The sequence below is a fragment of the Parendozoicomonas sp. Alg238-R29 genome (assembly GCF_947331445.1).
Lineage (GTDB): Bacteria > Pseudomonadota > Gammaproteobacteria > Pseudomonadales > Endozoicomonadaceae > Sansalvadorimonas.
Genome location: NZ_CAMZOG010000012.1, coordinates 1 through 57072, shown reverse-complemented (window position 1 = coordinate 57072; position 57072 = coordinate 1). Strand labels below are relative to the sequence as shown.

Annotated in this window: 55 protein-coding genes and 3 tRNA genes (1 of these 58 only partly in view); 43 read left to right on the top strand and 15 right to left on the bottom strand. The window is 48.1% G+C overall.

Annotation, left to right across the window (positions count from 1 at the left end):
* Positions 1–449, top strand: partial view of an MBL fold metallo-hydrolase gene (locus QMA35_RS05100; RefSeq protein ID WP_281646063.1) — the 3' portion only. 370 nt of this gene lie to the left of the window's left edge; the window shows 449 of its 819 coding nt (coding positions 371–819); its start codon lies beyond the left edge, outside the window; it ends in the stop codon at positions 447–449.
* Positions 450–483: 34 nt separating this feature from the next.
* Here QMA35_RS05100 and QMA35_RS05095 read toward each other — a convergent pair whose 3' ends face one another.
* A complete protein-coding gene (locus tag QMA35_RS05095; protein ID WP_281646053.1) occupies positions 484–717 on the bottom strand; it encodes a DUF2007 domain-containing protein in 234 nt (77 codons plus the stop codon).
* Positions 714–1202: a hypothetical protein gene (locus QMA35_RS05090; RefSeq protein ID WP_281646052.1), complete on the bottom strand. Its 489-nt coding sequence runs from the start codon at positions 1200–1202 to the stop codon at positions 714–716. Before QMA35_RS05090 ends, QMA35_RS05095 begins: the two co-directional genes overlap by 4 nt.
* A gap of 291 nt (positions 1203–1493) precedes the next feature.
* Between QMA35_RS05090 and QMA35_RS05085 the strand changes: the two genes are divergently transcribed.
* Together QMA35_RS05085 and QMA35_RS05080 are read left to right on the top strand one after the other, a co-directional pair.
* Positions 1494–2633: a 1-acyl-sn-glycerol-3-phosphate acyltransferase gene (locus QMA35_RS05085; protein ID WP_281646051.1), complete on the top strand. Its 1140-nt coding sequence runs from the start codon at positions 1494–1496 to the stop codon at positions 2631–2633.
* 18 nt (positions 2634–2651) lie between these two features.
* Positions 2652–2972, top strand: coding sequence for an NGG1p interacting factor NIF3 (locus QMA35_RS05080; protein ID WP_281646050.1), 321 nt, complete (start codon positions 2652–2654; stop codon positions 2970–2972).
* A gap of 9 nt (positions 2973–2981) precedes the next feature.
* Here QMA35_RS05080 and QMA35_RS05075 read toward each other — a convergent pair whose 3' ends face one another.
* Positions 2982–3512: an NUDIX hydrolase gene (locus QMA35_RS05075; protein WP_281646049.1), complete on the bottom strand. Its 531-nt coding sequence runs from the start codon at positions 3510–3512 to the stop codon at positions 2982–2984.
* Between the two features lie 141 nt (positions 3513–3653).
* Between QMA35_RS05075 and QMA35_RS05070 the strand changes: the two genes are divergently transcribed.
* Both QMA35_RS05070 and QMA35_RS05065 read left to right on the top strand, forming a co-directional pair.
* Positions 3654–4550 carry a hypothetical protein gene (locus tag QMA35_RS05070; protein WP_281646048.1) on the top strand — a complete coding sequence of 299 codons (897 nt, stop codon included), beginning with the start codon at positions 3654–3656 and terminating at the stop codon, positions 4548–4550.
* A gap of 133 nt (positions 4551–4683) precedes the next feature.
* Positions 4684–5307, top strand: coding sequence for a CoA pyrophosphatase (locus QMA35_RS05065; protein WP_281646047.1), 624 nt, complete (start codon positions 4684–4686; stop codon positions 5305–5307).
* 283 nt (positions 5308–5590) lie between these two features.
* On the opposite strand, the gene QMA35_RS05060 is transcribed toward QMA35_RS05065, so the two are convergent.
* Positions 5591–6157, bottom strand: a complete 567-nt coding sequence (locus QMA35_RS05060) for a hypothetical protein (protein ID WP_281646046.1) — start codon at positions 6155–6157, stop codon at positions 5591–5593.
* A gap of 166 nt (positions 6158–6323) precedes the next feature.
* Between QMA35_RS05060 and QMA35_RS05055 the strand changes: the two genes are divergently transcribed.
* Positions 6324–6857, top strand: coding sequence for a gamma carbonic anhydrase family protein (locus QMA35_RS05055; RefSeq protein WP_281646045.1), 534 nt, complete (start codon positions 6324–6326; stop codon positions 6855–6857).
* A 448-nt stretch (positions 6858–7305) separates the two neighbouring features.
* Here the strand turns inward: QMA35_RS05055 and QMA35_RS05050 are convergent, their stop codons facing one another.
* From QMA35_RS05050 to QMA35_RS05040, 3 genes are all read right to left on the bottom strand, one after another.
* Positions 7306–8562 carry an HlyC/CorC family transporter gene (locus tag QMA35_RS05050; RefSeq protein WP_281646044.1) on the bottom strand — a complete coding sequence of 419 codons (1257 nt, stop codon included), beginning with the start codon at positions 8560–8562 and terminating at the stop codon, positions 7306–7308.
* 12 nt (positions 8563–8574) lie between these two features.
* A complete protein-coding gene (ccsA, locus tag QMA35_RS05045; protein ID WP_281646043.1) occupies positions 8575–9369 on the bottom strand; it encodes a cytochrome c biogenesis protein CcsA in 795 nt (264 codons plus the stop codon).
* A gap of 67 nt (positions 9370–9436) precedes the next feature.
* Complete coding sequence (locus QMA35_RS05040) at positions 9437–10930, bottom strand: AAA family ATPase (RefSeq protein WP_281646042.1); 1494 nt, start codon at positions 10928–10930, stop codon at positions 9437–9439.
* A gap of 227 nt (positions 10931–11157) precedes the next feature.
* On the opposite strand from QMA35_RS05040, the gene ffh reads away from it, so the two are divergent.
* Positions 11158–12591, top strand: coding sequence for a signal recognition particle protein (gene ffh, locus QMA35_RS05035; RefSeq protein WP_281646041.1), 1434 nt, complete (start codon positions 11158–11160; stop codon positions 12589–12591).
* A gap of 42 nt (positions 12592–12633) precedes the next feature.
* On the opposite strand, the gene QMA35_RS05030 is transcribed toward ffh, so the two are convergent.
* Together QMA35_RS05030 and QMA35_RS05025 are read right to left on the bottom strand one after the other, a co-directional pair.
* Positions 12634–15081, bottom strand: a complete 2448-nt coding sequence (locus tag QMA35_RS05030; protein ID WP_281646040.1) for a tetratricopeptide repeat protein — start codon at positions 15079–15081, stop codon at positions 12634–12636.
* 131 nt (positions 15082–15212) lie between these two features.
* Positions 15213–16469: a hypothetical protein gene (locus tag QMA35_RS05025; RefSeq protein ID WP_281646039.1), complete on the bottom strand. Its 1257-nt coding sequence runs from the start codon at positions 16467–16469 to the stop codon at positions 15213–15215.
* Positions 16470–16631: 162 nt separating this feature from the next.
* On the opposite strand from QMA35_RS05025, the gene QMA35_RS05020 reads away from it, so the two are divergent.
* The 16 genes from QMA35_RS05020 to ung all read left to right on the top strand — a co-directional run bounded on the left by QMA35_RS05020 (position 16632) and on the right by ung (position 31009).
* The gene (locus QMA35_RS05020; RefSeq protein WP_281646038.1) at positions 16632–16847 is read left to right on the top strand and encodes a hypothetical protein; all 216 of its coding nucleotides are present in this window, start codon (positions 16632–16634) and stop codon (positions 16845–16847) included.
* Positions 16841–17077: a 30S ribosomal protein S16 gene (gene rpsP / locus QMA35_RS05015; RefSeq protein WP_281646037.1), complete on the top strand. Its 237-nt coding sequence runs from the start codon at positions 16841–16843 to the stop codon at positions 17075–17077. Before QMA35_RS05020 ends, rpsP begins: the two co-directional genes overlap by 7 nt.
* On the top strand, positions 17077–17637 hold the full coding sequence (rimM, locus tag QMA35_RS05010) for a ribosome maturation factor RimM (RefSeq protein WP_281646036.1): 561 nt from the start codon (positions 17077–17079) through the stop codon (positions 17635–17637). Before rpsP ends, rimM begins: the two co-directional genes overlap by 1 nt.
* A 17-nt stretch (positions 17638–17654) precedes the next feature.
* Complete coding sequence (trmD, locus tag QMA35_RS05005; RefSeq protein WP_281646062.1) at positions 17655–18422, top strand: tRNA (guanosine(37)-N1)-methyltransferase TrmD; 768 nt, start codon at positions 17655–17657, stop codon at positions 18420–18422.
* 93 nt (positions 18423–18515) lie between these two features.
* Positions 18516–18869, top strand: coding sequence for a 50S ribosomal protein L19 (gene rplS / locus QMA35_RS05000; RefSeq protein WP_281646035.1), 354 nt, complete (start codon positions 18516–18518; stop codon positions 18867–18869).
* 164 nt (positions 18870–19033) lie between these two features.
* On the top strand, positions 19034–19447 hold the full coding sequence (locus QMA35_RS04995) for a nuclear transport factor 2 family protein (protein ID WP_281646034.1): 414 nt from the start codon (positions 19034–19036) through the stop codon (positions 19445–19447).
* A 40-nt stretch (positions 19448–19487) separates the two neighbouring features.
* The gene (xerD, locus tag QMA35_RS04990) at positions 19488–20432 is read left to right on the top strand and encodes a site-specific tyrosine recombinase XerD (protein ID WP_348650928.1); all 945 of its coding nucleotides are present in this window, start codon (positions 19488–19490) and stop codon (positions 20430–20432) included.
* A gap of 116 nt (positions 20433–20548) precedes the next feature.
* Positions 20549–21265, top strand: coding sequence for a DsbC family protein (locus QMA35_RS04985; RefSeq protein ID WP_281646032.1), 717 nt, complete (start codon positions 20549–20551; stop codon positions 21263–21265).
* Between the two features lie 223 nt (positions 21266–21488).
* Entirely contained in the window at positions 21489–22790 is a 1302-nt protein-coding gene (locus QMA35_RS04980) for a homoserine dehydrogenase (RefSeq protein WP_281646031.1), read from the top strand.
* A 32-nt stretch (positions 22791–22822) separates the two neighbouring features.
* Positions 22823–24223 (top strand): threonine synthase, encoded by a 1401-nt coding sequence (gene thrC / locus QMA35_RS04975; RefSeq protein WP_281646030.1) that lies wholly within the window; start codon positions 22823–22825, stop codon positions 24221–24223.
* A 131-nt stretch (positions 24224–24354) separates the two neighbouring features.
* Entirely contained in the window at positions 24355–26130 is a 1776-nt protein-coding gene (recJ, locus tag QMA35_RS04970) for a single-stranded-DNA-specific exonuclease RecJ (protein WP_281646029.1), read from the top strand.
* A 140-nt stretch (positions 26131–26270) separates the two neighbouring features.
* Positions 26271–27366 (top strand): peptide chain release factor 2 gene (prfB, locus tag QMA35_RS04965; protein ID WP_281646028.1). Its coding sequence is split into 2 segments (ribosomal slippage): positions 26271–26342 and positions 26344–27366, totalling 1095 coding nucleotides; the frame shifts between segments, so codons are not numbered across the junction.
* A 155-nt stretch (positions 27367–27521) separates the two neighbouring features.
* Positions 27522–29069 (top strand): lysine--tRNA ligase, encoded by a 1548-nt coding sequence (lysS, locus tag QMA35_RS04960; protein WP_281646027.1) that lies wholly within the window; start codon positions 27522–27524, stop codon positions 29067–29069.
* Between the two features lie 113 nt (positions 29070–29182).
* Positions 29183–29899, top strand: coding sequence for a TetR family transcriptional regulator (locus tag QMA35_RS04955; protein ID WP_281646026.1), 717 nt, complete (start codon positions 29183–29185; stop codon positions 29897–29899).
* Positions 29900–29960: 61 nt separating this feature from the next.
* Positions 29961–30269 (top strand): hypothetical protein, encoded by a 309-nt coding sequence (locus QMA35_RS04950; protein WP_281646025.1) that lies wholly within the window; start codon positions 29961–29963, stop codon positions 30267–30269.
* A gap of 23 nt (positions 30270–30292) precedes the next feature.
* Positions 30293–31009 carry a uracil-DNA glycosylase gene (gene ung / locus QMA35_RS04945; RefSeq protein ID WP_281646024.1) on the top strand — a complete coding sequence of 239 codons (717 nt, stop codon included), beginning with the start codon at positions 30293–30295 and terminating at the stop codon, positions 31007–31009.
* A 7-nt stretch (positions 31010–31016) separates the two neighbouring features.
* Here ung and QMA35_RS04940 read toward each other — a convergent pair whose 3' ends face one another.
* Genes QMA35_RS04940 through QMA35_RS04930 form a run of 3 tightly spaced genes read right to left on the bottom strand, consistent with a single transcriptional unit; the run spans position 31017 to position 32788 of the window.
* Complete coding sequence (locus QMA35_RS04940) at positions 31017–31325, bottom strand: hypothetical protein (RefSeq protein WP_281646023.1); 309 nt, start codon at positions 31323–31325, stop codon at positions 31017–31019.
* Entirely contained in the window at positions 31325–32389 is a 1065-nt protein-coding gene (locus QMA35_RS04935; RefSeq protein ID WP_281646022.1) for a DUF1521 domain-containing protein, read from the bottom strand. Before QMA35_RS04935 ends, QMA35_RS04940 begins: the two co-directional genes overlap by 1 nt.
* Positions 32390–32404: 15 nt before the next feature.
* Positions 32405–32788 (bottom strand): hypothetical protein, encoded by a 384-nt coding sequence (locus QMA35_RS04930; protein ID WP_281646021.1) that lies wholly within the window; start codon positions 32786–32788, stop codon positions 32405–32407.
* A gap of 148 nt (positions 32789–32936) precedes the next feature.
* Between QMA35_RS04930 and QMA35_RS04925 the strand changes: the two genes are divergently transcribed.
* Both QMA35_RS04925 and QMA35_RS04920 read left to right on the top strand, forming a co-directional pair.
* The gene (locus tag QMA35_RS04925; RefSeq protein ID WP_281646020.1) at positions 32937–34055 is read left to right on the top strand and encodes an enoyl-CoA hydratase/isomerase family protein; all 1119 of its coding nucleotides are present in this window, start codon (positions 32937–32939) and stop codon (positions 34053–34055) included.
* 100 nt (positions 34056–34155) lie between these two features.
* Positions 34156–39567 carry a transporter substrate-binding domain-containing protein gene (locus QMA35_RS04920; protein ID WP_281646019.1) on the top strand — a complete coding sequence of 1804 codons (5412 nt, stop codon included), beginning with the start codon at positions 34156–34158 and terminating at the stop codon, positions 39565–39567.
* 26 nt (positions 39568–39593) lie between these two features.
* On the opposite strand, the gene QMA35_RS04915 is transcribed toward QMA35_RS04920, so the two are convergent.
* Positions 39594–40610, bottom strand: coding sequence for a hypothetical protein (locus tag QMA35_RS04915; protein WP_281646018.1), 1017 nt, complete (start codon positions 40608–40610; stop codon positions 39594–39596).
* A gap of 314 nt (positions 40611–40924) precedes the next feature.
* Here QMA35_RS04915 and QMA35_RS04910 point away from each other — a divergent pair, with 314 nt between their 5' ends.
* Both QMA35_RS04910 and QMA35_RS04905 read left to right on the top strand, forming a co-directional pair.
* Complete coding sequence (locus QMA35_RS04910; RefSeq protein WP_281646017.1) at positions 40925–41209, top strand: succinate dehydrogenase assembly factor 2; 285 nt, start codon at positions 40925–40927, stop codon at positions 41207–41209.
* The gene (locus tag QMA35_RS04905) at positions 41206–41634 is read left to right on the top strand and encodes a protein YgfX (RefSeq protein WP_281646016.1); all 429 of its coding nucleotides are present in this window, start codon (positions 41206–41208) and stop codon (positions 41632–41634) included. The genes QMA35_RS04910 and QMA35_RS04905 overlap by 4 nt, the downstream gene beginning before the upstream one ends.
* Before the next feature lie 6 nt (positions 41635–41640).
* Here QMA35_RS04905 and nadB read toward each other — a convergent pair whose 3' ends face one another.
* Positions 41641–43233 carry an L-aspartate oxidase gene (gene nadB, locus QMA35_RS04900; protein ID WP_281646015.1) on the bottom strand — a complete coding sequence of 531 codons (1593 nt, stop codon included), beginning with the start codon at positions 43231–43233 and terminating at the stop codon, positions 41641–41643.
* Positions 43234–43607: 374 nt separating this feature from the next.
* On the opposite strand from nadB, the gene rpoE reads away from it, so the two are divergent.
* The 13 genes from rpoE to acpS all read left to right on the top strand — a co-directional run bounded on the left by rpoE (position 43608) and on the right by acpS (position 55300).
* Positions 43608–44195: an RNA polymerase sigma factor RpoE gene (gene rpoE, locus QMA35_RS04895; protein WP_281646014.1), complete on the top strand. Its 588-nt coding sequence runs from the start codon at positions 43608–43610 to the stop codon at positions 44193–44195.
* Between the two features lie 72 nt (positions 44196–44267).
* Positions 44268–44978, top strand: coding sequence for a sigma-E factor negative regulatory protein (locus QMA35_RS04890; protein WP_281646013.1), 711 nt, complete (start codon positions 44268–44270; stop codon positions 44976–44978).
* A gap of 62 nt (positions 44979–45040) precedes the next feature.
* Positions 45041–46108, top strand: a complete 1068-nt coding sequence (locus QMA35_RS04885) for a MucB/RseB C-terminal domain-containing protein (protein ID WP_281646012.1) — start codon at positions 45041–45043, stop codon at positions 46106–46108.
* A gap of 55 nt (positions 46109–46163) precedes the next feature.
* Complete coding sequence (locus QMA35_RS04880) at positions 46164–46622, top strand: SoxR reducing system RseC family protein (protein ID WP_281646011.1); 459 nt, start codon at positions 46164–46166, stop codon at positions 46620–46622.
* A 65-nt stretch (positions 46623–46687) separates the two neighbouring features.
* Positions 46688–48145 carry a DegQ family serine endoprotease gene (locus QMA35_RS04875; RefSeq protein ID WP_281646010.1) on the top strand — a complete coding sequence of 486 codons (1458 nt, stop codon included), beginning with the start codon at positions 46688–46690 and terminating at the stop codon, positions 48143–48145.
* 349 nt (positions 48146–48494) lie between these two features.
* On the top strand, positions 48495–50294 hold the full coding sequence (gene lepA / locus QMA35_RS04870; protein WP_281646009.1) for a translation elongation factor 4: 1800 nt from the start codon (positions 48495–48497) through the stop codon (positions 50292–50294).
* Positions 50295–50409: 115 nt separating this feature from the next.
* Complete coding sequence (lepB, locus tag QMA35_RS04865; RefSeq protein ID WP_281646008.1) at positions 50410–51246, top strand: signal peptidase I; 837 nt, start codon at positions 50410–50412, stop codon at positions 51244–51246.
* 96 nt (positions 51247–51342) lie between these two features.
* Entirely contained in the window at positions 51343–51717 is a 375-nt protein-coding gene (locus QMA35_RS04860) for a DUF4845 domain-containing protein (protein WP_281646007.1), read from the top strand.
* Positions 51714–52400 (top strand): ribonuclease III, encoded by a 687-nt coding sequence (gene rnc / locus QMA35_RS04855; RefSeq protein ID WP_281646006.1) that lies wholly within the window; start codon positions 51714–51716, stop codon positions 52398–52400. The genes QMA35_RS04860 and rnc overlap by 4 nt, the downstream gene beginning before the upstream one ends.
* On the top strand, positions 52397–53308 hold the full coding sequence (gene era / locus QMA35_RS04850; RefSeq protein WP_281646005.1) for a GTPase Era: 912 nt from the start codon (positions 52397–52399) through the stop codon (positions 53306–53308). Before rnc ends, era begins: the two co-directional genes overlap by 4 nt.
* 41 nt (positions 53309–53349) lie before the next feature.
* Complete coding sequence (gene recO, locus QMA35_RS04845; RefSeq protein WP_281646004.1) at positions 53350–54075, top strand: DNA repair protein RecO; 726 nt, start codon at positions 53350–53352, stop codon at positions 54073–54075.
* 92 nt (positions 54076–54167) lie between these two features.
* Positions 54168–54926: a pyridoxine 5'-phosphate synthase gene (gene pdxJ / locus QMA35_RS04840; RefSeq protein ID WP_281646003.1), complete on the top strand. Its 759-nt coding sequence runs from the start codon at positions 54168–54170 to the stop codon at positions 54924–54926.
* Positions 54923–55300, top strand: a complete 378-nt coding sequence (gene acpS / locus QMA35_RS04835) for a holo-ACP synthase (protein WP_281646002.1) — start codon at positions 54923–54925, stop codon at positions 55298–55300. Before pdxJ ends, acpS begins: the two co-directional genes overlap by 4 nt.
* A gap of 12 nt (positions 55301–55312) precedes the next feature.
* On the opposite strand, the gene rdgC is transcribed toward acpS, so the two are convergent.
* Entirely contained in the window at positions 55313–56323 is a 1011-nt protein-coding gene (rdgC, locus tag QMA35_RS04830; RefSeq protein ID WP_281646001.1) for a recombination-associated protein RdgC, read from the bottom strand.
* 313 nt (positions 56324–56636) lie between these two features.
* On the opposite strand from rdgC, the gene QMA35_RS04825 reads away from it, so the two are divergent.
* From QMA35_RS04825 to QMA35_RS04815, 3 genes are all read left to right on the top strand, one after another.
* A tRNA-Val gene (locus tag QMA35_RS04825) sits at positions 56637–56712 on the top strand.
* 61 nt (positions 56713–56773) lie between these two features.
* Positions 56774–56850: transfer RNA gene (locus QMA35_RS04820), tRNA-Asp, on the top strand.
* Between the two features lie 147 nt (positions 56851–56997).
* Positions 56998–57070 (top strand) — tRNA-Val (locus QMA35_RS04815).
* Positions 57071–57072 lie beyond the last annotated feature (2 nt).

Sequence of the window (57072 nt, the reverse complement as noted above, 5' to 3'; positions counted from 1 at the left end):
ACCCTGATGAAATGACTCTAAGTGATGGCAGTCCAATCATTCCTGTTCATGTTCCCGGTCATGCCAAGGATTTAACTGTTTTCTTTTTGCCGAAACAGAAGTGGTTGTTCAGTGGCGATCTCTATGTATCCAAATCACTGAAGATGTTCCGTAATGATGAGAACCTGAGCCAGCTCATGAGCAGCATCAGGCGGGTTCTGGATCTGGATTTTGAGATTTTGTTCTGTCCCCACCGCGGTATTGTGGAAAATGGGCGTAAGGCTATGGAGGAGAAGCTGCAAAATCTGGTTTGGCTTTGCAGCGAATCTCAGAAGCTGGATAAAGCGGGATTGTCTTTGGCAACCATAACCCGAAAGATTCTTGGCAGGGAAGAAATGGTGTCATGGCTGTCGGGCTATAACATCAGCCGACGAAACCTTATTCGTGAAGCCTTGAAGGTTTCTCTTTAAGGCAGATGAAGGGAAACAGAGAAAATGCTTCCCTTTATTGCTCATCACCTATGATAGGGCTGGCTTTCAGCCACTCACCGATAAGCTCTTTGGCTCTATCTGCATCAGCAATATCTGCATATAACCCAATCAGGTCGTGGGCGGGGAGTTCGCCAGTTGCTCCCTGAAGAAATGTGCCGCCCACATGGCAGTGGATGTGATGGCTTATGAGCATATCTTTTAAACACTCAGCTTCCATAGAATCTTTTGGGCTGTAAATTTTAATCATTTTGGCAACATCTGTTCGAGGCTTTCAGCCAGAAGTTTAGCTCTGCTTTGCTGGGCTTCCGATAGAGAGTTCTGCACTTTATCTCTCAGGGTAAGAGCCTGATCTTTTATTGAGGAGTGTTCCTCGCCGGCCAGGGTTAACCACACCCAGGCAGAAATCTGGTTGCTGTCAGTTCCTTCACCCCGGTGGTATGCGTTACCAACCCGATAGCGGGCTTCAGCATCTCCGGCACGCGCCGCTTCAACGTAAAGGTTGAAAGCTGTTTCCAGATTCTTGCCAATGCCTTGACCAGTGCGATAAGCATCAGCCAGTTTGCGAGTAGAGACGACATCACCTTTATTAGAAGCCGCTTTAAGCTCTGCTACCTCTGAAGATGGCTGTTTTTGAATATTAGCCGCCTGGGGTGGCGTAGCCAGAGTCAATCCAAGTGCAAGTACAATGGCTGCACTGGATGCCGTACCGAAAAACCGGTTGCGATATTTCATAAATCCCTCTCAACGGCTCATAAGACTTGTTTGTTGCGCACCATTATTGTGCGTCGTTGTGCGTCTGTTTTAGCCTTTCGGGATTATAACTCTAACAGCAGAACAGTTCTTTCTATTTGTACAGCAGGCGTTAAGCATGTACCTTCTGTCTGTGTACATGCAGAAGGGTATATACCTTAACCGCATGCTGTTACAAAGGATACTCAAAGGCTACTGGCCGAAACAGAACTTGTACGTCGGTAGCCATATAATACTCGCTAGTTACAGCTGACACAGATCCCCTTGCTTTCTATGCAATCCTTTGAAGATATTCGCCCCTATGATGATCATGAGGTGGCGCCAGTACTGAAGCGGCTGGTGAGTAATCGCCAACTGTTGAGTGCTATCGGGCATTTTTATTTTCCTGATGTGCCGGCTGTTTTACGCAACCTTCTACAGCCTCTGGTTGCTTGGCGGGTGCGAAAAATGGTTGCTGATGTAAAGGATGTGTATAGCCTGCAACAAAGTATTGCCCCTTTTCTTGAGCGGGTTGTTGAAAGAACTGCCAATGGCCTGAGCTGGTCTGGCTTGGAAAATCTGACCGATAACAAACCCTGCCTGTTTTTGAGTAATCACCGTGACATAGTGATGGACCCCGCACTGGTGAATTACACGCTATTCAAGGCTGGAAGGGATACGGCACGCATAGCGATAGGGGATAATCTGCTGAGTCGACCTTATGTCAGTGATCTGATGCGCCTGAACAAAAGCTTTATTGTTAAGCGTTCTGTATCCGGGCGGAAGGAGAAGTTACTGGCACTGCATCAGCTATCAGCTTATATCAGTCATTCTATTGCTGATGGGCATGATGTCTGGGTGGCCCACCGTGAAGGAAGAGCTAAAGACGGTGATGATCGTACTGACACTGCCATCCTGAAAATGCTGTATATGAGTTTTCGCCATGATAAGCGCAGCTTTAGTGAACTTATTGAACACCTGAATATTGTTCCTGTTTCTGTTTCTTACGAATATGATCCTTGTGCTGTTGCCAAAGCAATAGAGCTTGAAGAGCGGGAAGTAAAAGGTGAATACAACAAGGCGGAAGATGAAGACCTGAACAGCATTGTAACGGGAATTGAGGGTTTTAAAGGGCGCATGCATGTTGCCTTTGGCAAGCCGATATCCGCAGAACTGGACACACCACAGGCTGTTGCAACAGCTATAGATCAGCAAATGCATTCCCTCTACCGCCTGTGGCCTTCGAACTGGCTGGCCAAAGATATTCTGGAAAGTCGTGATGTTCATGGTGATTGGCGTGATAACTTTAGTGAAGCCGAACTCGCTAAGCATGAAGCGTTGTTTCAGCAGCAGCTGAATCGATGCCCGGAATATGCCAGACGGTTGTTTTTAAAGATTTATGCCAACCCGGCTATTAATAGTCTTACCCTGTAAACGGCTTCCTCATCTTTTATGTACAAATTGTGTTTTTTTGTTCCGGAAGAACATCTTGAGAGAGTGAAAGACGCTGTTTTTGCTGCCGGGGCCGGCCATATCGGGCGTTATGACAAATGTTGCTGGCAAACCAAAGGTGTTACTCAGTTTCGTCCTCTTGAGGGCAGTCGCCCGCACACCGGTAAGAATGAAATTCTGGAAACTGTTTCAGAGTTCAAAGTTGAGATGGTGTGTGTGGATGGCAGTGTGGATGCGGTTATAGCTGCACTGCGAAAAGCTCACCCTTACGAAACTCCGGCCTTTGAAGTCTGGAAGGTTGACGACCGGAGTTGCATTTAACCCGGGGTTTTAAAAGCTCAGAACCTCATCGCGCAAAACAAACTGTTCCCGGTTTCTGTCTGCGAAAAAGAATTCAAGTGTTCGTGATACCGTCCGGAATGCCAGATCATCCCAGGGGATTTCATCTTCACTGAACAGTGCGACTTCCAGACTTTCCTGCCCTGGAGAAAACTCTGGCTTCTCCAGCTCTGCCCGGTAAAACATATAAACCTGACTGATAGAAGGAATGCTGATAATGGTATAGAGCTCTTCACGACAGGTGCGAGCGCAGGCTTCTTCCCAGGTTTCTCTCCGGGCGGCTTCCAGTGTGGATTCTTCATTTTCCATAAAGCCTGCTGGCAACGTCCAAAGCCCTTTGCGAGGCTCTATGGCCCTGCGACAAAGAAGAATCTGATCATCAACAATAGGTAATGTCCCAGCGATGATTTTTGGGTTTTGATAGTGAATTGTCTGGCATGCTGTGCACACATGCCGTTCCCTGTCATCGCCTTCTGGAACAATCAGTGTTACCCGGGTGCCGCACTCACTGCAGAAATTCATGGTTTCCCTGTTCTCTTGTCTCCCTATTTCAGTGTGCCAGATTCGAATAGATTGGCAATACTGTTGATTGGGAACCCTGTCGTTCTGTTGTTGTCCAAGGTTTCCGATTCTTCCAGTTAATGTGTTGATGTGCCTATCTTTATGCTGGTCATTTTTTTTACTTTCATTGTTTTGTTTTTCCCTGTGGGGCTGTTTGCGGGGAGTCCTGCCTGTATTAATGGGTTTAAAGTGTTGCCTGACGACGGTGTTACGCTCCAGAGTGCACAGAATGAGAATAAGTTGAGAGTGGTGGATGATGGTGTTTATCGCTCCCTTTTCTTTCGCCATACCGATGGTGGTGAGTTGCTGGGAAGCCAGATCAACCTTATGCAGCCAGAAGTTCCAGTGCTGTCTGATACAAGAGAATTATTGGCATCCTTCCTGCTTGCGCCAGAACAAGGACATGTGATGGTGGTGGGCATGAAAAATATCGGTTTAATTAAATTTCTTCGTAGCTTCACACCAGCACAGTTTATTGATGTGAGCGACAGTGACCCTTCTATTATCTCAGCCGCAGACGCTTATTTTGGTTTGCGGTCTGATGATCGTTTAACTGTTCGCCAGGATATAAATCTGGATTATCTGCTCAGTCGTCCAGAAGGCACCTATGATGTTGTTTATCTGGATCAATTCTCTGTAGATGACAAGGGGCGCAGGTTGTCAGGCATTTTTCCAATTCTTCGTGAATCTGGGATTCTGCGCGCTGTTCGTGAACGATTGAATGAAACTGGTGTGATGATGGCGGTACTCCGGGGAGATCGAAGACGTGTCGAAAGAGATATTGACCAGGTGATTCAGGAATTTCCCCATGTGTTTGTATGGGATGCACAGGAAGAGGGCAGTGTTGTGCTGGCAGCAGTGAAACGCAGGCAGATTGTGAATCCGCTGGTGTTTCGGGAGCGCGCACGAAAACTGGATCAAAGGGCAAATTCCGGTTTTTCATTTATCCGGTTTATTGACCCGATGGTTGCTGGAGAGTACCGGGTGATGGGAATCTGATGTCGCTGTCACAGAATCGGCATGTTAAGGTGATAGTATGTTTTTAAGAAGTGAATCATTGGGGAGAGTCTTGCACACTCCGCGCAGTAGAAAAGACAACTATAATAAGACGGGCACGGATGCACGCGATCATATGTTAAATACAATTCGACAACAGTTAACTGAACACTCTCCTAGAAAGCTGGCTCTGGATATGCCGGAAGCTGCAGTTCTTATTGCGCTGACCTGTGGTGACAAAGAGCCGGAGATTATTTTTACCCGCCGCTCAAGCCGGTTGAAAACCCATAGTGGTGAAGTTGCCTTCCCTGGAGGAAAGCGCGACCCGGAAGATAATGATCTTTCCCACACTGCGCTCAGGGAATCCCATGAAGAGATCGGCCTGCCTTCCGAAAGGGTTGATCTTATCGGCCCTGTCGGGGACGTTATTTCCCGTTTTGGTATCAAGGTGACCTCTTACGTGGGTGTTGTAGATTCTGGTGTGGAGCTGGTAGCCAATCCTGATGAGCTGGATCGTATTTTTCGGGTGCCGGTCAGCTATTTCCTCGAGGCGGACACTTTACGCACTGATAAGCTGAGCTATCGTCATATGACTTTCCATGTGCCAGCTTGGCAGTATGGCGAGTACCAGATCTGGGGGCTTACGGCGATTATGTTGGTGGAGTTCCTGAATGTGGCTCTCAATGCCGGGATTCCCCTGAATGTTCCCCAGATTAATGGGGATCGTGTGGAAAATGGGCTGTGGTCGCGCCGGGCCTGATGCCAGCTGGAGCTTATTCATGTAAATAGAATTAAAGCTTACAGATACCTATCTTCGTCAGGGATGTAATGAAGGGGGCTGTTTCTCATTAGTCAACTAAAAGTTCGCAGGCTGAAACCAGAGGGAATCCAGAGGGAATATTGTGTGTGCCTCTGTATTTGGTAGCTATCCAGTTTATCCGAATATTCAGTTAACAGCGCAGCTATCTTACGTTGATGCTGATGTCAATATTGCGCAAGGGCGCCTCGGGGTTGCCTGGAGCTTCTGATAATAAGGTTGATGATCATTCTTTGGGGTGATCATTAACCTTACACGGCTTTTCAGGATTAATGGTTCCTTTAATTCCTACAAAACTTCCCGTATCCCCTCCAGCCCAGCAATCCACACAGGTTTTAATATGCTGGCGGCACAGTTGGCTGGCTGGTGAATCGTATTTCCCAATATCATCGGTTGGCTCAGAGAATGGCCGGAAAGTGTAACGATCATAAACGCCAGTGGTTCTAATCAACCCGTGAATAAAAATATTGGTGCGGGGAATTTGATAAGCACTACCTTCTCTTTCGTGGCTGTAGCAGGCGATATAACCACCGGGGCTTCCTGTATACAGATTGAAAACATTTACAGTTCTAAAACTGTAATCCGGAAACAGGGTAAAACCTTTTCGACCTTCATTGATATGTACCTGATGATGTTCGCTCAGAACTTTGGATTCAAAATATGCTCTATTGTGTTCTGCGTTACCTGAGCAAACCTTTAGAGGTTGTTGGGAGATTTCTTCGAAATGAACAAAGCTTCCGGCTGCAAAGCTGGATAGCCAGAATACAGTGATAGTAGAAATCAGCTTTTTCATTGCAGGCCTCTTCTTTGGGCAAGGGTTGAAAAGACTAGCTGTTAGTTGACATTTGTCTGTTGTCCGTAAGCTTTTTAAGTTCTTGTTTTGTGTCTGAATTGGAAGGTTTGTGACCTTAGTGCAAGTCGTGTAACGTCATGAAAGCAATCAGATCTGGAGTGTAATAGTGATTTATCGTTTGGGTGAGAAAGCTGTTGATATTCAGGGTGAGGATTGGTTTGTGGCGGATAATGCCACGGTTATTGGTTCTGTTGTTTTACAGAATAATGCCAGTGTCTGGTACAACGCGGTTGTGCGGGGTGATAACGATCTCATCACTATCGGTGAAAACAGTAATGTGCAGGATGGCTCGGTACTTCATACGGACGCTGGTGTGCCTCTCACCATCGGTACAGGCGTAACTATCGGCCATAAGGTGATGCTTCATGGTTGTGAGGTTGGTGATTACAGTCTGATCGGTATTAACGCTGTGATTTTGAACGGTGCCAAAATTGGCAAGCATTGCATCATAGGGGCGAATGCTTTGATTCCTGAAGGTAAGGTCATCCCGGATGGCTCTGTGGTAATGGGCTCTCCAGGTAAGGTTGTTAAAGAAGTGGGTGCACCACAGAAAACCATGCTGGAGCTTTCTGCAGCACACTATGTGCAGAACTTTAAGCGCTTCAAACAACAGCTAAAAGTTGACGAACGTTTTTTGTAATCAAATGATTGCAGGCAATGGTGATCGTAGCACCCGGTAGGGTGGGTGATGCGTTTGCATGTTTGAGAAATAACGAATATGGGGCGTAACCAGTTTCAAGGAGTCATAGCTGGGAGTATGACCTTATGGGTATCCTCTACCGTGGAGTCGGGGTCATTTCGGTCGGCCACAAGAGGATGGGTGTCGTCTTTATTGCAGTATTACCGGATAGTGGAAAGTGGAAAGTGAAAGTCTACAGTTGCTTCGGTACCGGCAATGCTGAGTTCGATGCCTAATTGAGAACGCCCCCTGGTGAGTGAATTTTTTTCACCACCGTAAGCACTGGAGCCAGTGCAGAGAAAAAACGCCCAGAGGTAGAGCGAAAGAGAAGAGCGTGACGGGATTCCATGACATGAAGTTCTTTGATGAAAGAGCTCAAGGGAGTCGATGGAATCCCGTTGTTCCAGATTTATTCCTTCATCCAGACCTTGACAGTTTTCACCATATTATCCCGAATCTGCAGAATCTCCATACGGTAGCAGTCTACTTCCAGACAAACACCGGATTCGGGAATTTCTTCCAGATGTTCTGTTATCAAGCCATTCAGGGTTTTGGGGCCGTCAATGGCAAGTTCCCATGACAGAGACTTATTGGTTTCCCTAATGCTGGCTGAGCCGTCGATAATATAGGTGCCATCTTTCTGGGGGGTGATGTCCTGACTGATGTCGTCTACATCTGTAGTGAAATCGCCAACAATTTCTTCCAGAATATCTTCCAGTGTCACAAGGCCTATCACATCACCGTATTCGTCAACTACGAAGGCGGACCGGAGCTTCTTCTTCTGGAAGTTCATCATCTGCGTATGCAGAGGAGTAACTTCTGGCACGAAATAGGGGTCCGAGGTTTCATTAAGAAGAACCGCGCGAGTGATCTCTTCAAGGTTCAGCAATTTGGCAACATTGCGCATATGCAGGATGCCAATAATATTGTTGATATCACCTTTGTAGACGGGGATGCGGGTGTGTTGGGCTGTCCGCAACTGGTCGAGAATGTCATCAATACCTTCTTCGATATTGATACCCACGATCTCGTTACGGGGGATCATAATGTCATCCACTGTAACATTCTCCAGATCGAGAATGTTACTCAGCATGCCTTTGTGGCGGGTGGGGATCAGTGTGCTGGCTTCATTCACCACGGTACGCAGTTCCTCGTGGCTAAGCTGGTCCCCTGTTGCATTTTCAGGATTAACCCGCATCAGGCGAAGTAAGCCGTTGGAGATGGTGTTAGCCATCCACACCATTGGATACAGCAGCCACAGCAGCGGCTTTAAAATCAGTGATGAAGGGAATGCGAAACGTTCTGGGTGCAGGGCCGCTAGTGTTTTTGGTGTGACTTCACTGAAAATCAATACCGCCAGTGTTAGCAGAAGGGTTGCTGCCGCTATGCCGCTGTCCCCCCATACTCGTATGGCAATAACCGTTGTGATGGCTGCAGATAGATTGTTAACAAAGTTGTTGCCGATCAGGATGACGCCAATCAAACGATCGGGGCGTTTAAGAAGTTCACTGGTGCGAATTGCTCCTTTGTTGCCACTGCGAGCCATATGGCGCAGGCGGTAGCGGTTCAGGGCCATCATCCCGGTTTCGGAGCCGGAAAAGAATGCGGAAAGTAATAGCAGAAAAACCAGTACGCCCAGCAGTATGCCGATGGGTGCTTCGTTCAAGGTGGTGCGCTCTCAGTTAATAACAAGATCAAGGACAAATTTGCTGCCAAAAAATGCAAGCATCAAAAATGCAAAACCGCTCAGGGTCATGCGGATAGCGGTGCGTCCGCGCCACCCCATAAAGCTGCGCCCGGCGAGGAGAATGGCGAACATTATCCATGCCATAACCGCCAGAATAGTTTTATGGGCTAAATGTTGAGCGAACATATCATTCAGGTAAGCAAAACCGCTGCCTAAACACAAAGTCAGAAGAATGAGACCTGCCCACAAAAATTCGAACAGCAGCTTCTCCATAGTTTGCATGGGAGGAAATGCCCGAATGATTCCAACAGGGTGGTGGTGCTTGAGGTGATTTTCCTGGTAAGCCAGAAGCAGCGCTTGAAAGGCCGCTACGGTTAATGTGCTGTAGGCGAGAATAGAAACAATAATATGGGCAACCATACCGGCGGAGCGGTTAGATAAAATGGTGGACTGCGCTGTAATTAGGTCGCTGGTAGCAATCGCCGCAATGGCCATTGGTAGCAACACAATGAGAAGGTTTTCTACGGGCTTACGAATGCTACTGAGTAGAATAATAAGAATAACCATCCATGAACTGAGAGAGCCCACAGCGAAGAAATTCAGGTTGATTCCTGCTTCAGTATGAACAACATAATAAATGCTGAGTGCCTGGGCAATAGCTCCCCCCAGGGCAAATAGCTGAACTGCTAGCTTATTTATGCTTTTGCCCTGAATGCGTAACCACTGACTGAGCGCGCTAAGGGTATACAGAATAATTGCTAGGGCGCTTGGCACTTCTACTGACATTGGCTCACCTTATCCATAGTGCACAGAGTGTGGCATAACCCGTGTCGGGGGTGAAGGGGGAGTCACCCTAAGGTTGCAGTAATCGTTGTTCAAAAAGTGTGTAAATGTACTTTTCCAGACTACGCAGCCCCGGATCATTATCTTGAGAGATAAAAGCGTTGATCATATCTCGCTCCGTATCTGAGATAGTAGAGTTACTGAGTTCCTGCCCCAGAGAGCGATAGCTGCTCTCCAGCTTTGGGATCAAAACATTTTCGGTAATGTCTCTTTTCGCCTGCTCATCAAAACCATCAAAGGCGATGCTGTCGATCCGTGAAGCCAGTGCTTCCAGGCGTGGGTATTTGCGCGCCAAAGTTTGCAGGTCGGCATTGCCTGCGAGAATAATGGTGTCTGGCAGCCGTATCTCAGTCTGGAGGAAAGGGCTGTAAAACTTCCGGTTGGTTGGATCCAGAAGTTTGAGCATAAAACCCAGAACATCCCGGGAGTCCTTGTCGTCAGCGGTGAGCAGACGATCAAACTCATCAATAAATAAAACCTTGTTGCTGTGGTTTACGGTATCCCGGGAAGGTGTGTGGGCGATGGCTTCCAGTAGTCGGCCGGGCTGCGGGTTGATGTCTGTCGAAGATGTGCCAACAATGTCTTTGATAGAGGCGCCGTCCAGAATAACGCTTGTCAGCCCTGTACCCATGGCCTTGGCTAATTTTTTCACTGCATAGGTTTTTCCTGTGCCTGGAGGTCCATGGAAGTATACGGGGTAGTGTCCCTCAAGCTGTGGAGTCATCTTTTGCAGATAAATTTCGGTTTTGGCAAAACGCTTCAGACGGTTAATGACATCGGGTGAAAAATTTTGGAGAGCCTCGGTGATTGCTGTCTCATTGTAATCGAGATTTTTGGTATGCAGCGGCAGGCGCAGGGCTATATCAAGTACCCGCTCAAGGCGTGAAAAGCCGTCGGCTGTGGGAGTCTGCCAGTAGTTGTAGAAAAGATCGTTTTCTATATGTTGCTGGATAGATGATGGTAAGAGCAGTTTCTTGCTGCCGTATTGGTAAATGAGCGGTTGTTCGCTGAGTAGTGGAGGATTGATGGCATAGGCCGCTCCAAAGATAAAGTAAACAGTGGCTGAAAGCAGGGTTGTACCAAAAATGGCAGAAATACTGGTTAACGAACTCAAAACAACCGGGTTGAAATTGGTGACTGTTTTTGCCAGATAAGCACGATTCCACCCAATAATGCCAGCTATAGAGCCATAGAATATTGTAGTGCTAATAAGGCCTGTGATGGGGTCGTGCCGTGTGCTGTGCCAATACCTGTTCGTTGTTTCAGTTAGCCCCATCTCGACTTTTTCGTGGATATCTGCCTCTTCGTACTCCCTGAGGGTCTGCAACTGGTTCAGCTCATCAAAAAAACGCTTTTCTCTCAGAATATCCCGGATGGTTGTTCTTTGGGCCTGAGCAGGGTTAAAACCTGCAATTTCTATATCCCCCCTGGCAGCGCCCGATAAAAGCAAGGTTGCTGAAAGTAAAAGTATGACTATCTGCCTGGTTGTTTTTACCCAATTCATAAGCGGTCGCTATTGGTGATCGACTTGGGATTATCGTCCAACTGCGGTGAAGTTGCTGTGTTGTAATTTTTGATTTTGTAATGTTTGATGAGCGCCGGTGACAAGTCCCATGGCTTTCGGGGTGCAGTAATGGTCCGGGTGCGGGTATAATCACTCTTTTATATATGAACGCTTGGAGCCGACTGCCTCGATTTTGGAATCGGCTCCCGAGATCAAGAGAGCGCCGGATGTTCGAGAACCTTTCTGATCGCCTGTCAAAGACACTCCAGCATGTCACCGGCCAGGCGAAGCTAACTGAAGATAATATCAAGGACACCCTTCGGGAAGTCCGCATGGCGCTGCTGGAGGCTGATGTAGCTCTGCCAGTGGTCAAGGATTTCGTTAGCCGGGTCCGTGAGCGGGCTATCGGTCACGAAGTCCAGCAAAGCCTGAGCCCGGGCCAGATCTTTGTGAAGATCGTGAATAGCGAGCTGATCGAAGTGATGGGGGCTGCCAACGATGAGTTGAATCTGGCCACCCAGCCGCCAGCTGTTATTTTGATGGCAGGTTTGCAAGGGGCGGGTAAAACTACCTCTGTGGCCAAGTTGTCGAAATGGCTTCAAGAGCGCAAGAAAAAGTCCGTGATGGTCGCCAGTGCCGATGTTTACCGTCCGGCGGCTATCAAGCAGTTGGAAACTCTGGCAAAAGAAGTGGATGCGGATTTCTTCCCCTCCACAACAGAACAGAAACCCATTGATATCGCACGCAATGCGATTCAGGATGCCCGCCAGAAGCACATTGATGTCGTTATCATTGATACTGCAGGCCGTCTCCATGTTGATGAAAGCATGATGGGCGAGATTAAAGACCTGCACGCAGCTATTAATCCTATTGAAACCCTGTTCGTGGTTGACGCTATGACCGGTCAGGACGCCGCGAATACTGCCAAAGCCTTTAACGATGCACTGCCTCTGACTGGTGTGATTCTGACTAAGGCCGATGGTGATGCTCGTGGTGGTGCAGCGTTGTCTGTTCGCCATATCACTGGCAAGCCTATCAAATTCCTGGGTATGGGTGAAAAGATCGAGGCGCTGGAACCTTTCCACCCTGATCGTATCGCTTCCCGTATTCTGGGTATGGGTGACATTCTGTCTCTGGTGGAAGAAGCAGAACGTAAGCTCGACAAGAAAAAAGCCGACAAGCTGGTTACCAAGCTAAAGAAGGGTAAGGGCTTTGACCTGGAAGATTTCAAAGATCAGCTGCAGCAGATGAAAACCATGGGCGGCATAGGTGGCCTGATGGACAAACTGCCTGGCATGGGTAACATGGCTCAGATGGCTCAGAATCCACAAACAGATAAAATGTTTGTGCAGATGGAAGCTATTATCAACTCCATGACTCCGAAAGAGCGTCGCCAGCCTGATGTGATCAACGGTTCTCGCAAGAAGCGTATCGCTGCTGGTTCCGGTACTCAGATTCAGGACATCAATCGCTTGATCAAGCAACACAAGCAGATGGCCAAAATGATGAAGAAGATGACCGGCAAAGGTGGTATGGCCAAGATGATGCGTGGCCTTGGCGGCCTGAAAGGCCAGATGCCCGGCGGAATGGGTAGCATGGGCGGAATGGGTGGCCCCGGCGGCATGTTGCCTCCTGGTGGTGGTAAGAAGTTCCCGTTCTAAGTCTCTCCAGCTAAAAATATCCAGGTAGAACATCAAGCCTCATCACATTCTGGTGAGGCTTTTTTCTTTCTCTGATAAAGAGCTTTCAAACGGTGTCGGTTGTTCCTGATCTGCGATAGCCATCATGTGGGCAACGGAAATATATGTTTTTGGGGAGACATTTGTTGAGAACCTTAGGTCTCCCGTTTCATCTATCAAACGGCCAATAATTTTAAACATCAGGCCAGTATAATCCCCAGTCAGATTGATAACGTGGAAAGGCCTGTGTAGAAAGTCTTTTTGGAGTGAAAGTGCGAGAGGGCGTAGGCACTCTTCAGCTTTTTGGAGTTGTTGGGGCGGCATGGTATCCAGTCCAAGTTCTAAATAGGAGTCGTTGTTCTCAAGTGTTTGCTTATCCCTCTGTAAGAGATTGCGTAATGTGTTGGGGTCACTGCTTTTTTCATACCCCACAAAGCATGAAAAGGTTTGTAGTTGGTATTTCTCCTTTTTCGATGGATTGAAATACCAAGTGATCAGGCGCTGGCTAGTGAGGCTAAACTGTATTGTTGGAGACTCTTGTAGCTTCATAAAATCAAAGAGATTTTCTTCGGAAAGGGGCAGGGCGTATTCGTTATATGTGTTGCGTCGTCTAATCATTTCGACCACACGGCGATTGCGGGATTGCTCCGATATCCTTAAGGCGTGCCTGGCGTTTCCAAGGATCATGAGAGCATTCTGCAAAGTTTCAAAATTGTACCGGCTTTGTTGCAAGAGTGAATCATGGAGGTTAGAGATTGGAGGGAGCGAAGTTACTAATTCCTCATGCTTGGCGAGAAGTGTATGAAGGTCCTCTATGATCCGGGTCATATAGTTGGTAGCTTCTTTGAGACGTTCTATTTGGTCGGGGTCGAAGGGGAGTGAGTTTTGCCTGTACGCCTCCATAATGGTGATTTGTGGGTCTTGGCCCTGAATGCCACCTTCGGGCCGTGGGGGGTTCCAGTTTTTACGAAAATTTTCATATACGTTTCCAATGAGCATGGTTGTCCAATCATGGTATGATATTGCGCGGTTATGTAATGCGACATGTTTGGTGTTTTCACTGCTGGGGAGGGTAAGTATTTCGTCATAACAACGAATAGCTTCCTGGTAATTGCCTGTGCATGCGTGCACATTTGCCAGGTTTCCAAGGGCCGTGGTTTGAGCGTTTTTGTTTTTATCATGAGTGGCATGTGCATGGGCAATGCCGTAGTTCTTGCGAGCCTCTTTGTAGTTGCCCAGGGTTAGGTGTGCGCTGCCAAGACTGGATGTTGCACAAGTTAACAGGTCCGGTATATGAGAGTTGGTCAAGGCCAGTTGGTGGGCAGCTTTGGCGTGCTCCAGGGCTTCCTCTCCATGATCAAGGTTCGAATGAGCCATAGCTAAGTGATGGTGCAGGTGACACATTTGACCTGCGTCGTTGAAGTGTTTAGCAAGCTCAAGGCTTTCCTCAAAATGCTTTTTGGCCTCTTCAGGATTACCTCGCTCGAGATAAAAGTTACCTATATCCCTGGCTACAGTTTGTTTCTGTTTACTGTCTGCATGGTGTAATGCGTTTTTAAATTCAAATCCAGCTGCTCGGGGATCTCCTGTCAGGTCGAGGATTCGAGCGAGCTTGGAGTGAATAGTCGAGCGAGGAGTTGGTTCAATACATGCTTCTTCCATGAAATTATCATAAGCATCGAAGGTGTCGAGAGCAGTTTTTAGCATGTGTTTTGCTTGATTCGGGTCTTTCCTGGCGAGGGCAATGTCAGCCAGCATCAGATAAGCGGCTGGCTTGGCTCCGTGAGGGGTGATCAGCCCAGTAAGTTGGTGAAATGTCTTTTGTGCATCGTCATATCTGCGGAATTTGTAAAGTGCCCAGCCGTAAATGTATGTGGCGATGGCCCAGTTTATGGGGAGAGCGTTGTTCCAGTCTGCCTGAGTAAATCTGATTGTCTGGTGGATGACCTTAGTGAAGTTGCCGACAGAATAGAGTGTGATCAGTTCGCCTATATGGGTGTCGACGCTGGAGGTCGGTGCAGGGGGTGGGATGACGGACAGGTTGGACATATGCTGTATCGTTGTGTTCACAGTTATGTTCGTGACGAATGTTACATTTGTTATGTGTGGTCTGTTCCAAGGGAATATGCCTGATAACAGGCTTCTCTCCTTTTCGATAAACTGAACCGTCGGGATGGGGGTATTTACAACGATGGTGTTCACTGTGCTGTTGATATGGTTACCGTGCTGTTCGTGTAATAAATTTGTCCGTCGGTCACTTAGCAGTCTTGCCTGTTTTTCACCTTCCTGCCGTGCTTCCTGCTGTGCATCAAGCATCTGTCTTTTCATCATTATTGAATTCATCAGTGGCGGCAGGGGGACGTATCCGGGTTTTTCGGTTGAGGCGTGTGCGGCATTAAGCGACAAGATGAATATAATTAACTGCAGAGTGATAAGTGTGTGACGCTTGACTGCCTGTACAGACGGTTTCATTTTCTGCCCCCAGAACCGTACTCTTATCAAGGGGAAGCAGTATAGAATACAGTTCGATAAGTGGCTGGGGTGTTGTCTATGAGTCGCCAGAATTCGTTGGCAGCCTCACTTTGCGCTAGAACAGCAGGTTCTTATGAACCTGCTGTTCTTTGAGGAATAATAACTTTGGTTGGTGGAAGCGTCATGTTCAGTGGTTCTTCGGTGATCTTTCGGATGATGTACAGAGCTGTTTGCTCTCCCTCGCTTTCGTCTACCTTCACCCAGATAGAAGGATCCTTTCCATAAAAATGTTTTTCTATTGAAATCTTGTCTCTGGCTTCTCTAAGGTTCAGTGATGATCCCTTGTCGAGAATGACAACCGTACGTTTCCCGGGCAGAGCAAAGATATCCTTGATGGTGTGCAGAATGTTCCAGGAAAAAAACTCAGAGTAATAAATAGAATACCCTTTGTATTTTTTGATGGCTGGAGTGGGTTCAAGGTTTTCAACTTTCAAATAAGTTTTTAAGTGAGGGATGTAGCCTGTTGCCTTTACATTGTGTCCACGCAAATAAAAGAGTTTTGCCTGTAGGCCTGTAATGGCTCCTAAGTAAAGAATGTTTCCCTCGTTTTTTTTCATTTCAGGAACGTGTGCACGAATCCAGTCGGTTTGATCAAGTGAGTTCCAGTGTCGAGAGAATCCTTTGATAGTCTCAAGGCGTTCCAGAAGCAGGGCAACAAGCAACCGGTGTTGGTTAGCAAATCGGGGGCTGTGCAGAATGTACTTTTTTTCCATTCTTACGTCATCACGGTATATGCTGTAAAGGTGCTGTAACTTCACATCTTTTTGGTTGGCGAGCTTTCTAAAGTTTGGTTCTTCTTTCAGGTAGAGGCCATGGGCAATGGAGTAAAGGACATGACCAATATGATTGAGCTCCTTCTGTGATATTTTTGGGAAAACTTCAGCAGCCCGATTATTTAGTAGTGTCAGAAGTGTGTGGGCTATCAGTCGTGTTGTTTGATCAAGGTTACTCGTGTTCACCCCGAGAATGCTGTAACCATCGATGGGTGTTTTTGTTAAAGGAGGTTTGCGCAATTTGCCATTATATGCGGGTTGTTCCCTAGTAAAGACATTGGCGATACGCAAGTATGAGTTTAGAAGGAATATGTTGACTTCCTGAAGCTCTTTTAAAGAGAGGCTTGCTGCAAGGTCTGCCTGATATTCTGCCAGAGTGTGGCCCGTGTAGGGTAAAGTATGGGCAATGCACTCTTCCTCCCCTTCTGAATTGATTACCTCGCGAAAGCATACTTCGCCATCTTTTATGCCTGCGGCCCATAGGTTGGGGTTAGTGAGCACAAGGCAAACCAGAGTTAATAATAGTTGGGGTAGATACCTGAATAGTGAACTCATGACGGACTCCGGAAGCGTTGGTTTGCTTCCTTGGAGTTTTTCCGTGTCGAGAGGTTTCCTTCGTCAGCCTGACGAGATAGTTAGCCATTTCTGTAACAGGTTGTTGCGGGCTACTGTCTGGGCGGTCGGCAAAGCGAAGCTTAACCCGATAAACAACCTATATTGCATAAAGCTGAAATTACCGTAGAATACTGCGCCTTTACGGGAGAAGGCTCGGGTCTTCTTTCGTCTGGAAAGAATTTCAGTGGATTGCTTGAAGCACCTATGGCTGCCTTAAGTAAAAAGCTAAAAAACTTTCTGGCGGTGGTTTACGTCGTTCTGCCGAAAAGCTGTTTGCTGCAAAGCATGCTTACACAGGAAGAGATTATTCCATGGTAACTATTCGTCTTGCCCGGGGCGGCTCCAAGAAGCGTCCTTTTTACCATCTGACCGTTGCCGACAGCCGCAACGCCAGCACTGGCCGTTTTATTGAGCGTGTAGGTTTCTTTAACCCACAAGCTCGTGGTCAGGAAGAGCGTCTGCGTGTTGACACTGACCGTGTTAACCACTGGGTTGAGCAAGGTGCTCAGATGAGCGATCGCGTTAAGCAACTGCTGAAAAGCGCTTGATGACTGTTGCCGGTGATGCTGTAACGTCCGAAGACCTTCTGGTCATGGGGCGTATCACGGCGGTATACGGGATCAAAGGATGGGTGAAGGTGTATTCCTTTACTGATCCTATGACCAATATCCTTGACTACCGGCAGTGGCGATTGCGATACCCTAACGGTCGTGAAAAAACCGTTAAACTTGACGGCGGCCGCTCCCACGGCAAAGGGCTTATTGCTCTAGTTGAAGGGACGGTAGACCGGAATCAGGCTGAAACTTTTATCGGTGCTGAAATTCTGGTCAACAGTCAAGATCTGCCAGAACCAAAAGCTGATGAGTTCTACTGGCACCAGCTTGAGGGTCTGACAGTTTTAGCCCGGAATGAAGGCGGAAACGAAGTCAATCTGGGTAAGGTTCATCATTTGATGGAAACCGGGGCTAATGATGTTCTGGTGGTGCGTGGCGCCAGTGGTAGCATCGACAGGCGGGAACGTCTGGTTCCCTGGCTGGAAGATCAGGTGGTAACTGAAGTAAACCTTGAAGAAGGGTTTATGCGGGTCGACTGGGACCCAGACTTTTGAGTTATAAACCAGTGCAAATGAGGTTCGATGTTGTAACGCTCTTTCCTGAAATGCTGTCTGCGATTACCAAACATGGTGTCAGCGGGCGGGCAGTCAGGAATGAACTGATTGAAGTGAATACCTGGAACCCCAGGGATTACACTCATGACAAACATCGGACAGTGGATGACCGGCCTTATGGCGGTGGTCCCGGCATGTTGATGAAAATTCAACCTCTGCGTGATGCAATACAGGCAGCAAAGGAAGCTGCTGGTCCTGATACGACCGTAATCTATCTTTCGCCTCAGGGTCGTAGACTCGATCAGGCGGGAGTGAAGGAACTGGCTGAAAGGAAAAAGCTGGTGTTGGTCGCAGGACGGTACGAAGGCATAGATGAACGGCTGGTTGCCGAAGAGATTGATGAAGAATGGTCTCTTGGTGATTTTGTCTTGAGTGGCGGCGAACTGCCGGCCATGACACTTATCGATGCCGTATCGCGCTTTGTACCGGGCACCCTGGGTCATCAGGATTCCGCTCAGGAAGATTCATTTGCTGAAGGCTTGCTTGACTGCCCTCATTACACCCGACCTGAGGTGTTTGAAGGCAAACCGGTTCCGGAGGTTTTGCTTTCCGGCAATCATGAGCGTATTCGAAAGTGGCGGCTTATGCAGTCATTGGGGCGCACATGGTTGAGGCGACCAGACCTTCTTGAAGGTCGAGCCATGACCAGTGAAGAAGAGCAGCTACTGGCTGAGTTTATCCGTGACTATCATGATGCGGATAACGATCCGGTAATCAGTGAGTGATCCGACAGTGGATTTTGAAATCCAAATTTTGAAATCCTCGCTTGACTAAAGAGCGGGTTCTCGATTTCGACTGACTTGGGAGCAACAGAGCAAATGAGCAAGAACAAGATCATTCAGCAGCTTGAAGCTGAACAAATGCAAAAGGAAATTCCTTCTTTTGCACCTGGCGACACTGTAGTAGTACAGGTTCGCGTAAAGGAAGGCACCCGTGAGCGTCTGCAGGCGTACGAAGGTGTAGTTATCGGTAAGCGTAACCGTGGCCTGAACTCTGCCTTTACTGTACGTAAAATTTCCAACAGTGTTGGTGTTGAGCGTACTTTCCAGACTTACAGCCCTCTGGTAGCAAGCATCGAGGTTAAGCGTCGTGGTGACGTTCGTCAGGCTAAGTTGTACTACCTGCGCGAACTGAGCGGTAAAGCGGCTCGCATCAAAGAGAAGCTTAACTAATTTATTTTTAATCGCTTTGCGACAGAACGACGGGAAAAAGGCAGCCAATTGGCTGCCTTTTTCTTTTCCGGTTTTCCCTTCTTATTCCATATTTGTGTGGTAATCCTGTCTTGCTGCCATAGAATGAACCTTCCTGTAATAACCAGAACAAAACAGGTTCTTTTATGTCCGCAACTGTTATCGATAAGTGGCACCAGATCATTGAAACCAAAAATCCATCCATCTTGGGTGAGATTCTTGCGGATGATGTGGTCTTCTATTCTCCGGTTGTTCATTCGCCACAAAAGGGTAAAGCTCTGACCCGTATGTACTTAATGGGTGCAGCCCATGTGCTGCTCGCTGGCCCGTTTAAGTATGAAAAGGAGCTTGTAGGTGATGATTTTGCTGTGCTGGAATTTGTCACCGAAATTGATGGCATCCAAATTAACGGCGTGGATATGATCAGTTGGAATGAAGATGGTTTGATCACCGAATTCAAGGTGATGCTCCGTCCGCTCAAGGCCGTCAATCTTGTGCACCAGAAAATGGGTGAGATGCTGAAGATGGTTCAGCAGGGTAAGGTTGTGGTTCCTGCCTGATGTTTTTGCAGGAAATAAGGCACAATGGTCTCACTTGTTAATGGCGAGGCCCATTGTGCCTGAAAGTACACTTTCACCACCGCCAGCTCGTAAGGAAAACATTTCCCACGAGGTGGCGGACTATCTTGATTTCCTCTGGCTGGAAAAAGGCCTGAGCGATAATAGTCGGCAAGCCTATCGGCGAGATCTTGTTCAGCTTTCTTCATGGCTGAAAAAAAATGATATTACCCTTCTCGATCTGTCCCGTGATCAATTGCAGAACTTTCTGGTATGGCGTGCGGGGCAGGGGTACAGTGCCCGTTCAACAGCGAGGCTACTCTCCTCCGTTCGTGGGCTTTATGGCTGGTTGCAGCGTAATGAGCGAATTTCTTCCAACCCTACACAGTTGATTGTATCTCCCAGTCATGGGCGTTCCCTTCCCAAAATACTCAGTGAAGATGATGTTGATTCTTTGTTAAGGGCCCCCGATTTGCACACGGATCTTGGCCTAAGGGACAGGGCTATGCTTGAGCTCCTTTACGCTTGCGGGTTGCGAGTGACAGAGCTGGTGGGGTTGGAATTATCCAGGGTGAATCTGCGGCAGGGTGTTTTGCGTATTTACGGGAAGGGCAGCAAAGAGCGGCTTGTGCCTATGGGGCAGGCAGCCTGTGAGTGGCTGGAACGTTATCTGGCTTCGTCCCGGGGCGTTTTTTTAAAGGAAGTGCAAAGTGATGTGCTTTTTCCCGGGCGTGGCGGTAAGGCGATGACTCGGCAGACTTTTTGGCACAGAATTAAGAAATATGCGGTGATAGTAGGTATTAATAAACCACTTTCACCCCATGTATTGCGCCATGCTTTTGCGACACACTTGTTGAATCATGGGGCTGATTTGCGGGTTGTACAGATGCTGCTGGGGCACAGTAACCTTTCTACTACCCAGATTTATACCCATGTAGCGCAGCATAGGTTGCAACAGTTACATTCAAAGCATCATCCCCGTGGCTAGCCTGCTATGGTTAGAAAATTGAAAATAATTTCGGCATAACAACGAGGTTGCCAATGTTAAATGGGCCAATTTTAAAAAGAATGGCGCTGCAGGTTTTGATAATTCCGGCTCTTCTGATGTCAGGTTTGAGTGCTGCAGAGGGTGTGAAAAGCTCGGCAGACAAGAAGAATCTGGCTGCGGTCGAAACGGTTATTCAGACAGGATTAAAGCAAGTTAATGAAGGTCTTGTACTGGAAAGTATTGAGGCGACTCCTGTTAGCGGAATCTATCAGGTGCAGATGAAATCAGGTGAGCTGCTTTATGTGTCTGATGATGGTCGGTATATTTTTAGCGGCGATCTGATGAAAATCCGTAAAGACGGTCTGGATAATCTGACTGATAAGGTGCGGGAGCAACAGGTACGCAAACGTCTGGCCGCAGTTGATGCAGAAGGTCTGATTGTGTTTTCTCCCAAGGGTGAGAGAAAAGGCATTCTTTATGTGTTCACCGATGTGGATTGTGGCTACTGCCGTAAGTTGCATCAGGAAGTGCCTGAGCTGAATGAGAAGGGTGTAGAGGTGCGTTATCTGGCCTTCCCTAGAGGTGGAGAGCGTGCCCCTGCGTTTGGAAAGATGGTTTCGGCCTGGTGTGCCAAAGATCGCAAGCAGGCGATGACCACTCTTAAAAGTGGTGGTTCAATTCCAACATTAACCTGCACCAATCCTGTAAACGATCAGTACCAACTTGGAATCTCTTTGGGGGTTCGCGGTACGCCGGCGATTTATCTGGAAGATGGTCGCTCAATTCCAGGTTATCAGCCCGCCGACTCTTTGTTGAAGTTGATGGGTTTATAAACCTTATAGTTTTGAAAAAATAGTTTTGTAAAAACCTCCTTTTATAAAGCCTGCAGAGAATTTCGCAGGCTTTTTTCTTTTTAAGGCTCTATATCCCCTCTTTGCAGGCTATCGTGCCTCTGCCGTGAACGCTATAATCTGGCACCATTGACAGCTCAACCGGCACAAAATAGAAGATATTCGGTCAGACAATAACAAAGTTATCTATATAAGGGGTATCAGTTTGAAACCTGTGAAAGTAGGAATTTGCGGATTGGGAACTGTTGGCAGTGGTACGGTCAATGTACTTCTTCGAAATGCCGATATTCTTGCCAGCCGTACTGGTCAGAAGCTTCAGGTTGCCCAGATTGCAGCGCGTCGCCCCAATCCGTCTTGTGATACCACGGGTATACCTGTTACCAGCGATATTTATGAAGTCGCAACCAATCCTGATATTGATATTCTTGTTGAGCTGATTGGCGGGTACGATGTTGCTAAGAAGCTAGTGCTTACAGCTATTGAAAATGGAAAGCATGTTGTTACTGCTAACAAAGCTCTGATTGCCGAACATGGGAATGAGATCTTTGCAGCGGCGCGGGAGAAGAATGTAGTTGTCGCCTATGAGGCCGGTGTTGCCGGTGGTATTCCTGCCATTAAAGCTTTACGCGAAGGTCTGGTTGGTAATCGCATTAACTGGCTTGCCGGTATTATAAATGGCACCGGAAACTTTATTCTTACCGAGATGAAAGAAAAGGGTAGCCCATTTTCTGAAGTGCTGAAAAAAGCTCAGGATCTCGGCTATGCGGAAGCTGATCCAACCTTTGATGTGGAAGGTATTGATGCTGCTCACAAACTCGCCATTCTTGCAGCCAATGCATTCGGTACACCCCTGGCATTTGATAAGACCTATACTCAGGGTATCAGTCAGGTGACGCCTGATGATCTGCAGTACGCGCAAGAGCTGGGCTATCGGATAAAGCACCTTGGCATCGCCCGTCGCACCGAGCAGGGCGTTGAGTTGAGAGTCCACCCAACTCTTATTCCAGAAAGTCATCTGCTGGCCAGTGTTGATGGTGTAATGAACAGTGTTTTGATTGATGGGGATGCTGTTGGGCAGACTCTGTACTATGGTGCTGGCGCTGGCAGTGAACCAACGGCTTCCGCGGTTGTTGCAGATATTGCAGATATTGCGCGTCTGATTGATGCTCCAGGCGCTGCTGTTCCACCGATAGCGGCTCTCAATGGTGGAGAGAATGTTCCTGTTCTACCAATTACTGATGTGAATGCTGCATGTTATCTGCGAATGAGAGCCAAAGATCACCCGGGCGTGCTTATGCGAGTCACTGAAGTTCTTGGGCAACACGGTATTAATATTGATGCATTGTTGCAGAAGGAATCTCGCGAGAGTGATGGAACAGCAGACATTGTGTTGCTAACCCATGAAATCAAAGAAAGTCTTTTGAATACTGCGCTGAAAGAGCTTGAAGCGTTGAATGATATTGCCGGGCCCGTGGCACATATACGGGTTGAGCATTTGAGTGGATAAGCCTCAGGAATAGTTTTACACCGGAAATAATAATGAAATATATCAGTACCCGCGGGCAGGCTCCTGCACTTGGTTTTGAAGATGTCATGCTAACCGGTCTGGCCAGTGACGGTGGCCTCTATATTCCCGAGTCACTGCCTCAGTACTCGGCTGAAGAGATGAAAAAGCTGGCTGAACTGGACTATCCGTCTCTGGCTGTTGAGATTGTTCGTCCTTTTGTTTCTGATTTTCTTAATGAAGCAAAGCTGCAGCAGATTGTCGGTGACACATACAAGGTTTTTCGTCACAAAGCTGTTGCGCCTTTAACCCAGCTGGGTACCAATGAGTGGGTAATGGAGTTGTTCCATGGTCCAACTCTGGCATTCAAGGATTTTGCTTTGCAGCTTTTGGGAAGGCTGCTTGATGAGTCTCTTGGACGCCGTAATGAGAAAGCCGTGATTCTTGGTGCAACATCTGGTGATACAGGTTCTGCTGCTATCGAAGGGTGTCGTGCCTGCGAGCACGTTGATATTTTTATCATGCATCCCCATAACCGGGTTTCAGAAGTTCAGCGTCGCCAGATGACGACAGTGTTGGCGGATAATGTTCACAATATTGCCATCGAAGGCACCTTTGATGATTGCCAGGCGTTAGTGAAAGCCAGTTTTGCCGATCAATCATTTTTAGGTGAAAAACGTCGTCTTGTTGCGGTGAACTCCATTAACTGGGCCCGGATTATGGCGCAGGTGGTTTACTACTTCTATGCAGCCCTGTCTCTTGGTGCACCAGAGAAAGAAGTCTCTTTCTCCGTACCAACTGGCAACTTTGGCGATATCTTTGCTGGCTATATCGCTAAGAAGATGGGGCTTCCGGTTAAAAAACTGATTGTTGCAACCAACTGCAATGATATTTTGCATCGCTTCTTTGCTGACAACAGTTACTCCAAAGAACAGCTGGCACCCACACTCTCACCCAGTATGGATATTATGGTATCCAGTAACTTTGAGCGGTTGTTGTTTGATGTTCAGGATCGCAACGGCGAGCAGCTGAAACTGATGATGGAAGCGTTCGATAAAACCGGGTCTATATCTATCGATAATAATCGCTGGCAGGCGGTGAAAGTGCTGTTTGATAGTGATCGCTCCTCTGATGAAGATGTTGTATCAACAATTAAACAAGTGTCGGATGATTGCAGTGGTTACCTGCTCGACCCCCATACTGCAATTGGCGTGAAAGCAGCGCGTACTTGTTCAGTTGATGTAGCAACTCCGATTGTGATTCTTGCTACAGCACATCCAGTGAAATTCCCTGAGGCAATTGTGCGTGCTGGGCTTAGGGAACCTGAGCTTCCGGTTTGGTTATCTGATCTCCATGAAAGACCAGAAAAGTACGATGTTTTGAAAGATGATATGAAAGGGTTGCATGGTTACATTCAGAGTACTCTGAACCTTTAATATTTCTGTGTTCTTTGAAAGGCGCGGCTTGCTTGAGTCGCGCCTTTTGTCCTTCTGAACTGCTCGGGAAATTAAATAGGGGCGTGTTAGTATGATGAGGCATCCATGACTTCAGAGAACACCTTGTCACTATGTCGGTAACCACGTCGGTAACCACCCGATCCGTTGCGATCGTTCGTCGCAAAGTTGAATCTCATCCTGCAGCGACGCATTTTTCTAATGATATATCTCCTCTTCTACAGCGTGTCTATGGTGCTCGTGGCATCTGTAGTGAAGATGAGTTGCAGCGGAATCTGCAATCTCTGGAGAGTGGGCAAAGCCTGAAAGATATTAATAAAGCGGCTGGGTTGCTGGCTGATGCGGTTACCGGTGGGCAGCGTATATTAATTGTTGGTGACTTTGATGCTGACGGTGCAACCAGTTCTGCTCTGGGAGTGCTGGCATTGCGGGCAATGGGGGCGATGTTTGTAGATTTTCTGGTGCCTAATCGTTTCGAGTATGGTTATGGGTTGTCTCCCGCTATTGTCGAAGTGGCTAAACATAAATCCCCAGACCTTCTGGTCACTGTGGATAACGGCATTTCCAGTATCGACGGCGTAAAAGCTGCCAAAGCTGCTGGTATGAAGGTATTGGTGACAGATCATCACCTGGCAGGAGATGAACTGCCAGAAGCCGATGCGATTGTGAACCCCAATCAACCGGGATGCAGCTTTCCCTGCAAAAGCACTGCTGGCGTTGGCGTTATTTTTTATGTGCTCTGTGAACTGCGTAATGTGCTGGATAGCCGTGGCTGGTTTCAATCCCGGCCCAAACCGAATATGGCTTCATTTCTGGATCTTGTCGCGTTGGGAACTGTAGCTGATGTTGTGGGGCTCGATGCCAATAATCGTATTTTGGTACATCAGGGTATTGGCCGTATTCGAGTGGGGCGTGCTCGTCCTGGCATTTTGGCTTTGGCAGAAGTAGCAAAGCGAGAGCCCTCTCGACTGATTGCCTCTGATATGGGCTTTGCTCTGGCTCCCCGCCTCAATGCTGCTGGGCGGCTGGATGATATGTCTCTCGGTATTGAATTGCTGATTACTGATGACCCTCTTCATGCCCGTCATTTGGCCAGTCAGCTTGATGGGTTAAACCGTGAGCGCCGCGAGATTGAAGACAGCATGAAAGAGGAAGCGCTGCGCGATCTGGCCAAGCTGGAGCTGGAAGAGAAAGCAGATACCAATGGTTCGACAGTACCTTGGGGTGTATGCCTGTTTCAAGATGATTGGCATCAGGGAGTTATTGGTATTCTGGCTTCCCGGGTAAAGGAAAGAATGCACCGCCCTGTTATTGCTTTTGCGCCGGGCGGTGAGGGAGAAATCAAAGGTTCGGCTCGCTCAATTCCTGGTTTTCATGTGCGTGATGCTCTTGATGCTGTGTCTACCCGCCACCCTGGATTGATTCTTAAATTTGGTGGGCATGCTATGGCCGCTGGGTTGTCAATTCTGGAAAAAGATTACAAGCAGTTCTCAGAGGCGTTTGATCAGGAGGCAAGGCGGTTGCTCACGCCTGAGCAGCTGGAATCCTCTTTATATACTGATGGCGCTTTGTCCCAGGATGACATCAATCTAGGAACAGCAGAACAGTTGAGAGACGCTGGTCCTTGGGGGCAGAACTTTCCCGAACCGATGTTTGACGGAATCTTCACGCTAAAAGATCAGCGACTGGTTGGTGGTAAGCACCTGAAAATTGTTGTTGTTCCTGAGCAGAGCGAGGAGTGGGTGGATGGTATCTGTTTTAATGTTGATACCCGGACCTGGCCAGACACATCGGTACAGACCGTAAGGCTTGTTTATCGATTGGATATTAATGAGTTTCGGGGGCGTCGCAGTGTGCAATTGGTTGTTGAACACCTTGAATCGGTATAAGTCCTGACTTTTTCGAAAAAAAACAGTTGTTGAAAAGATCGACTATTTTTTCAAGGTTTGCGATCTGGTAGATTTACGCTCTTAATTTTTTACTAATAGGGTATTCGCAAGAATCCCGCCCATAGTTTCTGGAAGCAGCAATGGAAATTAATCCGATCCTGAATGATATCAAGGATATGACGGAGCGTACGAACGTTCTTAGGGGGTACCTTTGACTATGCCAGCAAGCAAGAACGACTGGTAGAAGTTGAAAGGGAACTCGAAGATCCCGCGATATGGAACAACCCCGACAATGCACAGGCTTTGGGGCGTGAGCGCTCGACTCTGGAAGGCATTGTAAAAACCATCGATACCATGGATCAAGGGCTGGAAGACGCCCGTGAGTTGTTGGACATGGCCGTAGAGGAAGATGATGAAGATGGCGTCGATGAGGTTGTTTCTGAGCTTGGCAATCTGAAAGAACAGTTGGAGAAACTGGAATTCCGCAGAATGTTTGCCGGTGAGATGGATCCTAATAACGCTTATCTTGACATCCAGTCGGGTTCTGGTGGCACGGAAGCGCAGGATTGGGCCAACATGTTGCTGCGTATGTACTTGCGCTGGGGGGAAGCAAAAGGTTTCAAATGTGAAATCATTGAAGCTTCCGCTGGTGAAGTTGCAGGTTTGAAATCTGCAACTGTACAGTTTTCTGGTGAGTATGCCTTTGGCTGGCTGCGCACAGAAACTGGCGTGCATCGCTTGGTGCGTAAATCGCCTTTCGACTCCAGTGGTCGTCGTCATACGTCGTTTACTTCTGTATTTGTATCTCCAGAGATTGATGACAATATTGAGATCGAGATCAACCCGGCGGATCTGCGTATTGATACCTACCGCTCCAGTGGCGCGGGTGGTCAGCACGTAAACACCACTGATTCTGCTGTACGTATTACCCACGAGCCGACAGGCATTGTGTGTGCGTGTCAGAATCAGCGTTCCCAGCACCAGAATAAAGACAAAGCCATGCAACAGCTGAAAGCTCGTTTGTATGAGCATGAAATGATGAAGCGCAATGCTGAGGCGCAGGCGCTGGAAGATAGCAAAGCTGATATTGGTTGGGGCAGTCAGATTCGCTCCTACGTATTGGATGACTCCAGAATTAAAGATCTGCGTACCGGTGTAGAAAATCGGAATACCCAGGCAGTACTGGATGGCGATCTTGACCGCTTTATTGAGGCCAGTCTCAAGCAGGGGCTGTAACCTGGCTTTTGTAATGCCGGCTGTGTTATCGGATAACGTATGAGTTGTAATGGCAGTCAATGCCAAGACGTCTTAATATGTTGCCCATTGGGAAATTTATTTACTGAAGCGGGGCTGTCATCGCAGCCCCGCTTCGTGATTTCAGGTCTGAGTCAATGTCTAACGAAAATGTAACTGACGTTTCCAGTGAACAACAGAGTGAACAACAGGATGAGAACAAGCTGATTGCTCTGCGTCGTGAAAAACTGGGAGCCATTCGTAAAGAGCGCAATGCTTACCCGAACACCTTCCGTCGCGATAGCTACGCTGCCAACCTGCAGGAAGAGTGCAAAGACCTAAGCAAACCAGACTTGGAAGCTGCGGGTAAACGTGCCAGTGTTGCTGGCCGTATCGTACTGAACCGTGGCGCTTTCATGGTTCTGCAGGATATGACTGGCCGTATCCAGGCTTACGTAAATCGTAAGACTCTGGACAAAGACGTTCTGGCTGAGATCAAAACTCTGGATCTTGGCGATATTATCGGTATTTTCGGTAACCTGCAGCGCTCCGGCAAGGGTGATCTGTTCGTAGAAATTGAAACTTTCGAACTGCTGACCAAAGCTTTGCGCCCCCTGCCAGAGAAGCACAAAGGTCTGGCCGATATCGAAATGCGCTATCGTCAGCGCTATGTTGACCTGATCACCAACGAAAAATCCCGGGAAGTATTTCGTGTTCGTTCTCAATTAGTGGAAGGTATCCGTCGCTACCTGGCAGACCGTGATTTCATGGAAGTGGAAACTCCCATGCTGCAGGTGATTCCCGGTGGTGCTTCTGCTCGTCCATTCGTTACTCACCACAACAGTCTGGATATCGATATGTACATGCGTATCGCTCCCGAACTGTACCTGAAGCGTCTGGTTGTGGGTGGTTTTGAGCGTGTGTTTGAAATTAACCGTAACTTCCGTAACGAAGGTTTGTCTGTTCGTCATAATCCTGAGTTCACTATGCTGGAGTTCTACCAGTCTTACGCGGACTACAAGGATCTGATGGATCTGACGGAAGACATGCTGCGCACTGTAGCGCAGGATATTCTGGGCACCACAGTGATCACCAACACTGTTCGCAACAGCGATGGTGAAGTGACTGAAGCTCACGAGTATGACTTCGGTAAGCCGTTTGTGCGCATGACAATGGTAGAGTCTATTGTGCACTATAATCCGGCTCTGACTGAGGAGCAGGTAACAGACTTTGAACAGGCGAAAGCTGTCGCGAAAAATCTGGGTATCGAAGTGAAGCCAACCTGGGGACTGGGCAAGATTCAGACCGAAATCTTTGAAGAGGTTGCTGAACATCGTTTGATGCAACCAACCTTTATCACAGAGTATCCAGCTGAAGTGTCTCCGCTGGCTCGTCGTAATGATGACAACCACCACGTAACGGACCGCTTTGAGTTCTTTGTTGGTGGTCGTGAGCTGGCCAATGGTTTCTCCGAGCTGAATGATCCGGAAGATCAGCATGAGCGCTTCATGCAGCAGGTGAACGAAAAAGATGCCGGTGACGACGAAGCTATGCATTACGATGCTGACTACGTACGTGCACTGGAATACGGTCTGCCACCAACTGCCGGTGAAGGTATTGGTATTGACCGTTTGGCCATGTTGTTTACTGATTCTCCGTCGATTCGTGATGTGATTTTGTTCCCTCATATGCGCCCTGAAGCATAAAGCAGGTAACAGAAATTGAATCTGCCAGTCCTTCTTGTACGAAGGGCTGGTATGAAGTACTCAGGTGACCAGGTGCGGGGGTCGGGCACCACAGCATAACAAAGGCTTTTCCGATGGAAGCAACCAAAGAAGCATCTGAAAAAGCGCCGTCTCTGAAATATCAGGGGCGCAAAACAAGTCGTGCGGGTAGTGAGCAGCGACGCAGAGCTATTCTTGAAGCGGCATTGCGAATTGTCGTTCGAGAAGGTGTGCGGGGCGTTCGGCACCGGGCAGTAGCTAAGGAAGCTGATGTTCCTTTATCGGCTACAACATATTATTTCAAAGATATTTCTGATTTGATCACAGATACCTTTACCCTGTTTGTTGAGGTTGGGGTTGAGAAGTATCGTTTCTTCTGGAGTGAATCAGAGGAAACCCTTGTTGGTGCCCTCCGTCAACTAAGAGATATGTCCGAGAAGCGTCCAGTCATCATTGCTGGTATTCTTGACTTGGTTGTCGAGTACCTGCGAACCCAGTTGCTGGAGCACCGGGATTATCTTCTGGCGGAGCAAGCCTTTCGTTTGGAATGCTTGCGCAACGACAACCTTAAAGCCATAGCCAGTAAACACTCTGAGTATCTGCATGCAGACCTGAGAAAGATGTTTTCTGAGGCTGGTTCCAAGGCTCCTGATGTTGACTCGGCGCTTATGACAGAGCTGATTTTCGCGGCAGAGTATCAGGGGTTGATGAAGCCTGTTGGTGAGTTTGATGAGGCCTCTATTCGCGGCTTTATTGGGCGTGGTCTTCAACATATGCTGCATGGCGTTTTTGAAGAGCCTATAAGGCAGTAGATATTTCCCGCTAGTCCCACACTCATATAAAATGGCCCTGCATAATTTCAGGCAGGGCCTTATGAAAGTAAACAACAATATCCAGTTAATTCTTGTTGCACTCCTCTCGATTGTTGGGACTGTTTTTGTCCTTCACAGTAACGGCTATCTTCAGCATTCTGAAGCTGAAGACGCTTTATATGTTTCCGAATTTTCCCTGCTTGCCAATACTTCCGGTCTTGCGCAGACTATTTCTGCAAAGCCCGCAGGTTTTGTCGCCCGTTGTGAGCGGGGATATCTGGTGATGGATGCTGTGGATAAAGTTTCAAAGAGTCTTACAGGAGTGGTTGTGGACCAGAAAAAACGACCGGTGACCTGTATTTCAAATTAAGTATATTTATCTTGGAGATACGCATGCCTGATATCAGATTGGCAGACAGCTGGAAAAATCGTATTGGTGATGAGTTCTCAAAGGGTTATATGCAGCGTCTGCGAGCCTTTCTGGTCAATGAAAAACAAGCTGGGAAAGTTATTTATCCCCAAGGTTGTGAATACTTTCGGGCCATGGAACTGACGCCTTTCGAGTCGGTTAAGGTTGTGATTCTGGGACAAGATCCTTACCACGGTCCAGGCCAGGCCCATGGTCTGAGTTTCTCTGTTCGTCCGGGCGTTCAGCCGCCACCCTCCCTTATTAACATCTATAAAGAGTTGGAAAGTGATCTTGGCATTCCACCAGTCAGGCACGGTTTCCTTGAGCAATGGGCTCGTGAAGGGGTTTTAATGTTGAATGCTGTGTTATCTGTTCAGCATAAGCAGGCGGCATCTCATCAGGGGCAAGGTTGGGAAGAGTTTACCGACCGAATTATTCGGGAGTTGAATGAGAGCCGGGATAATTTGGTTTTTATTCTTTGGGGCAGTTATGCCCAGCGTAAAGGTAATTTCATTGATGCTTCTCGCCATTGCGTGATCAAGTCACCACATCCTTCGCCGCTGTCCTCCTATCGGGGATTCTTTGGTAGTCGCCCTTTTTCCCGTGCCAATGAGTATCTGGTTCAGCACGATCAGACACCGGTGAACTGGCAATTAAGTGAAGTTGCTGTCGAGGAAAGTGGGCAGCCAGTGCTGGCTTAAAAAGAAATTAGATGCGCAGTTTTTTGTTCATGGCTTTGGCAAGGCGACTGCGTTTCTTGTTTTTTTTCTTATTGCCCTTTGGGTCTTCGTTGGGCTCGATGTCAGCTCCATCCATAAATTCTTTGAGTTCTTTTTGAGCTTTCTGGCGTTCTTCGGCATTGGCCGGAATATGTTCAAGAAACTCCTTGCTGGCACCAGCCTCTAAGCCAAGTTCTTTGCGAACCTTTTCCATTCTTTTGAGGCTGCTTTCGCCGGTTTTGATCAGCTTGTCGCTGTCTGCGAGAACGTCTCTGATATCCTTGCCTTCGGTTGCCATCAGATATTCCGTATGATTTCCTTAGCTTGGCTGTACTGCTGCTTCATAACCTGAGATGCAAGTGAGTTTGTCTGTTCATACTTACCGGTCAGGGACTGAAGCTGCACCATGTCTAGCTGGGACGTACTGGTCAGGGTCTCTTTGGCGCTTTTGAGCTGCTCGCCAAGGTTTGTCAGCTCTTCCGGTGTCAGCATGCCCACACCACTTGCGTCGTAAACGGTAATGCCCAGTTTATCCAGCAGTGCCTGCTCTTCAGGGGTTAATACCTTGCTGAGAGTCTGTTCGGAGGCCGCTGTCTTTTCTTCGTGGCTGAGGGCTGCCTTTCCTTCGGTGACGTTTTTGAAGTCTCCGGTAATCTCTTCACCGTTGAATAGCCAGTCATCGGCCTGATCGCCCATGTGGAACATGAAACCATCGTTGGTTGCGGCATCCAGTTGGGCACCGTTCAAGTCAGGCTTTCCTATCTGGGGCTTGTTGGCTTCTATACCGGTTACCTGAACAGATTGGTTGCCCTTGGTGATCACCAGCTCATCAGCAAAAACCAATTTGCTGTCACCGCGAGCCTTTGTTTTTACAGTGATTTTGGTGCCGTCATCCAGCATGAATGTTGCGTCTTTCTGAAAGTCCCAGTTCTTGTTGCCCGAACGGTCACCCTCACTTACGTGTGGGTCACCCCAGACTTTTGTTTGGTTACCGTTGGCATCGACGATGGAGAAGCTTTCGTCCGCTCCGTGAATCTGGATCTTGTAACCGTTATCCAATGCAATCTCTTTAGGGCTGGAGTCATGATTCACAGCCCAGGTGTTCTCGCTCACAGCCGTTGTGGTGGTTCTGTTGTTCATGAGCTTGGACTGAATCTGGTTCAGTGAACGGATCTGTTCGTTCTTCTCATGCACCATGCCGATCTGATCCCTGATCTGCTTGTCCAGGATTTCCGAACGTTCCAGCATAACCAGTGTATTCAGATCACCGATACTGAGGTGTTTGTCATTAAGATCAACACCCTGCAGCCCCGCCTGCTGAATGCCTCCAATATTCTGACCGCCAGTCTGGATACCACTCATGCCACTGTCTCCTGATTAAATGAAACCGCCGCGCTTCTTTTTTGTGCGCTTGGTTGTGGCTTGCTTCTCCGCCAAAGGCTGTTTGAGGTTTTTGCGACGCTCTTTACGCTCAAGCTTCAGCTCTTGCTTCTTGGCCATGACCGCGGATTTGACTTCCGTTTTGACTTCCGTCTTCCAATCCCTCATTTCGGAGGCGACTTGCTTGATATCTTCTTCAGAACCCAATTGCATGCTCATGGCTTTTTTAAGCAGGCCAGGCTCAAACTCGAGTTCTTCTTTGGTTTTTTCAAAAGAAGTGACCTGCTTCTGGGCTTGCTGGATTATCACATCAATCTGATCACAAAGAAGCTCTGACTTCGATTTGGTCTTGTCCCGACTCATCTCGCAGGAAACAGGCATTGTCCTACAGCTCCAGTTTTGGATTCTCAATCATTTATCGTGTTTTTGAGGCAGCTCTTTAATGGTGTGGCCGGTTCCGACCTTGAAAGGCTACTGTGTGACTGGCCTAATGGCACATGTTTGCCGCAGAGGGGGAGAAGTTTTGGAAATGACAAAAAATTGTCAAGTTCAGTTTCAGGAATATTTCAGTGCATCCGGGCACAAGATTGCAAGAGCTACCCTGGATGCGCAGGGCAGCTTGAATGCTCTGACGCTGGATATGATTGATGCTCTGTATGAACAGTTTCAGCAGTGGAAAAATGATAGGACTGTTGCTGTCGTTGTTCTTGATGGAGCAGGTGGAAAAGCATTTTGTGCCGGTGGTGATATCCGCCAGCTTCACGCTTCCGTGATTGAAAGTGACTTTGGTCCTAATCCTTATGGGGAGACATTTTTCACCCGGGAATACCGGCTGGATCACCTGATTCATACATTTCCCAAGCCGGTACTCTGTTGGGGCAGCGGTATTGTGATGGGTGGAGGTATCGGGCTGATGGCTGGCGCATCACACCGTATTGTTACGCCCACATCAAAATTGGCTATGCCGGAAGTGTCTATTGGGTTGTTCCCGGATGTTGGCGGAAGCTGGATTCTCGGGAGAATGCCAGGGCGTACTGGTTTGTTTCTTGGTCTGACCGGAACCCGGATAAATGGTGCTGACGCACTGTTCTGTGGTATGGCTGATCGCTTGCTTGAAAGTGATTCTTTGCCAGAGGTTCTGAATCTTATGAAGAGCACGGAGTGGCAGAACTCTGGGCAGGCTAATCATCAGGCTCTGACTGGCTTGCTCAGAGCATTGGAAAAGCAGCAATCCGTAGCCAAAGTGACTTCACCTATTCAGGAACACTTTGAAGGCATTCAAAGTGTTACTGATGCAGAAACACCTGACGAAGTTTTGAAAAATATCAGAAGCCAACATGGAGAGTGGTGGCAGCGAGCAGGTGATTCTCTGGAAAAAGGGTGTCCGCTTACGGCGAGACTGGTATTTGAGCAGCTCAAACGTGCTCGGCATTTGTCTCTGGCTGATGTTTTTCGGATGGAACTGGGAATGGCTGTGGGGTGCCTGAGAGAGCCTAACTTTGCTGAAGGTGTCAGAGCACTTCTTTTGGAGCGCGGTAGTACGCCAGCGTGGCAGCCTGCGAGCCTTGAGGAAGTGAAGATAGAGGATCTTTCGCCTTATTTCTCCTCCCACTGGCCAGATGGACAGCACCCTTTGCAAGATATGTAAAGCCAGAACATCTGCTGGTTTATTGACCTCTATTAAACCAGCAGGCTGTAAGTTTCTTATACACTAGCCTGCAATTCTTTTGATTCTGCCTGTGGTACTGATGATAAAAAAGAGCAGAATTGGGGCTGGTCGTACAAGGTCCCTTTTTCAGTATTTCGCTTTTCTGACACTTCTGCTGTGTTCCTGCCTGCTTGGTGCTGAAGAGGCTCCTCCTCTCAGGGTTGCTTTTAACAGTGGTTTGATTGCAACTGATGACCAGATAGAAATTACCCTGAAACTCATGGATGGCTACTGGCAACGGTGGACCAATAAGTACAACCAAAGGGTTTACCAGAGAGTATTTGCCACGGAAGAGCAGGCCAAAGAGTCGGTTAGTTCGGGGGAGAGTGACCTTCAAGCAACTTTTTGTGAAGAAGGGGATTGTCATGGGAAGACAGTTCTTACGATCATTCCTATAGAGCCCTATAAAGCAAATACCCTGCAACGTGATACTCCGTCACCTGATGACACTATTGCTGTCTGGAAAGGAGGGTTGGCCGCATTCTGGCTTAAGAAGAACCGCCCTTCATGGAAGCTGCTGGAAGTTGCCAGCATAGAAGAGTTGCGGAATAGCATTCTGCTCAGAAATGCTCAGTGGATTTTTGGAAATCGGAACTCCACAGATGTTTTTTTGGGTGAGAGTAGTCTGACCAATGATTTCAAGGCTGTTCCATCTGAGCGTTTGAACTTGCACTACGCTGTGAGAGTTGCTGTGGATAACACGGAACTGCAACAGCAGATGGTCAGCTTCTCCCAAAGTGACGAGGCAAACTGGGGGAAAGGGCGCCAGGTTAATACGATTCGTTCACTGACTTCTCCAAATAATAATGCTGATCCGATTGTTATAGTCGTTGATGATAATACTCCTCCTTTGTCGTTTGTGGATGCGCTTGGGGAGCCGAGTGGATTGCTTGTTGACCTTTGGCGTAGCTGGGCAAAAAAAACAGACACAGCAGTTGTTTTTAAAGCAGGAGCTGACAGAGAAAATCTGCAGGCTCTGAAAGCGGGTGAAGCTGATGTTTATGGCGCTATGTCAAAAGCCGGGAGCCAAAACGACTGGCTCAGTTTTTTGCACCCGGTTTACGTTCTAGCGTCGACATTTTACTACCACAAAGATATTGGTCCAGTTGATGGGCATGACTCATTCAGCGGGCAACGTGTTGGGGTTGTTGATGGTTCCACCCAGGCTGGTTTTGTTGAAAAATGGTTGCCTGAAACGATTTTAGTGCCCTTTGATTCAAATCTGGATATGGTTCGCGCTTTATCTGATGGATCAATAAGAACCTTTGTTGCCGAAGATGTATCGATTTACCATCTTCTTAAACAGTCCTCACTGCGGCAGAATATTGCCAGAGATAACAATAGTGTATTTCAGGAAGATCTCAGCCCGGCGATACATGCTGATCGTGACAAATTAAAAACATTGATCGAAAAGGGTTTCAGTCAAATATCCCCCGAAGAACTTGTGGATCTTGAGTCTCGCTGGATTGAGGATAGTCGATACCGTTTTTATCGAGGGCCTGATGACTCCCTTCGATTATCAGAAGCTGAGAAACAATGGTTAATCGCAAATCCTATTGTCCCTGTTGTTGTAGAAACAGATTTGCCACCGCTGTCGTTTACTGGCGGCAACCGCCAATTTGATGGAGTGGTTGTTGACTATCTGGAAGCTATTGAGAGAAAACTGGGGGTACGATTCTCTTTCCAATACAGTCAGGGGTGGGAGGAGAGTAAGCGACGATTGTTTCATAAGAGCGCGGCACTTTCCCCGGTGTTAAGAATGGAAGCGGTCAGTACAAATGCTGACATTGAATATTCAATGTCAATTATGGATGTTGCTTCGGTTGCCATTGCCCGTAATTCTTTTCCAACGATTACTCCCGACACCGATCTGCAAGGTATCAATTTGGGGTTTGTAAAAGATTTCGAAACAAAGAGATATTTGTCTGAAATCTATCCAGGCGTGGTCTTGAAAGAAGTCAAAAGCGTCGCGGATGGTCTGACAAAACTATCAGTTGGTTCAATTGATGTATTCGTTACCAATTTATCCTCAGCCAGCTATTTGATTGATCGTATGAAAATTACCAATCTGAAAGTTGCTGGAGAGACTGGAGGGCGCCAAACATTAAGGTTGGCTACAACCAAGAATGATGCCGTTTTTATAAGAATTTTAAATAAGGCGCTGAATGCTATTTCTGAGGAAGAAAAGCAGGCCATAAAAGATAAGTGGATCAATATTCCAAGAGTAACAATGAGAGTCTCTTCTGGAGTGATTCTGGGGACATCTTTAGTTCTTGTAGTGTTGATTATGTTTGTTTACTGGAACAGAAGACTGTTTCGTGAAGTGACAGAGCGTCAACGTGTTGAAGGAATGTTGCGAACCCGTTCGGAAAATGACCGAATACTCAGCACTATAACCCGGCAGTTTATGGATTGCCCCCTGGATGACGCTGTTCACGAAGCTCTTGAAACCCTCACGGCTTTCCAGCATTCCCTTTATAGCTGGGTTGTTATGATTGACGATTCGGGTACACGTATATCTGTGCCCTGGATTGGTAGCTTCCAGGATGTTAATGCGGATAGGGGAGAACAGCTTCGTCTTTTAACCCGTGCAGATTATACGGATCTTTATGAAACACCATTACTGGGCAGTGTCTGTCAGGTGCGTGTTTCCCAGCTGGATAACAGTTTTCCTGGTTTTATTAAAGCTATGAATGAGCTTGGAGCCGACTCGGTTATACATGTCCCTATGCTTCAAGCTGGTAAGGTTATTGGTTTTCTTGCTCAGGCTTGCACCTATGATCGGGTTTGGGGCGCTGATGACGTGATGCTGATGCGACGGGTTGGTGAGCTGGTGGCTATCAGCTATTCCCGCACGCAGGCAGAAGACGCTCTTCGTACCAGTGAAGAACGATATCAGTTGGCAATGGATGCTGCTACTGACGGGCTGTGGGATTGGGATGTGACCCACAATCGCATTTATTACAGTGCACGCTACATAGCGATGCTGGGATATCGCCCGGGTGATATTGCTGAGACAGAGGTAGCCTGGAGACGAATGATCCACCCTGATGACAAAGCGATAACGATTCAGTATCTCCAGCGCATCTTTCAGTCTAATGATCAGCCTTTTCAGTTGATATTTCGTTTGCGTTGTCGTGATGGCAGTTATGCCACTATCAAGATGAAGGGCAAGGTTATCAGTAGGGATTCCACGAGAAACCCGACCCGGGCTATAGGAACAATTATTGATATTACTGAACAGAGAGAATGGGAAAGGGAGCTGGCCATGGCTCGTTTTTCTCTGGATCGCTCTGGAGATTATATCCACTGGCTACGTCAGGATGGTTCTCATAAATACGCAAATGAATCGGCGGCGCTGGCTCTTGGGTATTCCCGACAGGAGCTGATGGGAAAGTCAGTTGTTGATATTAACCCTGAGCTCACTCAAAAGAGTTGGCGACAGTTTTGGTTGCAGTTGAAGAGCATGGAAGTCTGTGCATACGACACTCTCCATGAAACCCGAGATGGGGAGCAGTTCCCGGTAGAAATAACGGCGAACTACATGGAGTATGAAGGCGAAGGGTTTATGTTTATCAGCTGTCGTAATGTTTCCGAAAGAAAGGCTCAGGAAGAAGCCTTGCGAAATGCTAAGGAGGCTGCTGATAAGGCCAATCAGGCAAAGAGTGATTTTCTGGCCAATATGAGCCATGAAATTCGCACACCCATGAATGCCATTGTTGGGATGAGTCAACTGGCACTGGAAACAAACCTGAACCCTGTACAGAAAGATTACGTGGGCAAAGTCTGTAACGCAGCAGAAACTCTGTTAGGTATCATCAACGACATTCTGGATTTCTCAAAAATCGAAGCTGGTAAAATGGTTTTGGAGAAAGCGCCTTTCCACTTGCCGAAGGTCCTGGATAACCTTTATGGAATGGCCTCAATTCAGGCTCGCAGCAAGGGGATCGAGTTTCATATTCACTGTGATAACGATGTACCGCAATGGCTGGTAGGTGACTCTTTAAGGCTTGGCCAGATTCTTCTAAATCTGGTTTTCAACGGTATAAAGTTCACTTCAGAAGGATTGGTATCCGTTGATATCAACGTTGGATCAGCCTGGCGGCGAAGCAGTGACCCCGTGAGGAATCGAGTCGGCCTCTCCTTTGTGGTGAGAGATACCGGTATCGGTATTGCGGCAGACAAACTATCTGTATTGTTTCAGTCCTTCTCTCAGGTAGACAGTTCAACAACTCGCCGGTTTGGTGGTACTGGGCTAGGCCTGACAATCTGTAAACGACTGGTTGAACTTATGGGGGGAGATATCCGTGTTGAATCGTCAGAAGGGCAGGGAAGTCGTTTCTGTTTTGATGTTCTGTTTGGCATAGCTGACACACCAAAGGTTGTTGAGGCGTCACATAAGACATTCATCCACCTCGTTAAAGGGCGCAATCGTATTCTTCTGGCGGAGGATAATGAAGTAAACCAACAGGTTGCTGTTGCTCTGCTTAGGAAAACGGGGGCAGAGGTGACTGTTGTAGATGATGGTCAGAAGGCAGTAGAGAAAGTTTCAGAAGAAGAATTCGATCTGGTGTTTATGGATATTCAGATGCCGGTGATGGATGGTTACAGTGCCGCACGTGCTATCCGCCAGTTACCGGGCTGCTTCTGTCTTCCGATTGTCGCCATGACTGCCCACGCTATGGTGGAAGACAGGCATCGTTGTATTGCTGCAGGAATGAATGACCACATATCCAAGCCGCTGGTGATCGAGTGTTTGCATAATATGATTGCCCGTTACCTTCCAACCCGAAAAGAGGGCGATGATGAAACGCATCCCCCAATTGAGGTGCAGGAGTCTATTAAGGAAATCCCTGGTGTGGATGTGCAGCAGGGAGTAAATCGCCTGATGGGAGATGAAAAGCTTTACAGGCAGCTATTGTGTCGGTTTAAAGAAGAAAATCGCGATTTTTGCGACATTGTTCAGAATGTTTGGAGGCAGGGAGATATCGATGAATTGCGCTTCCAGGCTCACAGTCTCAAAAGTGTCGCAGGAAATCTGGGTATGGAGGCTTTAAGTGCGGCAGCTGCAGCGGTAGAAAAACTGTCTACTAACACGCCGAGTGATGCTGAACCCTTGGCGGGCACAATGGATATTTTGTTATCAGAAATGAATAAAGTCTTGGCTGAGTTGGATGGCATTCTCATACCGGATGATAATCAGAGCTTTGACGATGTCGAATCAAATGTTGGTGACCAGTCCCCCGCTGCTCTTGCTCAAAAGCTCTATACGGAGCTTATGGGGGGGGATATTGCAGCAGTAGATACATTTCAACGGTTAAAACAGCTGTTGAGGGTTGAGTGTAGTTATGACCAGCTGGAACAGATTCAGTCGGGTATTGAAAACTTTGATTATGCGGCAGCGGCTAAAGTAGTTACTTCGTTGCGGGAGAGGTTAACTGAGCAGGTTTAAACCTGCTCAGTTAGCGGGTTGAAGCTTCAGTCTTCAACAGAGTAAGGAATATTTTGCAGTTGTAACTTTGTTCCAGTGTCTGCCAAAGTTAATTCGGCTTCTGTGTCGGCCTTGCGCACAACCGCTAAAAGCTCGATATGGCTTTTATCAGCAGATTGTATGGTTGCCACGATATCACCTGTTTTGTTGCCAGCCTGATTGTTTACAATTGAACCAATAGCTGGCAAGTCTTGCCCTTCAAGAGTGAATCGATACAGGCGGCTTTTCAACTTACCGAGATATTTCATCCGTGCCACAATTTCCTGGCCGGTATAGCAGCCCTTTTTAAAGGAAACGCCGTCGACTGCCTGCCAGTTCAAATGTTGAGGAATCCAGGCATCTCTTGATGCTTCGGTTACCCACGCAATACCATCTTTAATATCACTTAACTGCCAAGCTGCTGTTGATACAACGGTTGCCTTAGCTGAGAGTTTTTCCCAAACCTGTTGTATTCGGTCAGGCTTGATCCACAATTCATAGCGTTGACTGAATTCGAAAACCGAAAATGCCATACCATAATCATTCTCTGCGATAGTGCCAGTTTCCGGGATCTGACCAAAAAGCTCTATCAGCAATTCTGAAGCTTTCTTTCCACCAAGCCCCAGTCGCACCCATTTATCATTTTGCGGATGGATAGATACGGTACGGAAGAACATCGCGTACTTCTTCAGGTGCTCATGCAGAACATCGCTTTGATCGGCTGGAAGGCTAAAGATAAGGTCATCGTTGTGAGCGACAATCCTGAAGTTGGCAACCATCCGGCCTTTTGGTGTGCAGCAGGCGCCGAGAGTTGTTTGGTTATTTTTCAGCTTCTCAACATCGCAGGTCAGCTGGCCCTGAAGAAACTTCCGGTTTTCTTTTCCGGAAAAGGTCAGCAATAGCTGGTGTCCGAGAAGTGTCAGCCAGGGTTCCTCAGTGCTGCTGGCTGATGCTGAAGTAATCATGCCGTGGCTAACGGCGATATTCTGGCTTTCAAGCCATGTATGCCACTCATTACTGGTCATTTTGAAACATCAATGTCTCTGGTGGGCGATGACGCCATGATAGTGGATTTTAGCTGGCTCTTCCCAGCTCTTAGTGGCTTTGTGGGTATAAACCCTTGTGGTGAAGTTTAGGACGCTCCCGAAAATGCCCTTTGGGGCTCTGAAAGCAGTTATTCGTGGCGTCAGGCTTGCTTAATGTAGAATAACTACGATCTTCATAGGTTCTTCTAACGTCTGACTGCTTTCAGGAGCACTGAGTCGGATGTTTAATTGTGAACGCACCTCACCCTCCCTATAATGAAGCGCATAATAAGGGCCAGTTTCAGGATTTACAGATGGCTAAACAAGCAGCACAACCAACTCAAGAAGAAATGAACCGCCTCTTCTGGCATAGCCGCCGTGGCATGTTGGAGCTTGATGTTCTTCTGGTTCCATTTTCCAAAGAAGTTTATCCGAGCCTGAGTGAGGAAGATAAAACCTGTTACAACGATCTGCTGGCTTGTGAAGATGCGGATCTATTTGTCTGGTTTATGAATAAGGAAGAGCCCGAAGAGAAGCGTTTTGCCACAATGGTGGCGAAAATTATTGAGCGTTCTCGTTCTCTTTCACCGGTACATTGAGCGAGCTATCTATTGATTTGCAGCTCGGCCAGTCTGCCCTTTGGTTAAGGCTGGCTCTTGGTATTCATATTTCTACCGCTGTTATTCCTCTTTTTTCTGTAGTGGCGTTTTGGTTTTTATTGATGTGGCCACTTATTGCACTTTCTTTCTTTTATTACCTTCGCAGGGATTATTGGCGTTGTGCCCCTCGGTCAGTAAAGAGGCTTCGTTTTTATCGGAACTCCTGGAAGGTTCAAAGTGTTACCGGTGCCTGGTTTGATGCAGAGCCTGTTGGTGAGAAATTAATCACACCGTTTTTAACAACGATGTCTTTTCGGGTCGTGAATGGCGGAAAAACAGAGCGAAGAAAGGTCGTGATCTTTAAGGATTCTGTGCATCCGGAGCCTTTTCGTCAGCTCCGGATGTACCTTCTTCTCGGCGGTTGAATGTACTCAAAGAGGCGGAGTTAGAATCGTATCCGCAACTGCTGGCAACTTCTCCGGATAATCCCTGGTGTAGTGAAGCCCTCGGGACTCGCGCCTTGATAGCGCGCTCTCGACAATCAGCTCGGATACCTGGGCCAGATTTCTCAATTCAATAAAATCGCTGCTGATCTGGTGGTGACTGTAGAACTCGTTAATCTCCCGCTGTAAAAGAGATATACGGTTCTTCGCTCTGAGAAGGCGCTTTGTGGTGCGTACGATACCCACGTAATCCCACATAAATCGGCGCAGTTCATCCCAGTTGTGGCTGATGACAACATCTTCGTCAGAATCTGTCACTTTGCTTGCATCCCAGGCTGAAACCTGAATGTCCAACAAAGGAGTGTCGAGTTGTGACTCTATATGACTTGCGGCAGACCTGGCATAAACAAGACATTCCAGCAGGGAGTTACTGGCCAGTCGGTTTGCCCCATGCAGCCCCGTGTAGCTGGTTTCACCAATAGCATAGAGGCCATCAATATCTGTTCTGCCTTGATGGTTAACCAGAAGGCCGCCGCAGGTATAGTGGGAAGCGGGAACAACCGGGATGGGTTCTTGAGTAATATCAATGCCCAGTTCTTTACAACGATTGTAAATGCCCGGGAAGTGATCCTTGATAAATGCAGCAGGCTTGTGGCTGATATCAAGATAAATACAGTTAGCTCCGAGCCGTTTCATTTCATGATCAATAGCTCTGGCAACTATATCTCTGGGAGCAAGTTCGCCATGTTCGTCAAAACGATGCATAAACTGCGAACCATCGGGCAGCAGCAGGCGACCACCTTCTCCGCGTACCGCTTCTGAGATTAAAAAGGATCGTGCATCAGGATGATAAAGGCAGGTCGGATGAAACTGGTTGAATTCCATATTGGCAACCCGGCAGCCTGCTCGCCAGCCCATGGCGATACCATCTCCAGAGGCACTGTCTTCATTGCTGGTATAGAGATAAGCCTTGCTTGCTCCACCTGTGGCCAGGACAACTGACTTTGCCCGGAACATATTGACACTGTTGTTGTCAATATCCAGCGCATAAGCGCCTATGCAGCGGTTATTGCCAGATATACCCAGCTTGTTGGTGGTAATCAGATCAATGGCCAGATGGTTTTCAATCAGATCTATTGAAGGGTGGCTTTTAGCGTTTTCCAGCAGGGTGTTGCCGATTGCCTGCCCGGTGGTATCTGCGGCATGGATGATGCGACGCTGGCTGTGTCCACCTTCACGAGTGAGGTGGTAGTTTTCACCGTCGCTATCGCGGGTGAAAGGAACACCTTGATCAATCATCCACTGAATAGCAGCAGGGCCATTCTTGGTGGTGAAGCGGACAGCTGGCTCCTGACATAAGCCCGCCCCGGCAGTGAGAGTGTCGCTGACATGTTGATCAACGGAGTCGTTATCCGTTAAAACAGCAGCGACTCCTCCCTGAGCTTTCCAGGTGGCGCCTGCTTCCAGTGACCGTTTACTGAGTACGGCGACTCTGGCTGTTTCGGCAAGATGCAGAGCCAGAGTGAGGCCGGCAGCGCCACTGCCAATAACCAGGGCGTCATAATAAAATTCGCGTTGCATGTCTGCTGGCATAGAAGAAAACGGTGCTATCGAAAAGTTGTGCTGAGTTGCATAATGTTTTTGCTAGAGTGAATCTTAAGGCACAGATGTATCAGAGGAAATGATTTGAATGCCATATTCAATGGTATTTTGTTTTCTGGATGGATTTTGCTGAGGAAGTTTCACCGCAGGCCGCATTTACTTGAGTTTTTGTTGAATTGAGTTTGGCGCTTCACGGGTAAATTGCAGGTGTCTGTCATCGGAATTTCACAAAATTGAAAAAAATGAATCAAATCATGGAACTTTTTGTTAGCTCTACTGTCTACTGTGTTAGATCGGGGCGAATGCTTTTTGGCGTAGGCTCTACAGCTCGCCAAAAACGTTGAGGGCAGCATATGGCAAGTGCACCTGAAACCGATCAGCAGCTGGTTGAACGGGTTCGCAAGGGGGATAAGCGTGCATTCGATCTCCTTGTTATTAAATACCAGCATAAGATTCTTGGCCTTGTAGGCAGCTACGTCCATGACTTTCAGGAAGTGCAGGACGTAACCCAGGAAGCTTTTATCAAAGCATACCGGGCTATGGGGCAGTTTCGCGGAGACAGTGCGTTCTATACATGGTTGTACAGAATTGCAATCAACACCGCGAAGAATCACCTGGTATCCAAGGGCAGAAGACCCCCGGATACGGATGTGGATGTCTACGACGCTGAGTCCTATGACAATGCTTATCCACTGAAGGATCTTGAGACTCCCGAGAACAACCTTCAGAAGAACCAGGTGGAAGAAGCGATTTTCGGGGTGATTAAAAGTCTGCCGGATGAATTGAGGACGGCAGTAACACTGAGAGAATTTGAAGGCCTGAGCTATGAAGAAATAGCGCAGGTTATGGATTGTCCGGTCGGAACTGTTCGCTCTCGAATATTCCGTGCCCGGGAGGCGATCGACAGAGTGATCAAGCCTCTGTTGAACCGGACAGCTTAATGTTTTGAGTATTTTGGCCCTTGTTGGCTGCTGGGGGATGAGTGAAACTGACAATAACCAGTGAGGTGTCCTATGGGTGATACCAGCAAAAAGACCCAACAGCATCTGCGCGAATCTCTCTCCGCGCTGATGGATGGTGAAGCCAATGAGTTCGAAATGCACAAAGTGCTTGAACAACTTGGTGAAGATCGGGACCTCAGGGATGCGGCTTTAGGCTACCAGCGTATCGGCGAAGCTATTCGCCATGAAAGTAATGATTTTTCCGGTGTGGATCTTTCCAGCTCAATCAGTGCTGCTCTTGCAGATGGGCCTGCTCCAGAGATGGAAACAGCATCCAATGTTCATTCCATTAATAGCAGGAAGGGATTGTTTGCGAACCTTGGTCGCTTGGCTGTGGCAGCTTCTGTGGCGGCAGCTACAGTGGTTGGTGTGCAAACCTGGAATGTGGCAAACCGTAACGATGCTGATGCTGGTGTTGAGCTAGCCACAGTAGAAACTGTACCTGTTCAGGCTCCAGTTCCGGTCAATGTGCCTTCTGGCCATCTGCCATCTGCAGATATGTTTGGAGCCAGAGGTTTGCAGGCAAGTTTGGGAATCAACCAGTCAGGTATGACACCTGAGCAGATGAACCAGGCTCGCATTTATGCTGACCGGGTTGCCCAGAGTCGTTTCCGTGCTTATATGTTGGAGCACGCAGAGCAGACAACGGCCAGTGAAAGCCATGGCATTGTTCCATTTGTGCGTGCTGCCAGCTTTGAAATCACCCCCGGAGCTTCTGAATAGAAGCTCCGGGTGTTCTCGCCCCGTCTGGCAGGGGTGTACGGATTTGACTGAAAGAGATATTTATGGGTAAAGGAAAACTCGGCTCTGCAAGAAGTGATTTTTCAACTGCCATTTTGTTTTCTGCGGCTCTTTTTAGTTGCAGCCTGTTTCTAATCTCTCCCGCAAGTCGTGCGACTTCAGAGAGCAGTTCACCCTCTTCCCCTTCCCCTAAAATCATTCCAGCACTGGCTGCTCCAGCAGACTGGCTGATGCGAATGGTTTCGGCACCAGACCGCATTTCTTACCGGGGAGTATTAATCTACGAGAATGCTGCTGGTCTGATGACATTTCGGGTGTTTCATCAACCTACTGAGAAAGATATTCTCGAGCGCCTGATTTATCAGGACGGGCCTTATCGGGAAATTGTCCGAAAAGGTGATCAGGTCGCCTTTATTCGTCCGGGTGGGGATGTCAGTCGTTTCCACTCTGAGGGTATGAGTGCTCTAATCGAGCGGATCGCGAATTTTCAGGATGATCTACGGCGTTCTTATCGTCTCTTGTTTGGCGGCGAGGATCGTGTAGCTGGAAGAACGGTTCTTCGTATAGATGTGCAGTCCAGGGATAATCATCGCTACGGTTTTACTCTCTGGCTGGATCGAGAAACTGGGCTTTTGCTGCGTTCGGAAATGATTGGAGAAAAAGGGGCTGTGCTTGAGCGTATGCAGTTTGCTGACTTTTCCATTCAGGAAGCTATTCCTTCAAAAGATCTGGAGCCTTCTCGGGAAGTAACTTGGGTTAAGAAAGAAGCGGTTGCTAACAAGTCGGATTCAAGCGAAGCCAGTCCGTCAGGCTGGGACGCAGGCTGGATTCCTGCAGGCTTTGAGGTGACAGGCTACAACCGAATCGACAGCCCAGTGTCCAAGCAGAAGGTGGACAGCGTCCTTTACAGTGATGGCCTTTCTGCGTTTTCTGTATTTGTTGAAGAGGATGAGTCCCGCGTGCTGGGGCCAGCGTCCGAGCAGATTGGTGCAACTTCTGCAGTATCCAGAGTCTTTCGCAAGGGAGATACCTATTATAATGTCACGGTTATCGGTGAAGTACCTTTGGGTACAGCCGAACGGGTAGCTGTGTCTGTGAAACCTCAAAGATAAGAAAAGAGGTTGCACTCCTTCCTGAGTGGATCACATTAAGTAGATTTAGAACATCATGATTGAAGAGCGTGGTCGTATAGTAAAAGTCGATAAAGACTTCGTCTGGGTAGAAACTCTCCGAAAAAGTACCTGTGGTAGCTGTCAGGCTCAAAATACATGTGGTCATGGGATCATGAGCCGATTGAAGCCTTCTCGCAATCATGCCTATATTCGTGCAGCCAATCGTTATCCGTTGAATGAAGGAGATGAAGTGACGATTGCTTTGGCTGAGGATGCCGTTGTATCTGCCTCTTTCCTTGTTTATCTGATTCCACTCCTGCTTCTTATACTGAGTGCTGTTACCGGTACAGAGTTGAACTTTGCAGAGCCGATAGTGATTCTATTAAGTCTGTCAGGGTTGCTGGCAGGATTTGGTTTTGTGCGTTGGTGGGCTGCCCGCGCAAAAGTAGAGAGTCGATACCAGCCAGAGGTACTGTACTGGCATGTGCCACTTTCTACTTCAGAAAACTCCTGAAAGGATATGTCCCGGGAGTTGTTTCCAGAAACTTCAATGATTGTTCATTACGGGAAATAGCATTCATGATTCAATATGGATTCCGCCTGATCGTAACACGATCAGGAACGTTGTTATTCAGTTTGGGGATGGCATTACTCTGTGTCTTTTTGCTGGTGGCAAAACCGGCAGTTGCTGAGAATCTTCCTGATTTTTCCACGTTGGCGGAGAATGCTTCTCCAGCCATTGTGAATATCAGTACCATGACCAAACCTAAGCGTGACCGCGGCCAGATGTATGGCCCTTACGGTGAAGAGCTGCCGGAAATTCTGCGCCGTTACTTTGGCTTCCAGATTCCTGATGAGCGTGGCGGTGCTCCCCAGCGGGAGTCCCGTCCGCAGCCACAGTCACTGGGCTCAGGCTTTATTATTTCTAAAGATGGTTATGTGCTGACTAATAACCATGTTGTGGACGGTGCAGATGAAATTATCGTGCGCCTGAATGATCGCAGTGAATACAAAGCCAAACTGGTTGGTGCGGATAAGAAGTCTGATCTTGCTCTGCTGAAAGTCGAAGGGAAGAATCTACCTGCAGTGAAAATCGGTGATTCTGACACCCTGAAACCCGGCCAGTGGGTGTTTGCTATTGGTTCACCTTTTGGTTTCGATTATTCGGTCACCAAAGGAATTATCAGTGCCCTTAATCGCAGTCTGCCGACTGAAAACTATGTTCCGTTTATTCAAACAGATGTGCCCATTAATCCCGGAAACTCTGGTGGTCCACTGCTGAATATGGATGGGGAAGTTATTGGTATTAACTCCCAGATTTACACTCGCTCTGGTGGCTTTATGGGACTGTCATTCGCCATTCCTATTGATGATGCTATGGATGTAGCCAAGCAGCTGCAGGAAGACGGGCAGGTTCGCCGCGGATGGCTGGGCGTGATGATTCAGGATGTTGATCGCAATCTGGCAGAATCTTTTGGTTTGAAACGCCCCCATGGTGCATTACTGAGTCAGGTGCTTCCTGACGGGCCGGCTGCCAAGAGTGGTTTGCAGGCTGGCGATATCATTACTCGCTTCAATGGTCGTGAAATCAAATTCTCCAGTGATCTGCCAATCGCTGTTGGTCGTGCGCCCGTTGGCAAGAAAGTTGATGTCGTACTGATGCGGCGTGGCAAGGAAGACACTATCAGTGTAATGGTTGGCGAGCTGCCCAATGAGAAAACAGGGTCTGTTCGCAGCAGTATGCGTACAGATAATCGTTTGGGTATCTCTGTCTCCAGTCTGGATGATGGGGCTCGAGCCCGTCTGGGGCTTGACGGTGACGTCAAAGGTGTTGTGGTTACGGAAGTGGGTACAGGAGTTGGTCGTGCTTACGGTCTGCGCAGCGGTGATGTAATCACCCATATCAACCATGAGGATGTGTCCACTACGGAAGTGTATCAAAAGATAACCAGCTCTTTACCTGTTGATAAAACTATTTCCATGCGCCTGATTCGCAGGGGCGTTCCTGGCTTTATTACTTTCCGGCTATCCGCGTAATGGTATGTTCCGCCCTGAGTGATTTCAGGGTGGACTGTTTATCAGGCTTTTGATTGTTTGTTCAGTCCTCGCCACCGAATTCATAAATAGCTCAATTCATAGTCTTTCTATGTGAGTGCTGTTCTCTGGGTTAAGGTTTTCCAATGGAGGCGATGATGTGGTTAAGGTGAATAGCGGCATTCAGGCAAATACGGTAAACTTCCGCTCATATTATTGTTTACATGATCCAACCCGCGACTTTGTTGCGGGTTGGTTTGTTAAGGGGGGGAGTCGTAATCTGTGCTTCAACACCCTGAAAATAAACCGGAGATTGCGTTGCCCGAGCGGGGCGAACGCTGAGTAACTGACGGTGAGCAACCTGAAAAACATTCGCAACTTTTCCATTATTGCCCATATCGATCATGGCAAATCTACATTGGCTGACCGTTTTATCCAGGACTGTGGTGGCCTGAGTGACCGTGAAATGCAAGCTCAGGTACTGGACTCCATGGAGCTTGAGCGGGAACGGGGCATTACCATCAAAGCCCAAAGCGTAACGCTGGATTATCAAGCGCAGGATGGTGAAATTTATCAACTGAACTTTATCGACACTCCAGGGCATGTTGATTTCTCCTATGAAGTCTCTCGCTCACTGGCTGCCTGCGAAGGTGCCTTGCTGGTTGTTGATGCGGCACAGGGTGTTGAAGCGCAATCTGTTGCTAATTGCTATACAGCAATCGAGCAGGGGCTGGAGGTTATGCCAGTCCTGAATAAGATGGACTTGCCTCAGGCTGAACCGGAGCGTGTTGCTCAGGAGATTGAAGAGATTATCGGTATTGATGCTACCGATGCTGTTCAATGTTCAGCGAAGAGTGGATTGGGAGTTCAGGATGTTCTGGAGCGACTGATTGCGACAGTTCCTGCCCCGGAAGGGGATCGTGACAGTTCTTTACAGGCTCTGATTATCGACTCATGGTTTGATAATTATCTAGGTATTGTTTCTCTGGTACGGGTGATGAATGGAACCCTGCGTAAGGGAGAAAAAATGTTCGTTAAGTCTACCAAAGAAACGCATCAGGTAGACGATATCGGCATATTTACTCCAAAGCGGGAGTCTACAGGTATTCTTCAGGCTGGCGAAGTGGGTTATGTTGTTGCCGGTATTAAGGACATTCATGGTGCGCCTGTGGGGGATACGCTGACCCACACAAAAACTCAGGATGTGGATGCCTTGCCGGGTTTCCAGACAGTGAAGCCTCAGGTGTATGCAGGATTGTTCCCGGTTAGTTCTGATGATTTTGAGAACTTCCGTGAAGCGCTGGAAAAACTCAGCCTGAACGATGCGTCGCTGTTTTATGAGCCTGAATCCAGTGATGCTCTGGGTTTTGGTTTCCGCTGTGGTTTTCTGGGTATGCTCCACATGGAGATTATCCAGGAACGTCTGGAGCGTGAATACAATCTGGATTTGATTACAACAGCACCAACGGTCATTTATCAGGTACTGATGAAGAATGGAGACACCGTAGAGGTGGATAACCCTTCTCGCTTGCCTGACCCTGGTGGTATTGACGAAATTCGTGAGCCTATTGTTCGTGCCAACATCCTGGTACCACAGGATTATCTTGGTAATGTGATCAGCCTCTGTGTTGATAGGCGTGGTATTCAAAAGGACATGCAGTTTACTGGTGGGCAGGTTTCCCTGGCTTATGACCTGCCGATGAGCGAGGTTGTACTGGATTTCTTTGACCGCCTGAAGTCTGTTAGTCGCGGCTTTGCATCCCTGGACTATAGTTTTGACCGTTTCGAAGCGGCCAACATGGTTAAGATGGATATCCTGATCAATGGTGAGAAGGTTGACGCCCTTGCCCTGATTCTGCACAAGGATAACTCCCATGGCCGTGGTCGTGACCTGACCGCGAAGATGAAGGAAATTATTCCTCGCCAGATGTTTGATGTGGCTATTCAGGCTGCATTGGGCGGTCAGATTGTTGCCAGAACCACCGTTAAGGCTCTGCGCAAGAATGTAACAGCCAAGTGTTATGGTGGCGATGTTTCCCGTAAGCGTAAGCTGTTGGAGAAGCAGAAGGCCGGTAAGAAGCGTATGAAGCAGGTTGGTCGAGTGGAAATTCCACAGGATGCCTTCCTTGCAGTGCTGAAAGTAGACAAATAAACAGCTGGTACTGTTTGATCCTGAGGATGGGTTTTGCAGTAGTGGTAGCCATAAGTGAGGGAGCGTCTCTGTAGCAGAGGCTTCCTTCATGAGAAAAAGGGCATAACGAAACGTGATGGATTTAAATTTTCCTCTGATTCTGGTGGTGTTGGTTTTTGCCACAGGGCTGGTTGCATTGATAGATCGTCTTGCACTGGCACCGCGGCGTATGAGAGCCGTGGAGTTATATCGGGATCGGGTTGATGTTCCTGATGAAACTACGCTGGAAGACCTTGAGCGTGAGCCGGTTCTGGTTGAGTCCTCAAAATCTGTTTTCCCTGTTCTTTTACTTGTTCTGGTGCTGCGTTCGTTTCTGTATGAGCCCTTCCAGATTCCTTCCGGTTCTATGCTGCCAACCTTGGAAGTGGGTGATTTTATTCTTGTGAATAAATACACCTATGGTTTGCGGCTGCCAGTGGCTGGCACCAAGGTTTTGTCGGTGAATGACCCCCAGCGCGGGGATGTAATGGTGTTTAAGGAGCCGGCCAATCCGAATATTAATTTCATCAAGCGGGTAGTTGGTGTTCCCGGGGATTCTATTCGTTACGCCAACAAAACACTTTATGTGAATGGTGATCGAGTTTCCGAGAGCTTTATTGGTGAACGTCTGGACGACTACGACAAGCGCTTTGGTACTCGCCCTGTTTATCGCATTTATGATGAGACCATCGGCAGCGTAACCCACGAAATTCGCAAGGATATGATGATTCCCAATCGCCGTGCAGAAGGGGAGTGGGTTGTCCCTGAAGGAAACTATTTCGTGATGGGTGATAACCGGGATCGCAGTAACGACAGCCGCTTCTGGGGCTTTGTACCTGATGCCAATGTTGTGGGTAAGGCCGTTTATATATGGATGCACTGGCCAAGCTGGACGGATATCCCCAACTTCCGTAACAATGGTTCCGTAGAATAAAATGTTTCAGTTGTGATAGAGGCGGCATTTTGAGCTTTTGTGTGAGCTTTGAAATAAGGAAGAATCGCCCATAATTAGAATAAAAAGGGGATCGCCATGAAAACAATGCAAACCCAAAAGGGAGCTTCGGCTCTTGGGGTGCTGTGCTATACAGTGGCAGGGTTATTCTGTTTGATGGTGTTGTTTAAAGTAGCGCCAGTGTACATGGATAACTTTTCTGTGCGATCCGTTCTGGACTCTTTGGATGAACGCTCCAATATACGCCAGGCTCGGGCAAGGGATGTAAGAGATTGGATTAGCAAAGGGTTTCAGGTGAACGGCATCCGGGATATACCCGGCGATGCCATTCAGGTACGTCAGGAAGGAGCCTTTCTGGTGGCCGATGTGAACTATGAACGCCGTATCGATTTTATTTCAAATATCGATGTTGTGATAATTTTTGAGAACAGCTGGAAAATCAAACAGCAGTGAAATCTTCGTTAGACAAGCTGGAACGCAAGTTAGGATACTCCTTCAAAGACCCTGATCTCGCAGTTCTGGCGTTAACACACCGCAGTTGTGGCGGTCGTAACAATGAACGTCTGGAGTTCCTCGGGGATTCCATCGTTAACTTTCTGATTGCTGAAGATCTCTTTCGGCGCTTTCCTGAGGCCCGTGAAGGGCAGTTGAGCCGTCTGCGCGCACGCATGGTGCGGGGGCAGACTCTAGCTGAGCTGGCTCGTGAGTTTGGTTTGGGTGACTTCCTGCTGCTGGGTTCCGGTGAGCTGAAAAGCGGAGGTTTTCGTCGGGAATCCATTCTGGCAGACGTTGTAGAAGCTTTGCTGGGAGCGATTTATCTGGATTCTGGAATGGAAACTTGCCGTGAACGTGTGCAGGTATGGTATGCCTCACGCCTCAGTTCTCTGTCTGTGACCGATCAGCACAACAAAGATCCTAAAACCCGCTTGCAGGAACACCTTCAGTCTCGCCAGCAGAAGCTGCCAGACTACGAACTTCTGAGTATTGAGGGTAAAGCCCATGCCCAGACCTTCAAGGTTTGCTGTCATGTTGAAGGTTTGTCCGATACAGAAGGAACAGGTAGCAGTCGACGTATTGCTGAACAGCAATCCGCCCGCAGAGCTTTGGTCTCTCTGGGTGTGGAGGTGGAAGAATGATCGAGCAGGCAGTTTCTCTGGGGCGTTGTGGTTATGTGGCTATTATCGGTCGCCCCAATGTTGGTAAGTCTACGCTGCTGAACAGAATTCTTGGCCAGAAGCTGAGCATTACTTCCCGTAAGCCCCAGACGACCCGTCACCAGATTCACGGCATTAAAACTGAAGGCGAAGTGCAGGCGATCTATGTAGATACGCCGGGAATGCACCTAGGGGCTGAAAAGGCCATTAACCGTTACATGAACCGTGCGGCCACATCTTCTCTGGCTGATGTGGATGTGATCATTTTCCTGGTTGATCGCCTGCGCTGGACCGAAGAAGACGAAATGGTTCTTGAGAAGATCAAGAATGCCAAGGCGCCTGTTATTCTGGTGGTTAATAAGGTTGACCGTTTGGATGATAAAAGTGGATTGATTCGCTGGTTGGATGAGTTGTCCCGAAAGATGGACTTTGCTCATATTGTTCCCATGGCTGCCAAGAATGGCCACAACGTGGATCGTCTGGAGCGCTTGGTAAACGGCTTCCTGCCAGAGAGTGTGCACTTCTTTGGTGATGACCAGATTACTGATCGCAGTTCTCGTTTCCTTGCTGCTGAACTGGTTCGTGAGAAAGTGATGCGTCAGTTGGGCGATGAACTGCCATATCAGATCACTGTTGAAATCGAAGAGTTCAAAGATGTTGACGGTGTTTTGCATATTGGTGCTTTGCTGTTGGTTGAGCGTCCGGGGCAGAAGAAAATTGTCATCGGAGACAAGGGTTCTCGTCTGAAAACAATCGGTCGTGATGCCCGCCTTGATATGGAAAAACTATTCGATAGCAAGGTTATGCTGAACCTGTGGGTGAAAGTGCGCAGTGGTTGGTCTGATGACGAGCGTGCACTGGCAAGCCTGGGTTATAACGATCTGGCGTAATTTTTTCACGTTTATGGCAGAGCTCATTCAGGGAGTGAAAAATGCTGGCGCGTTCAGTTGATCTTCAGCCTGCATGGGTTCTGCATACCCGCCCTTATAAAGAATCAAGCCTGTTGGTTGACCTGTTAACCTGGGATCATGGCAGAATCTCTGTGGTTGCCAATGGGGCTAGAGGTTCCGCGACCAAAAAAGGTAAGCCCCGCCGTGGGCAGTTGCTCCAGCCTTTTGCAGAGCTTCTGGTTAGCTGGACAGGTAAAACTGAACTGAAAACCTTAAAAGCCCTTGAGCAGCAACGAGTGCATGCTCTTATGGGGGCAAGGCTCTTCAGCGGTCTTTACGCCAATGAACTTCTTCAGCGATTAATGCAGCCCTGGCAGTCCGTTGATGGCGTTCCTGAGCTTTACCAGTGGCTTCTCGAACATCTTGCTGGAGATGCTTCCCTTGAGTCGGTTTTGCGACTCTTTGAAAAACAACTTCTGGATTGCCTGGGTTATGGCTTGCCCCTTGGCTGTGATGTTGGATCGGGAGCAGACATGTGCGCAGATAACTACTATCGCTACGATCCTGAGAATGGTTTCTGGCGGCTTTCTGGAAGTGATTCTGCATCTGTTCCTAACCGCTTCTCTGGAAAGGCCTTAATGGAGCTGGCAGTAGGGCAGGTTTCTGAGGCTTCGCTGCCGGAATTGAAGCGTCTAATGAGAATGGCTATTCACCCGCTGTTGGGTGAGAGAGTATTGCGAAGCCGAGAGCTGTTCCGGGCACCTTAAGTTATCCATGCGTTTTTGGTTGGGTGCCGTTGTCTGTTTCTGTGTATTATCACTTCAGTACATAAACCTGTAGAACGAATAACGAGTAAGGCATGATCCCGATTAATAGAATTCTGCTTGGTGTGAATATCGATCATATTGCTACGCTGCGTCAGGCTCGGGGAACTCATTACCCAGATCCTGTGAAAGCGGCGTTGGATGCTGAGCAAGCCGGTGCTGATGGTATTACCCTCCACCTCCGTGAAGATCGTCGTCATATCCAGGATCATGATGTTTACCGCTTGAAAGATCTGCTGCAAACCCGCATGAACCTCGAAATGGCAGTTACCGATGAAATGCTGGCTATTGCCGAAGAGGTGAAACCTTCCCATGTTTGCCTGGTTCCCGAAAAGCGCGAAGAGTTGACCACTGAGGGTGGTTTGGATGTCGCAGGGCAGGAAGACCGTATTCGCGTTGCCTGTGAGCGTATGGCTGAAGTTGGTGTAAAGGTGTCGCTGTTTATTGATGCGAATGAAGCGCAGATTAAAGCTGCCAAGCGTTGTGGAGCCCCTTTCATTGAATTGCATACCGGCGCTTATGCTGATGCAGAAACCGATGAGGAGCGTAAAGCAGAGCTTGAGCGTATTAGTAAAGGCGTTGAACTGGGTGTTGAAGAAGGCTTGATCGTGAATGCTGGTCACGGCTTGAACTATCAGAATGTTGAACCTGTTGCTGCGATTCCTGGCATCTGCGAACTGAATATTGGTCATGCCATTATGGGGCGGGCTATGTTTACTGGCCTGACTGAAGCGGTGCGTGAAATGCGTGCTTTGATGATTGATGCTTCCCGTTATCAGCAGGTTGCTCAGTGATTGTGGGTATCGGCACCGATATTGTCTCTGTGGTGAGAATGGAAGAGGCACTGCAGCGTTCAGGTGAGCGTTTTGCTCGCCGTATTCTTACAGACAATGAGTATCAGGTGTTTGAACAGAGAAACTGTTCGGCAATTTATCTTGCCAGCCGTTTTGCGGCAAAAGAGGCTGCATCAAAAGCTTTGGGGACAGGTATTGGCAAGGTGTCGTTTCAGGATCTTGAAGTGAGCAATCTTGAGTCCGGGGCTCCGATTCTCACCTTGGAGGGCGCTGCTCTGGAGTTGCAGAAAGAGCGTAGTATTTCCGGTGTGCATATCAGCCTCTCTGATGAGGCTGAATATGCTCAGGCATTTGTTGTTCTGGAATCTGCGTAATGAAGAGGCGTCTTAAAACGGCGCTTCCTCTTCCTCTTCCTCTTCCTCTTCCTGTTCCTGTTCCTGTTCCTGTTCTGAAGAAATTGTCGCTTTAGTTTCCCAGACGGACTCTTCTTTCTCCTCTTCTCCCCCCATAACCGTTATCAGCTCTTTCAGGAATTCGGCAAGAGTTCCTGCCATAAGAGTGAAGTCTGCATCAAAGCGGCTGGCTTCATCTTCCGCATTAAGGCTTTCGGACTGTTCCTGCAGAGTGTCGGTGAACTTCAGTCGGCGAATCAGGAAGTCATCACCAATAATGCAGGACAAGGCTTCGTTCCAATGGATGGCAAGTTTGCTGACTTGCATGCCGGTGTTGAGATGATTAATGATTTCGTCGGCCAGTACATCGTGGCGTTTGCAACGAATAGTGCCCCCATCTTCACCAAGATCTTTAAGTTCGCACTCATCTCCAAGAGTTATAGAGCTGGGCAGGGTGGCGGCCTGTTGTTCGAGCCACTGGGTCATGGTGGCCGCAGGAGAGTTTGCCAGCGCAGGTGGAACAACGGGCAGGGAGCCAAGGGCGCTGCGTAGGGTGCTGGTTAGCTCTTCTGCTTTTCGGAAACTGCTGGCGTCAACTATTAACCATCCGCCACGGGTATCTATATAGGCGCGGGTTATCCCTGAGCGGGTAAATGCACGGGGCAGAAGGTCAAGGGTGGTTTCATCTTTGATCTGATCTTTTTCTTTTTTGAAAACTTTACGGCCCTGGTCGGCTTCTATCTGGTCAACTTTCTGATTAACGGCATCTCTCACAACGCTTGTGGGCAAAATGCGTTCTTCTTTCTTTGCGGCCAGTGTAAGGAAGTTGCCACTCTGATGGAGAAGTGTTTCGCCGTTGGGAACTGGTGATACCCAGCCATAGGATGACAGCTCGGTTTTTCCGCAAGGGCGAAAAGGCTGCTGGCTCAGACCTTCTTCGAGTGTTTCTGCTGTTATGTCAGTGTTCTGACTGAAACGGTACAGGACAAGGTTTTTAAACCACATAAAGAAGCTCCGGCGGACTGGTTTTCGATATTTGTTGTCCAGTTTGGCAGGGTCGGGTTCTGAGTTCCATAGCTGCCTTTTACGGGTGGCCTATGTCATAGCAATGAATCAGAAGCATACGACAGATGCATGGGAGCCGCAGGGGCATCGCAATCAAACCTAAGCTTCGGAAATGAAAGGGATATTCCTATTGCACATGGTGCAGGATGCTGCTTATAATGCGCGCCGTCTTCACGCAGTAACACAAGTACTTAAGTCTGTGGGACTGAAAACCTTTCAGGAATCTCTTAGAGATAATCGATAGGGAAAGATCGGGTGATTAGCTCAGCTGGGAGAGCATCTGCCTTACAAGCAGAGGGTCGGCGGTTCGATCCCGTCATCACCCACCAAATTCGAGAAGCTTGTCGAGAGTGTTATGTTCCTGACAAGATTATCTCAAAAAGTTAGCGCGGACCGGTAGTTCAGTTGGTTAGAATGCCGGCCTGTCACGCCGGAGGTCGCGGGTTCGAGTCCCGTCCGGTCCGCCATTTATTCATTAATTTGATAAATGTTGGTCAGTGAAGAAAATTATGCTGGATCAGCGGTCTGGCAAAGCGCTTTTATTTTTGTATAATGCGCTTCCTGATTGTTCTCATAGAGAATGATCAAAGGCTTAGGTCAGTTTAAAGATTTTTGGGTGATTAGCTCAGCTGGGAGAGCATCTGCCTTACAAGCAGAGGGTCGGCGGTTCGATCCCGTCATCACCCACC

Bases quoted from the DNA above. Each gene is read 5' to 3' on its own strand.
- QMA35_RS05095 (WP_281646053.1), bottom strand. From the start codon at position 717: ATGATTAAAATTTACAGCCCAAAAGATTCTATGGAAGCTGAGTGTTTA.
- QMA35_RS05090 (WP_281646052.1), bottom strand. From the start codon at position 1,202: ATGAAATATCGCAACCGGTTTTTCGGTACGGCATCCAGTGCAGCCATT.
- QMA35_RS05085 (WP_281646051.1), top strand. From the start codon at position 1,494: ATGCAATCCTTTGAAGATATTCGCCCCTATGATGATCATGAGGTGGCG.
- QMA35_RS05080 (WP_281646050.1), top strand. From the start codon at position 2,652: ATGTACAAATTGTGTTTTTTTGTTCCGGAAGAACATCTTGAGAGAGTG.
- QMA35_RS05075 (WP_281646049.1), bottom strand. From the start codon at position 3,512: ATGAATTTCTGCAGTGAGTGCGGCACCCGGGTAACACTGATTGTTCCA.
- QMA35_RS05070 (WP_281646048.1), top strand. From the start codon at position 3,654: ATGCTGGTCATTTTTTTTACTTTCATTGTTTTGTTTTTCCCTGTGGGG.
- QMA35_RS05065 (WP_281646047.1), top strand. From the start codon at position 4,684: ATGTTAAATACAATTCGACAACAGTTAACTGAACACTCTCCTAGAAAG.
- QMA35_RS05060 (WP_281646046.1), bottom strand. From the start codon at position 6,157: ATGAAAAAGCTGATTTCTACTATCACTGTATTCTGGCTATCCAGCTTT.
- ccsA (WP_281646043.1), bottom strand. From the start codon at position 9,369: ATGTCAGTAGAAGTGCCAAGCGCCCTAGCAATTATTCTGTATACCCTT.
- QMA35_RS05040 (WP_281646042.1), bottom strand. From the start codon at position 10,930: ATGAATTGGGTAAAAACAACCAGGCAGATAGTCATACTTTTACTTTCA.
- ffh (WP_281646041.1), top strand. From the start codon at position 11,158: ATGTTCGAGAACCTTTCTGATCGCCTGTCAAAGACACTCCAGCATGTC.
- QMA35_RS05030 (WP_281646040.1), bottom strand. From the start codon at position 15,081: ATGAAACCGTCTGTACAGGCAGTCAAGCGTCACACACTTATCACTCTG.
- QMA35_RS05025 (WP_281646039.1), bottom strand. From the start codon at position 16,469: ATGAGTTCACTATTCAGGTATCTACCCCAACTATTATTAACTCTGGTT.
- rpsP (WP_281646037.1), top strand. From the start codon at position 16,841: ATGGTAACTATTCGTCTTGCCCGGGGCGGCTCCAAGAAGCGTCCTTTT.
- rimM (WP_281646036.1), top strand. From the start codon at position 17,077: ATGACTGTTGCCGGTGATGCTGTAACGTCCGAAGACCTTCTGGTCATG.
- trmD (WP_281646062.1), top strand. From the start codon at position 17,655: ATGAGGTTCGATGTTGTAACGCTCTTTCCTGAAATGCTGTCTGCGATT.
- rplS (WP_281646035.1), top strand. From the start codon at position 18,516: ATGAGCAAGAACAAGATCATTCAGCAGCTTGAAGCTGAACAAATGCAA.
- QMA35_RS04995 (WP_281646034.1), top strand. From the start codon at position 19,034: ATGTCCGCAACTGTTATCGATAAGTGGCACCAGATCATTGAAACCAAA.
- xerD (WP_348650928.1), top strand. From the start codon at position 19,488: ATGGCGAGGCCCATTGTGCCTGAAAGTACACTTTCACCACCGCCAGCT.
- QMA35_RS04985 (WP_281646032.1), top strand. From the start codon at position 20,549: ATGTCAGGTTTGAGTGCTGCAGAGGGTGTGAAAAGCTCGGCAGACAAG.
- thrC (WP_281646030.1), top strand. From the start codon at position 22,823: ATGAAATATATCAGTACCCGCGGGCAGGCTCCTGCACTTGGTTTTGAA.
- recJ (WP_281646029.1), top strand. From the start codon at position 24,355: ATGTCGGTAACCACGTCGGTAACCACCCGATCCGTTGCGATCGTTCGT.
- lysS (WP_281646027.1), top strand. From the start codon at position 27,522: ATGTCTAACGAAAATGTAACTGACGTTTCCAGTGAACAACAGAGTGAA.
- QMA35_RS04955 (WP_281646026.1), top strand. From the start codon at position 29,183: ATGGAAGCAACCAAAGAAGCATCTGAAAAAGCGCCGTCTCTGAAATAT.
- QMA35_RS04950 (WP_281646025.1), top strand. From the start codon at position 29,961: ATGAAAGTAAACAACAATATCCAGTTAATTCTTGTTGCACTCCTCTCG.
- ung (WP_281646024.1), top strand. From the start codon at position 30,293: ATGCCTGATATCAGATTGGCAGACAGCTGGAAAAATCGTATTGGTGAT.
- QMA35_RS04940 (WP_281646023.1), bottom strand. From the start codon at position 31,325: ATGGCAACCGAAGGCAAGGATATCAGAGACGTTCTCGCAGACAGCGAC.
- QMA35_RS04935 (WP_281646022.1), bottom strand. From the start codon at position 32,389: ATGAGTGGTATCCAGACTGGCGGTCAGAATATTGGAGGCATTCAGCAG.
- QMA35_RS04930 (WP_281646021.1), bottom strand. From the start codon at position 32,788: ATGCCTGTTTCCTGCGAGATGAGTCGGGACAAGACCAAATCGAAGTCA.
- QMA35_RS04925 (WP_281646020.1), top strand. From the start codon at position 32,937: ATGACAAAAAATTGTCAAGTTCAGTTTCAGGAATATTTCAGTGCATCC.
- QMA35_RS04920 (WP_281646019.1), top strand. From the start codon at position 34,156: ATGATAAAAAAGAGCAGAATTGGGGCTGGTCGTACAAGGTCCCTTTTT.
- QMA35_RS04915 (WP_281646018.1), bottom strand. From the start codon at position 40,610: ATGACCAGTAATGAGTGGCATACATGGCTTGAAAGCCAGAATATCGCC.
- QMA35_RS04910 (WP_281646017.1), top strand. From the start codon at position 40,925: ATGGCTAAACAAGCAGCACAACCAACTCAAGAAGAAATGAACCGCCTC.
- nadB (WP_281646015.1), bottom strand. From the start codon at position 43,233: ATGCAACGCGAATTTTATTATGACGCCCTGGTTATTGGCAGTGGCGCT.
- rpoE (WP_281646014.1), top strand. From the start codon at position 43,608: ATGGCAAGTGCACCTGAAACCGATCAGCAGCTGGTTGAACGGGTTCGC.
- QMA35_RS04890 (WP_281646013.1), top strand. From the start codon at position 44,268: ATGGGTGATACCAGCAAAAAGACCCAACAGCATCTGCGCGAATCTCTC.
- QMA35_RS04885 (WP_281646012.1), top strand. From the start codon at position 45,041: ATGGGTAAAGGAAAACTCGGCTCTGCAAGAAGTGATTTTTCAACTGCC.
- QMA35_RS04880 (WP_281646011.1), top strand. From the start codon at position 46,164: ATGATTGAAGAGCGTGGTCGTATAGTAAAAGTCGATAAAGACTTCGTC.
- QMA35_RS04875 (WP_281646010.1), top strand. From the start codon at position 46,688: ATGATTCAATATGGATTCCGCCTGATCGTAACACGATCAGGAACGTTG.
- lepB (WP_281646008.1), top strand. From the start codon at position 50,410: ATGGATTTAAATTTTCCTCTGATTCTGGTGGTGTTGGTTTTTGCCACA.
- QMA35_RS04860 (WP_281646007.1), top strand. From the start codon at position 51,343: ATGAAAACAATGCAAACCCAAAAGGGAGCTTCGGCTCTTGGGGTGCTG.
- era (WP_281646005.1), top strand. From the start codon at position 52,397: ATGATCGAGCAGGCAGTTTCTCTGGGGCGTTGTGGTTATGTGGCTATT.
- recO (WP_281646004.1), top strand. From the start codon at position 53,350: ATGCTGGCGCGTTCAGTTGATCTTCAGCCTGCATGGGTTCTGCATACC.
- pdxJ (WP_281646003.1), top strand. From the start codon at position 54,168: ATGATCCCGATTAATAGAATTCTGCTTGGTGTGAATATCGATCATATT.
- rdgC (WP_281646001.1), bottom strand. From the start codon at position 56,323: ATGTGGTTTAAAAACCTTGTCCTGTACCGTTTCAGTCAGAACACTGAC.